This is a genomic window from Methylomonas koyamae (genome assembly GCF_001644025.1).
GTDB classification, from domain to species: Bacteria; Pseudomonadota; Gammaproteobacteria; order Methylococcales; family Methylomonadaceae; genus Methylomonas; species Methylomonas koyamae_A.
The window spans coordinates 1-45,746 of sequence record NZ_LUUK01000023.1; the positions used below are offsets into that span (position 1 = coordinate 1).

The window sequence follows — 45,746 nt, forward strand, 5'->3', positions numbered from 1 at the left end:
GGATGCATCGCGTTTTTGGATGGCTATGGATAGCCCTTCCAAAAACCCCGTTCAAACCCGCAGGAGCGCAGGATACAAGCGGCAGGATAGCCGATTTGCATGCGATAGCACCCGCAGGGCGAGGCACAAGGATGTGCCGAGTGATTCAAGCGGCATGGGGTGGCCTTTTCTTTGGATACTTTCTTTTGGCCAAGCAAAAGAAAGTATCTCGGCTGTCGGGCCGAGACCCGACATTAAAACCAACTTCGCATTAGCGAAATACAAAATAAATTCGCTTTCAATCCGCGTGGGCACAAACACCGTGCCCACCCCAGTTGGCTCTGCTACATTCCATAGTTCTTCGAGCTGAATGACTCCGAAATAGGAGCACCATCATACGCGCACGAAACACCAACCTTCAGTCGTTTTCTATGATCATAGTACGTATGGAAATGTGTCTGTTTTCTGACCAACTCCAACTCAGAAACACCAATACTTAGTACTCCCAGAATTGGTACAGAATCAAACTCTTGGCTCTGGAGATGCGGGGCTGTTCTTTTGATATCGACTTGCACGTAGCTTATAAAATTACCCTCAGCTTCCAAAAGCATCTTACATTCTTCGTTTTCTACGATTATATTTCCGATTTTGTTGCTCTTGGCTCCTACTTCTTCCTCTGCTCTTGGAATAGGCATTCCCATATATTGAAACGGACGGTAAAAAGGCTTACTCATAAGAGGGAGATTGATTGAAATTGCTCTATCAATTGATGTACCAAGATTTTCTCTACTTGGCTCATTGCGGAGTGCCGTAGGGTTAAACACCACTCCCATGCTATTAACCAGCTTTTTGAATGAATCGTCGTATTCAGTTTCATTTTTAAAATCGGCATAGAGCTTTCCAACGAGAAATCCTGGAGGATCGCATTCCTCTAGCATTATAGGCAGGACTTTAATTGGCTTACCGCCTATTTGATAATTCATAGCCACATCAAGCTCATTAACCACCCAAGGTGCATCAATAGAGTTTGTAGATAAAATAACTGCAAAGAAATCTACTGAATCGATTCCTTCCCTTATCTTTTGAATAAGCGAATCACCAACTTTCATTTCAGCTTCGTCTAGCCAAAATCTAATGCTGTGACTTTCCAAATCTCTGGCAAGTTTTCTTACAAATGATTTATCGCGATGATTGTGGCTAAGAAAAACACTCAATTTCACATATCCCTCTCTTTATTACGCATAACGCAGAGCTAAGCCAACCGCTGGAGCGTAGCGGAAACGGGTCGGCTTGAGTGCCATGTTAGGCCGCGATTGATGGCTTTATCACGGCTCATGCCGTGACTATCTTTTCAGAACCTCACGTACTACCCAATATTCTTGGATGTCACCTCTTCGTCTGACCTGATTTAGCCCAGACCACTTGACATCAGTCACATCAACTGACTCTCCTGCCTGAAACATGGCACACGACCCATCAGAAACACCAAGTAACAATGCCTTGGTAAAGGCTTCATTGTCTTTAGATCTTGCGTAAGATAATAACTTTTCCAGCTTCGCTTGATCTCTACAACCTACGGCAGAATCGGCAATTTTTGATTCAAAGGCTATGACGTTTTGAAATACCAACCCCATAACAATGGCAAACAATAGTTTTCTCATGGTTTTCTCTATAAGGTTAAATTTGTGATTTTTGGAATTCGTTACAGCTTTCGTAACCGGAAGCAAAATTGGGCAATTCACTACTTGCTCGCAAACTATTAGTTGGGTCCACAGTTAAGACAAGGCTAACGCAAAACTAAGGGGCGGGCGCGATAGCGACCGTCCCACTTGAGCGCTGGGTTAGGTGGCATTCTTGCGTTTCCTTTCCGCCCGCACTTTTTTGACTTTTCCGCCCAGCTCACGCTGTTTAGGAACATATGTTTCAGCCCAGTCATTAATACGCTCTAATACTGAACCAAACACATCCCCAACCAACTGGCCTGACCGTTCCAGTTGCTCAGCTAATAGGCTCTTATCTACACCCTTCTTAAAGCGACGCGCGACGTATGTGGCAACCGCGCCGGATGCCAGAACTGTGAGAATCATTGACCCACGGTCAACTGCTGAAATTCCGATATAGGAAAGCTCAGGGGCATCTCTATACCAATATGGGAAATGATGTCGGCGCCAAAAGCGAAACTCGGGATCAAACTCTGATAACAGTTCGTCCTCAATAATCCGATCTATTGACGACAGAATTTCATCGAGATCGAAGCGAGTTAGAAAGTCATCGTACTCGATGATAATCAAATATTCTGGGTAATCTTCGTTTTGCATATCATCCTTATCGTCATCCTTATCGTCATCCTTATCGTCATCCTTATCGTCATCGAAGTCGTATTGGTCGTACTGCATAAGAATCACCTAACTAGTTATTAGATAGTTCTGTATATCACACGCTTCAGCATGATATACCAAGTCAAATCCATTCTAACAAACCGACCAAGCGCGCGACAGCCCCAACGCTCAAACCCCATTCAATCCCCCAAACCGCCTTATAATCCAGCCACAAAAATCCCGCCGGAGACCACCATGCTCAAACACGCCAACGCCTGGAAAGACCGCTTCCCGGAATTCGCCGGTTGCCGGGACGCGGTGGTGGAACAATTGATGGCGGCGGCGACGCTGGTGACGGTGCCGGCGGGACAGCAGGTGTTTTATCCGGGCAAGACTTGCGAGCATTATTTGTTGCTGCTGTCCGGCAGCGTCAAGGCGCAGATTTTGTCGGCCGACGGCCGCGAGGTGTTATTGTACCGGGTGTTGCCGGGCGACTCCTGCGTGCTGACCACCTCCTGCCTGCTCGGCGACAGCCAGTATCCGGCCGAGGGTTACAGCGAAACCGACGTCAGTGCCTTCGCAATTCCGGCCCACGTGTTCCACCGCTGCCTGCAGCAGTCGGCGTTCTTCCGCGAATTCGTGTTTCGCAATTTCTCGACGCGGCTGGCCGACGTGATCAAGCGGATGGCGGCGCTGAGTTTTGCCAGCATCGACCAGCGCTTGGCGCAAACCCTGTTGGCGGCCGACGGCCCCACGATCCACAAAACCCATCAGGAGTTGGCGCTGGAATTGGGCTCGGTGCGGGAAGTGGTGTCCCGGCATTTGAAGCGTTTCGAAAGCCTGGGTTGGTTGAATTTGCAGCGCGGCAGCATCGAAATCCTCGACGCCGCCGCGTTGCGGGGATTGCTGACCGGCGGCGACTAATCGTCGCGCTGTTGGCGTTGTTCGTTGCCCAGCAATTGGATGAAGATAAAACCCAGTATAAAACCCAAACCCGCCGCCAACATCAGCGGCAATGCGAACGGGATGTCGTGCGGATCGCGCAGATTCATATGCAAAATGCTCTCGGCAAAACCGAAGATCAAGTCTCTCATAGCCATTACCTACCGTTTTTAGTTATCGGAACGCCCGCGATACCGGCTGGCGGTGGCGGACGGTGCCAATGTAACGCTGGGGTTAATGGCGATCAGTGACTAAGTCACCGAGGCGGAATACAAATCTGGATTGGTACCCGCTATTTTTCCCCGGACGCCCGCCAGCCGCCCATCCAAAACGCCGCCGCCATCGCCGCGTAGCCTGCGACGAAGGGCCAGGTCGTAGCCGGGCCGTAGGCGTTGACGATGGCGCCGCCGGCGATCGCGTAGCCGTGCATCAGACCGGTGGCGCTGATCGCGGCGGCGGCCAGCGCCCAATAAGCGGCGGCGCGGTAGCGGGCTTCGATCAGGCACACCGTCAGCGCCGACCAAATCATCGACGTGAAAATAAAACCGCGTTCCAGCGCAATCAAGCCGCCGATCGGCAACTGTTGCGTCAACGCGGTCAAGCCGACCGTTTCGACGTTGGCGCCGGCGGCACGCAAGCCGCTTTCCAGCATCAACAGGCCCCAGCCCGCCAGGGCCGGGAAGAAACCGACCACGACGGCCGGGGCATGGTCGGCCGGCGTGGTCTGAAAGGCTTGGGCGGCGATGGTGATACCTATCCACAGCAAAATCGCCGCTCCGGCCTCGACCGGCACCAACGCCGCCACCCAGCCGACCAAACCCAACAGGCACAGCAGGGTGATGGCGACGCCGTTGGCCACCGAATAGCCGGCGCCGGCGCCCATCTTTTTCCAGCCGGGATGGCCGATGTAGATCGTGGTCGGAAATACGCTGCCGCAGCAGGCCGCCGCGATTGTGCCGACGCCGTTCATCGCCAGCGAACTGCGCACGCCGAAGCGGTCGCCGGCCGCCTCGGCGCTTTCCAGATTTTGCAGCGAGCCAATCAGGTTGAACAAGCCCATCGGCACGATGACCGGCAGAAATTGCAGCAAATAGTTCGAGAAAGTCGCTTCCAGCAAATCGCCGAGATACAACGCCGGCCATTGCGGATTCAGCGCGAACGCGGCGTTCAACGCGGCGGTATCCATCCGCCCCAAGCCCCAAGCCAACCCGGTGCCCAACACCACCGCGACCAGACCGGCCGGCACATCGTAGGGCAGGCGCAATCGGCCGATGTACTGCAGCAGAATCACCGCCAGCGGCAGCAAGCCGACCAAGGGCTGGGCGAATATCCGAAAGCAAAAATCCATGGCAATGAAGGTGATTGCAATGCCGGCCAGCGTCGCCAGCAGGGCCGCGCGCGGCGTGATGCGCTTAACCCAGCCGGCCAGAAAGGCGCCGGCCAGCTCAATGACGCCGGAACCCAGGCAGGCCGCCAAACCAACCCGCCAGGCCAATTCGGCGTCGTGGCTTTGCTCCAACACCGGCTTCATCACGAACAACACGTGAGCGAACAAGGACACGGTGTTGACGCCGTAGGGCAGCGCGGTCACTTGCGCTTGGCCGGTCGCCAACGCTAGCCGGCGCGCCTGCCAGGCGTAAAAGCCATTGCCGACCAGCAGACTGACCGCGACGCCGGGCAAAATCCGCCCAAACACCAGTTCGCCCGGCATTTGCAGCAGGTTGCCGCACAGCACCACGATCAGGATCAGTTGAATCAGGTTATCGACAAACAGGCCGAAAAAGCCGTCCAAATCGCCGGCCCGCCACCAGCGGAACGACGTGTGCGCATCGCTTGGCATCGTAAGTTCCGGCTTAACTTTGAAACGACAGCCGTTCGCCGTGTACGCCGCGCCAATCCAGCGAGAACGCCTCGACGGCCCGGTCGGTGGCCGGCGCGGCCAGCATGGCCCGGGCGATGTCCGGCGGCAACGTGACCGACGCGACGCCGAGCTTCAAGACCTGCAAGACCTGCTGGACGTTTTTGAAGCTGGCCACCAGCAATTTGCTCGGCAAATGGTAACGGTCGATCAGCGCTTGCAAGTCGCCTACCACGCCGAGGCCGTCCTGGCCCAGGTTGTCGATCCGGTTCAAATACGGCGCCAGATAGTCCGCACCGTTCAGCGCCGCCAACCAGCCTTGCTGCACGTGGTAAATCGCGGTCGCCAATACCGGAATGTCGTGCTGCCGCTTGATTTGCTTGATCGCGGCCAGACCGGGCGCATGCGCCGGTATCTTGACGACGATGTCGTAGGGCAATGCCGCCAGTTCGAGCGCTTCCGCGACCATGGCTTCGGTCGTCACCGCGACGACTTGTACGTGTACCCGAAGCTGTCCGCGGAAAATATCGGCCAGGGCCGGCAGCCATTGCTGCAAGCCTTGACCGCTACTGGCCAGAATAGTCGGATTGGTCGTGACACCAGCCAGCGGCAAGCTGGCGGAGAGAGCGTGAATCGCGCCCAGATCGGCGCTGTCTAAATAAAGTTCGAACATAATCGCAATCCGTGACAGTCAAAACAGCTTGCGATTATTGAGAATGCCGGCCGGGAAAGCAAATCGGCGGCAATCCCGCGATCACCCCGCGCGGCGGCGGACCAGCAACAACGGCAGGCCGGCGGCGAACAACCAGGCCGCGGCCGGCAACGGCACCGGTTCCAGATTGGCGGACAGGCTCAAACTGTCGATGGCGATCGTGGCGTAGCCCGGAATGTCGTACCAGTCGTAAACCGGGGTTTCGACTTGCATCCGTTCGTAAACGTCTTGAAGCGGGCAACCGTCTTCCTGGCAATTCGGATCGCTGTATTCGGTGCCAATGTATACCGACACCCATTCGGTGGTGTAGCCGACGATTTGCTCGTAAGCCTCGACCTGGGTCACGGCCAGTATCGACGCGGTGAACTGATTGGCCGGCGCGCCCCCGACACCGAAACCGTGGTTCCCGAATAGGTCGTCGACCGATCGCACGTCGCCGGACAGATTGAGATAAGCCGACGAATAAGCGTTGCCCTGAAACGAATACCGGCCGGAGAACGCCACGTCGTAGCCGCTAATCCGGTAGCCAGCCTTAGGCGCGAAATTGAATTTCAGATCGATCGAACCGAGTCCGGCCACGCCGTTGTCGGTCAAACCGTGGGTATCGTCGTAGACCTGCATACGGTCGCCGAAATCCACTTTAAAACCGTTGGCGATCGGCATGATTGCCAGTTCGGCGGCGGGGATCGGCGTGACTTGCACGTTCCCGCTGGCGTTGGCGCCGTCGTCGGCGATCGAAAACAAAAATTCGTCGGTGTCGAAGCGCAGTTCGGCGGTCCCGACGTCCCAGACGGTTTGACTGGCCAGAGCCGTATTGGTCAGGCCGAATCCGGCCATCGCCGCCAATCCCAGCGATTTGATAAAGTTGCGTTGCATCGTCATTCCTCCCCAAAAAGATCATCGCGACCGCGACGGAATGCCCGGCCGACGGCGGCAAACGCCGCGATACCCTTAATCAACGAAAGGTAGTTTGCAAACTAAGCGGCAAAAGACGCCTTGCCACGATAGACCGATAGCGGATCGCTGTAAACCCGGTTTTTTCCTTTTCTTGCCCGATTGGCGATCCGGCAATCGGCGTTAGCGCGCCGCCGCCTGCTCGAAATCGACCCGGCTATGGCCGAGCACGGTGCCGGTCGCGAAAGCCAAATCGACCAGCGCCACCTGATAATCGCCGACCGCCCTGACCTCGCGCAATTGCGCCTCACCCAGCCGGGTCAAGGTTTCCAGCACTTCGGTCATCGTCCGCAAGCCTTCCCGAAATTGCTTGAGTTCGGCGTCGTAATTCAGGCCGGCCAACAGCACGTTTTGCCGCGCGGCCAATATGCGCCGCCAGTTCTGGCCCAACACGTCCAGCGCATCGTAAATCTCCCGGCGCACGCTGAGTTCGCGCAATTGCTTGGTGGTCAAGCGTTGCAGACGCTCCTGCACCGCCTTGTCCAGCCGGGCGCGGCGCAATTCATTGGTCAACGGAATTTCCATCCGCAAGCCGACCGACCAGTCGGAATAACGCCCGCTTAGGGTTTGATCGAAGGCGCCGTTGATCGAACCGGTATCGCGCCCCAAGCCGGCATATTGATAATCCAGCATGAACATCGGCAAGGTCTGATTTTCCAGGTAATCGATTTTGGTGGCGTCGGCGGCCAGCTTCAATTCCAGTTCCAGCAACTCCAGCCGCCCGTCCAAGGCCCGCGCCGCCAATTGTTCCCGATCGAAGCCGAATTCCAACAAGGTCGGCTCGGTTTCCGGGATCAAGACCGTCGGCGAATCCAAATCGAGATTGGCATCGTTCAACAGCAGCTTGAGCTGGCGTTGCCGGGTTTTCAGCGTGGTTTCGGCGACGATCAAGGTTTCCAGCCGCTCGGCGACGCCGATCTCGGCGCGATTGATTTCGACCGCGGCGGTCAAACCTTCGCCGACCCGTTTTTTGACCATCGCCAGATTGCCGGCGGCATTTTCGTATTGCTGGCGGCGCACGTCCAACTCGCCCCAGGCGACGTAGAGACTCCAATACGCCCGCTCGACCGCCGCCAGCACCCGAATCGCCTGCAAGCGGGTTTTGACATCGACCGCCTGTTGTTCGTAGCGGGCGATGCGGATGCCGGCCACATTGTTGGCGATGCCGGCGTCGCGCAGCAGCGGCTGACTGATCGAAAAGCGCAGCGCGTTGCGGTATTGGTCGGAGGCCACGCCGCGATATTGTTTCTTAGCGTCGAACGGCGCGCTGATGGTGACCTTGGCGCCGGTCCGCAGCGGTATCACCACGCCGGCCTCCAGTTCCAAGCCTTCGGTGCGTTGGGCAATCGCGGTCAATTTATCGGTTTCGTTTTTCAGCGGCGAATCGGCGTCGCTGGGCGTAAAGGTCACGACATCCAAATTCTCGGCAGGCGTGTTCTTCTGGCCGTACTTGGCTTTGGCAAAGATCAAATCGTCGAATTTGGCTTGCTCCTCGCTGACCGCCAATTGCGCCAGCTTGGGGTCGATTTGAGCAATTTTCAAATCCAGATTGTTTTCCAGCGCCAAGCCGCGCACCGCCGCGATCGACAGGCGCCGGCTGGCGTCCGGCTCGGCGGCGGGCCGCTCCGGTCGGGGCTGCACGGATTTGGGCGGCGCTTTGGGCAAGTTGGTAATCAAGCGTTCCTTGAAGCGCGGCAAAGCCTGTTCGACGGTTTGCGGCGGCGCGGCGGACAGCGCCGGCAAGTTCAAGCCTTGATCCGTTTGCAGCCGCTCCTCGACGCGTTTGGCCAATTGGCGGTCCGGGGCGGTATCGAAATAGCCGGCGCAGCCGCCCAGCGCGAGCAGCAAGACTAAACCGCCTAGCGCCGGGCAGGCGTTTGGCAAGCCAAGGTAGTGAGTTCGCCGCCTGCTCATTTCAGCTTCTGCCTGACCAGATCGTTGATCGGCGCCTCGACGGTCAATTGCGGCGGAAACGCATTCAACTGGCGCCACAATTCGTAGGCCATCGTCACCCGATTCAACAAGATCCAACCCTTGACCCGCACGCCTTGGCGCAAAAAGCGCTCGCTGGGCCATTCGCGGTCGGCCGGGTCCGGTATCACCAGAACCCGGAATTTGCCCTTGCCGTCGTCGCTGGCGTCGACGAAGGCGACGCTGCCGCCGAAGGTACCGACCGCCACTTCCGGCCAACCGGCAAACTGCAAGGCCGGCCAGCCTTCGAATTGCAGGCGGGCGTGGCGGCCGGGCGTGATCAACGCCGCGTCGTTGCCATCCACCCACAATTCGACGGCCTTGACGTCGCGGTCCGGCACCAGCACCAACAGCGGATCGCCCTGGCGCACCAAGTCGCTCTGCGGATTGGCCAGCAGGCGCAACACACTGCCGTCGCGCGGCGCGGTAATCGATTGCGATTGTTGGCGGGACACATCGACTTCGGCCTTTAGCAAGCTGGCGCGGCCGTCCTCGAGTTCGCTCTGAGTCTTGTTGGCCGCCGCGCTGGCCGAATCGATGCGAGCCTGGGCGTCGGCGCGAATCCGGCCGATCTCGGCTTCGGCGGCGCGCTGCTCGGCCAGCGCGCCTTCCAGACTGGCTTGGGCGCTGTTCAGACCGCGCCCGGCCACGACGCCGTCGCGCTCGGCCAGTTCGAACTCGCGTTGCGACACCAAGCCGTCGCCGAGCAAACGTTGCAGACGCTCGCGCTGCAAACTGGCGGCGTCCAGCGTGGCGCGGGCCGAAGCGATCGCCTCGGCGGCGGCGCGGGCGCGTTGTTTGGCGACGTCGAGCCGATATTGCGCGGTCGCGACCTGCAAATCCCGAGTAGCTTGCAGATTGTCGAGCTGCAACCGGTAGGCGTTCAACTCGTCTTGCTTGGCGGCCAATTTGGCGGCGGCCGCGTCGCGTTGGCCGGCCAGGCGCTCCAACAACCTCGGATCGACATCGGCGATATCCAGCAACACTTCGCCGGCCTTGACTTTGTCCCCTTCCTTGACATGCCAGGCCACGATACGGCCGCCGACCGGCGCCTCGACGGTTTGCTGACGCTCCAGCGGCGCGAACGCCGACACTCGCCCGCTGGCGTGGATGTTTTGCTGCCAGGGCGTCACCAACAAGGCAGGCGGCGTCAGCACGAACACCCAGACGCATGCCCGCGCCCAACGCCCGACCGTCCTCGGCGTATGCGCGGCCGCCAGGGCCGACAAGCGGTTATGCCATTCGTCCATCGCCCTCTCCTCCCCACTCGATGACGCGCGCCAGACCGCTTGCCACCGCCGGCACGCCGGTCGTCACGATCAAAGTCCACGGCGCGTCGGCGGCGCACAAAGTCGCCAACACCGCGTCGCGCCAGTCCTGGCTCATGTCGTCAAGCAAGCCGTCCACGATCAAAATGCCGGGCCGACCGACCATCGCCCTGGCCAGCAGCACCAAATGGCCTTGCGCGGCCGACAGTGGCGCGCCGCCCACCGTCAACTCGGTGGCCAGCGCGTCGAGCGCCGCGTCGTAGCCGAAGCGCGTCCAACCCAAGCGCTCCAAGACCTGCCTGACCGCCTCGGCGTCGATATCCGACCGGCCTAGCCGCACGTTCTCGAACAAGGTGTCGGCCACCCACTCCGACCGACCCACCAGCGCGACCCGGTCCCGCAAATTTTCCAAGCGCAAGCGTCCCAATTCGACGCCGCCGATTTCAATCCGGCCGCTAGCCGCCGGCCTTAAGCCGCACAGCAGTTCGACCAAGGTGGTCTTGCCGGCGGCATGTCCGGCCAGCAGCGCGACTTTTTCGCCGGCACCGATCGCGAAGCTCAAGTCCTTGAAAACCGGCCGGCGCTGGCCGTAGGCAAAGCCGAGCCGGGTCACGTTCACCGCCAACGCGCCGGCCGCCGGCAAGGCCTCGCCATCGCCGCGCTCCAACGGCAAGTCCAGTAAATGACCGATTTTATCGGTCCCCGCCATCAGATCGTAAAACCCTTCCAGATGCTTGCCGAACTTGATCAACGAAATCAATGCCGAAGACACGATCAATTCGGCGGCCACCAATTGCCCCAAGGTCAAATGCCCGTCGATCACCAGATAACCGCCCAGCGCCAACAAGCCGGTGCTGGCGACGGCGTACAAGGCCAACGAACCGACGATTTGGCGCAGCAACACCCGAAAGTGACCGCGCTTGGCGTCCAGATAGCTCAGCGACAACTCGTCGGTCCGCTGGACCGCCCAGCGCGGCCCGCCGGAAAATTTGAAAATCTGCTGATTGGCGGCCACGGTTTCCAGCCAAGCCACCAACGCGTACTTGGTAATGGATTCCTGAACTGCGGTTTTCACGCCGCCCCGCCCCAATACAAACACGATCAAGCCGATCAGGAACAGCAATACCACATCGAAGGCCAGCAGGAACGGATGATAAAACGCCAGCATCAGCAAACCCACGCCGGTTTGCACCAGCGTGCTCAAGCCGTCCAGCAACAAGGCCGAACCGGCCTTTTGCAAGGTCAGCACGTCGAAAAAACGGTTCACCAATTCGGCGCCGTGGTGAGCGTCGCCGGTTTCGCGCCGCACTCGCGGCAAGCGGTGGGCCAGATCGCTGGCCAGGCGCACGAACACCCGGCGCTGAACGATTTCGACCAGATAGGCCTCGAGTACGTGAACCGCCCCGGCGAAAGTCAGAAAGAAAAACAGGATGACCGCCAACACCAGTAGAGGTTGGCCCATGCCGCCCATCGCCACGGTGTTGACCAGTGCCTGCACCGCGACCGGCGACGCCAGGGCCAGCAAGCCGGAGCCCAAGGCCAGCCCCAGCACCAGCCAAAGATCGGGTAAATCGGCGCGCAGCAACTCGACCAAACGCCGCCAAGGCGGCAGATGGCCGTGGCCGTCGGGACTCACCGCGTTGGCCAAGGGCGCCCTGGCTTGTATCAGCCACCACCCGGTCGAACGGTCGCCGCTCAAGCCCAGCAAGCCGGCGACCTCGGCCGGCTTGATCAAACGCTCTTCGACGGCGTCGCCGTGAATCAGCGCGACCCGCACCGAACCGGCCCGAAAGCCCGACAACACCAACCACCCCTCCCGCTCGGCCAGTTCGGCCAGCAACGGGGTTTGCGGCGCCGAGGTTTCGGCGGCGGCGTTCGGCGTGAGTACCGCCGGCTCGAGACGCAGACCCAAACGGTCGGCGAGTTCGGTCAAATTCGCCGGCGGGTCCGGAACCGGTCCGGTTTCCGGCAGCGCCAACAGTCGGCTCAAAAATGCTTGTAAGGTCCGCATCGTTTCACGAGTCCTGATGGATTGACGAATCGGCAGGTGCCGGCCCCATTAAAGTCGTTCGAACGCGCGCGCCGATCCCAAGACCGTATCCAGCAGGGCAACTCCCGCAGCCACGTTTCATGATGGCCGACGCGACATCACCGCCGTTACTGTCAAGTGAACATCAACAGCGTTGAGCCGAGTGCGCCGAACACCAAGGCCGAGCGCGCCAAGGCCGGCCAATACGCCCGCCCCGCCGAGTTTGCCCGCCAACGCACCGCCAAATCGCGCCGCCAGGCCAGTGCGGCCAGATACGCGGCCCGTGCGACCCGCCACGATCCGTAACCGATCGCGACGATGCCCAGCCAAAACACCGTGATTTCCGCTTGGCGCGGCGATAAGCCGAAGGCGGCCTCCAACCAATGCTCCAACAGCCACTCGACGATTTCTATCGCCACGTGCACGCCGTGGCCGATCAGCGGCAACAGCGTATCGCCGAAGCTCAACATCACCAGCGCGGCGACGAAGTAGGCCAAACGCCGGCCGCCATAACGGCGCTTCGCGGCCGCGTAGGCATTCGCCAAGACGCCGGTCGACCCTCTAACGATTTCGTTAATCATGCTGCCTCCCTAACGACTGTCGCGGCGCCGGCCAGCCGCCGCGAAATTAGCCGGTGTTGCGCATGCCGGCGGCGATCGCGTTGATCGTGCGCAACAGCGGATTCAGCCAAGGACTGTCGCCGGCGCCGGCATCGTCTTCTCGCACCTTGCGCAGCAGGCAGACCTGCAAGAAATTCAATGGCCCCAGATAAGCGTCGCGGCGGCGCAACGAGTCGGCCAAGCTAGGGTTATCGGCCAACAGCCTATCGATTTGCGCCACATCCAACACCCACTCCACGCAACGTTGATACTCGCCGGCGATCAAGCCGTACACGCGTTTGCCGGTTTCCGGGTCCACGCACAAGCCGGCGTATTCCCGCGCCAGTTCCATGTCCGACTTGCTCAAGGCCATCTGAGCGTTGCTGAGCAAATTGCGAAAAAACGGCCAGTCGCGGTACATCGTTCGCAATTGCTCCAGCCGCTCGCTTCGACCGGCGCACCAGGTCGATACGCTGAGGCCGACGCCGTACCAAGCCGGGAAGGTTTGCCGCGACTGGGCCCAGGCAAATACCCAGCCAATGGCCCGCACCGACTCTTTGGAGCGGTCCTGTTTCTTGCGGTGCGACGGCCGCGAGCCGATGTTCAAGCGGCCGATTTCGCCGACTGGCGTCGATTCGTAAAAATAGTCCAAAAAGCCCGGCGTGCGCTCGGTCAATTCCCGATAACTTTGTTCGCCTATCCTCGCCAACTCGTCCATCACCGCCAAATTTTCCGGGTTATCGGGGGCGACAGGTTGCACCAGACTGGCGCTGGCCTTCAACAAACCGGTCACGCCCATCGTCAGTTCGTAAATCGCGGTTTCCATGTTGTTATAGCGATAGAACAACACCTCGCCCTGCTCGGTAAACTTGATCTGACCGCGCACGCTGTCGGCGGGTTGCGCCAGAATCGCTTCGTGGGTCGGACCGCCGCCGCGGCCAACCGTGCCGCCGCGGCCGTGAAACAAGCGGCAGCGGATGCCGCGCCGATCGCAAATATCGACGATGCGGCGTTGCGCCCGGTACAAGCCCCACGCCGAAGCCAGGATGCCGCCGTCCTTGCACGAATCGGAATAGCCCAGCATGATTTCCTGACGGCGGCCGGAGGCCTTCAACAAGGTCAGATAAGTCGGCGAATCGAACAAATCGTTCAATACTTCCTCGATCCGGTTCAAGTCGTCTATCGTCTCGAACAGCGGGCTGACGCCGATATTGCAGTACCAATGACCTCGGATCCGACCAACCAAGCCGCACTGGGCGGCCAGTAACATCACCTCCAAAACGTGACTGGCGTGGTGGGTCATCGATATCACGTATTCGCCGAAGCAGTCCGGACCGATCTCGCGCCGGCTGCTAGCCATCACTTCGAACAAGGCCAGGGTTTCGCGGGTTGCCGACGGCAACGCGCCCGGATCGAACATCAAGCCGCCCGGCGCGGCAATCGCCTCGCCGAGCAATTGCAAGCGATCCCCCTCGTTCATCGCCCGATAATCGATGCCCAAGGCCGCGCCGAGAATATCGGCCACCGCCTCGCTATGCCGGGTCGATTCCTGGCGCACGTCCAGATGCATCAAATGAAAGCCGAAGGTATCGGCGAGGCGAGTCAGGTCGTGCAATTCCAGTTCGGCGATATTGGCGTCGCCGTGGTTGCGCAGCGAGCGGTCGATCAGGCGCAAATCGCGCAGGAATTCGGCCACGCTGGGATAGGCGTGACAATCGGCCGGTTCCGCGTCGCCGCGCAAGCGCCTGGCAATGCGTTCCAGGCCCTGCTCTATCCGGTATTTGACGATGGTCAATTTATGGCGGTACGGCTCTTGCAGATAAGGCCGCGCCAATTCGGCCACCGCCGGCCCCAATGCGGTGCGGTCGGCTTCCAGACTGGCACTGAATTCGCTCGTCAATTCGCACAAGCCGTAGGAATGCGACAACTGGCCGCGCAACGCATCGAGACGCCGCGCATACTCCATCAGAATCGCTTGCGCTTGCAGCCGTAGCGCTAACACCGTGGTTTCCGGGGTGACGTTGGGATTGCCGTCGCGATCACCGCCTATCCACGATCCGAACTTCAAGAAACTGGGAATCCGCGCGCCGGCGGCCGCTTTCTCGCCGTAGACATCGACCATCGATTCCTCGAAATTCCGGTAAACCTTGCTGGTCGCCTCGAACAGCGACAGCGGAAAATAAAACAGGCCGGTATCGATTTCGTCGACGACGCCGGGCTTGCGGCCGCGCACTTCATCGGTGCGCAACAGCAACTGAATCTGCGCCTGCAAGCGTTCCAATGCCGCCTTACGGCCCGGACCCTGCCGGCTGCCGTCGATCTGTTCGTGGGTCAAAAACAGATTGCGCAACGCGCCCTTGACGGTGCGGCGCTTGGCCTCGGTCGGATGGGCCGTCATCACCGGCAAGTACAGCAAATCAGCCAACAAGGTTTGGACTTGCTCGGCACCGATGCCGGATTCCTTGAAGGTACATAAGGTGTCGTGGAACGAGCCCGGCCAGAAATGCCCGGTCTGGCGCTGGCGGCGCTGGCCTAGCGAATGCGACTCCTCGGCGATGCTCAACAGGCTGAAATATTGGTTGAACACTCTGACCACCTGGCCGATTTCGTCGGCGTCCAAGCGCTCGACGACATCCTGCAGGGGCTTGCGCCGGGCCGGCGTGTTGTCGCGCATCAGCGCGGCGAAGCGTCGCTGCAATTGCGCGACGGATTCCTCCACATCGCGTTGGCCTTGGTGTTTCAACACTCTGGTCAACATCGAACTCAGCAAACGAATCGAGCGGCGCAGTTGTTTATCGTCGGTATGTTTAGTCACTTAAGTCTCCATCATGGTCAGCGGTTACCGCATCGAGCAGCAAAAAGCGGGCCGGCCACTTTGTCGATAGGGTAACGCTAGTCTTTGGTATTGTTAAATAGAAAGATTAGAATAAATACATCGAAAATTTCTATGCAAAGGCCATGCAGGAACGCATCAATTACCAGCATTTGTTTTATTTTTGGCATGTGGCCCGCGAAGCCAGCATCACTCGGGCCTGCGAAAAATTGCATCTGGCTCAGCCGACCGTCAGCGGCCAACTGGCGGTATTCGAACAAGCCATCGGCGACAAGTTGTTCTTCAAAAGCGGCCGCAAGTTGCTGCTAACCGATACCGGGCGGGTGGTGTTTCATTACGCGGACGAGATATTCACGCTGGGCCGGGAACTGACCAATACCTTGAAAGGCCTGCCGACCGGGCGAGCCTGGCGCTTGACGGTCGGCGTATCCGACGCATTGCCCAAGTTGGCGGTGTACCGGCTGATCGAACCGGTTTTCCGCTTGCCGGAACCGGTCCAGATTCATTGCTACGAAGACAAGGCCGACCGGCTGTTGGCCGAGATTGCCGTGCAAGGCGTCGATTTGGTACTGTCGGATACGCCGCTGACCCCGGCCAGCGGCGCCAAGGCCTTCAACCACTTTCTGGGCGAATGCGATGTCAGCGTGTTCGGCAGTCCCGGCTTGGCGGCGACTTATCGGGATCGCTTTCCGCGCTCGCTGACCGGCGCGCCGTTCTTGCTGCCGACCGGCAATACCGCGCTGCGGCGCTCGTTGGACTTATGGTTCGACGCCAACGGGATCAGTCCCAACATCCAGGCCGAAATCGAAGACAGCGCGCTGCTGAAGACTTTCGGCGCCGGCGGCGCCGGCCTGTTCGTCGCGCCGAGCGCGGTGGCCGGCGAAATTTGCCGGCAATACGGCGTCGAGGTGTTGGGCCGAATCGAAACGGTGCTGGAACGTTTTTACGCGATTACGCTACGCCGCAAACAGCAACATCCGGCCGTCACCGCGATCCTCGACCACGCCAGGGACGGCTGGTTGTGACGGCGCCTTATTCGCCGTCGCGGTATTGCTCAGCTATCGCCTCGAAGCGGCCGGCCAGCGCCGTCATCGCATCGGTGACGTCGGGATCGAACTGACTGCCGCGCCCCTCCCAGATCAATTTGACCGATTCGGCATGGCTGAAGGCCGGCTTGTAAACCCGCTTGGTAGTCAATGCGTCATAGACATCGGCGACCGACATTAACCGGGCGCTAATCGGAATGCTATCGCCGCGCAAACCGCGCGGATAGCCGTTGCCGTCCCAACGCTCGTGATGGCAATAGGCAATATCGGCCGCGCACTCCAGGAATGCCCCCTCGCCGTCGCCGAATTCGCGAGCCGCCGACACGATCGCGTCGCGACCGGCCTCGCAATGCCGTTTCATGATCACCCACTCGGCATCGGTCAATTTACCGGGCTTCAGCAACACCGCGTCGGGAATCGCCACCTTGCCGATGTCGTGCAGCGGCGCGGTTTTGTACATCAACTCGATGGTTTCGTCGTTCAAGCAATTTCGGAACCGCGGGTGGCCGCGCAGGGCTTCACCCAGTTCGCGCACATAATTTTGGGTGCGACGGATGTGATTGCCGGTTTCGTTATCGCGGACCTCGGCAAGCGCGCAAAACGCCGAGATCACCGAGCCTTGGGCCGCGATTAGCTGCCGGTTGCGCTGCAATAACTCCTCGGTGCGCTCGGCCACCAACTGCTCCAGATTTTCGTTGTGCCGGCGCAGCTCTCGCGTGGTATCGGCCAGGGCCAGATGATTGCGCACCCTGGCCAACACCACCGGCGGCGACACGGGCTTGTGAATGAAATCGGCGGCGCCCAACGACAAACCGTATTCCTCGTCAACCGGACTGTCCAGACTAGTTAAGAAAATCACCGGAATGGCGCGGGTGGCGGTATCGGCTTGCAAGCGCCGGCAGACTTCGTAGCCGTCGATACCCGGCATCACCACGTCCAGCAACACCAAATGCGGCGGACACCGGTCGACCAGTTCCAGCGCCTCGGCACCGTTAGTCGCGAAGCTGGTGGCGTAATGCCTCCCCAGGATGTGGTCCAGTAACTCAATATTGCTCAGCGAATCGTCGACAATCAAAACCCGTTGAGCCTTGTTTTGCGCGCTCATGTTCTACTCCTAAGGTCTACGGTCTTCGCCGAGTGTGGCCAATTCGACCAACGCGGCGTCGTAACGCAATTGTTTGACCGCTTGGACGACTTTGGCGAATTGCTCCGCCAAAATCGGATCGTCCAGCGTTCCTTCCAGTTCGTCGACCAGATGGCGGGCCTCCAAACTTTTACTCCGCAACTGCTGCTCGAGCAAGGCCAGGCGCGGCCAAAACTCCCCCGCTCCACCGCCGCTCGGCGCCGCCGGGACAGCGGCGGCATCGAGTGTCAGCGCGGCCAAGCGCGCCGTCATCGCCTCGCATTCGCTCGCCAGGGTTGCCGCCAACTCGGCCCAGTTTTGGGCGCCGGCGGATTTCAGCAAGCGCCCTAATCGATCGGCCGGACCGGCAATGCTATCCAGGCCCAAATTGCCGGCCTCGCCTTTCAGATTGTGGGCCAGCTGATAGAGCGCTTCATTATCGCCGTCGCCCGCCAAGCGCCGAATTTGCGCGCCGGCATCGCCATGACGCTCGGCAAAGCGTGCCAACAAGCGCCGATAGAACAGCGGATCACCGCCCATGCGTCGCAACGCCACCCCGACCGAAACGCCCGGCAAGGCCCGCGCCAATCCGGCGATTTCGGCTTCGCTATCGACCGCGGCCGGCGCCGCATCGACGGTCCCGGCCGACTCAAGTATCGTCACCGGCCGCTCTCCGCCCTGCTTGACCCAGCGCGCCAGCACTTCGGCGAGTTCTCGCGGCTCAACCGGCTTGGCGACGTGGCCGTTCATGCCCGCCAACGCGCAAGCCTCGCGATCTTGCGCCATCGCCGCCGCCGTCATCGCGATGATCGGTAAATGCCGGCCCTCCGCCAGGGCCCGAATTCGCCGGGTCGCTTCCAGGCCATCCATGACGGGCATGTGCAAATCCATCAACACCGCATCGAAACGCTGGCGCTGCACCAGATCAACGGCCTCCTGCCCATTGTTAGCCAGCTCCACCGACAATCCGCTTTTCGTCAAAAACTCTCTAGCCACTTGCTGATTGAGTTCGTTATCCTCGACCAATAGAATCCGGGCGCCGCGTATGCCATCCAACAACACCCGGCTGGTTTCGAACACGTCGGCGGTCGGTTTCGACCTAACGTGCTCCTGACGTTGCAGCGCCATCAAAACGTCAAACATTTCAGACGGCGTCACCGGCTTGCCGACAATCGCGTCGATCAAGGCGCCGTCGGTGGCGGCGGCCAGTTCTTCTCGGCCAAAACCGGTCACCATTACCGTAATCGGCGGCCGATTCTCCGGCTTCAGTTCGGCCAAGGCCCGAGCGAACTCCAGCCCGTTCATCGCCGGCATTTTCCAATCCAGGATCAACAAATCGTAGGGTTGACCGTCGCGTTCGGCCTCTTCGAAAAACCGCAAACCGGCGGCGCCGGAGTCGGCGGTCGTCACTTGAAAGCCCCAGCTTTGCAGCATGGTCCGCAGAATCAGCAAAGAGGTTTCCTGATCGTCGACCACCAGCGTCCGCATCGCCCGCAAGTCGTGCAAGCCGCGGCCGGGCTTGGCTCGCGGTTTTTGCGGATCCGGCAAACCCAGCCACACGGTAAACACGAACGTACTGCCGCGCCCCGGTTCGCTGGACAATGCGATGCGGCCGCGCATCATCTCGACCAGGCGTTTGCAAATCGTCAGGCCCAGGCCGGTACCGCCAAAACGGCGGGTGATGCCGGCCTCGGCCTGCACGAACGGCCGGAACAATCGGTTGGCCTGATCCGCCGTCAAGCCGATCCCGGTATCGCGCACCGCGAAGCGCAAGCACACCGCGTCCGCCGTGATCTCTTTTTGCTCGACCTTCAAATGCACTTCGCCGCGCTCGGTAAATTTGATGGCGTTACCGACCAGATTGTCGACAATCTGGCTCAGCCGCAACGGATCGCCGACCAGCCACTCCGGAACGTCCGGGGCCATGTCGATAAACAATTCGATCCCTTTCTCCTCGGCCCGAAACGAAAACAAATCGGCGGTGGCGCGCAAAATATCTTCTAAACAAAAATCGACCGCCTCGATGTCTATCCGGCCCGCTTCGATTTTCGAATAATCCAAAATATCGTTGAGTATGCCCAGCAGAGCCTGCGACGCATTCAATACCTTGCCCAGATAATCGCGTTGTTGTTGACTAAGCTCGGTATCCAACGCTAAGCGGGTCAAACCGATGATCGCGTTCATCGGGGTGCGGATTTCGTGACTCATATTCGCTAGAAAATCCGACTTGGCGCGGTTGGCGTCGTCGGCCAGCTTCCGGGCTTCCAGCAGTTCGGCGGTGCGTTCGTCGACCAAGCGCTCCAGATGATCTCGATAATGCGCCAATTCCTCTTCGTTGCGTTTCCGGTCGGTGACATCCATCCGAATGCCGAGCACGCGTCCGACCGCGCCGTCCGCGCCGCGTTCCACGTTGAAAGCCTTGGCGCTCAACCAACGGTATTCGCCGTCGGCGTGGCGGATCCGCGCCTCGTAGGTGTAGGCGTCGGCTTGCTTGGCCAACACGCTGTTGATTTTGCCGGCCACCATCGCCCGGTCGTCCGGATGCACCCGCTCCAGCCATTCTTCGCGGTCGCCTTGACCATCCTTGGGCGAGTAACCCAACATGCTGTAGTAAATCGGCGAAACCACGAAACGATCGCTGACCACATCCCAGTCGAAAATACCGATTTGCGCGGCTTCCAGCGTCAGCCGCAAGCGCTCTTCGGACATCCGCAATTTTTCCTCGGTTTGCTTGCGGTCGGTGACGTCCAGCGTAAAACCGTTGACGACGCCGTTGGCGTCGGCCCTGGCCGACAGCGAGAACCATTTGGTATGGCCGCCGGCCAACACAGCGCGGGTTTCGAATTCGCGGACTTCCCGGTCGGATTCCAAAGCCTTGCATAATTGCGTGGAGTCGGCGAAGCGAAAGTCGGCGCCACCATAAGTAGCCATGAATTCTTCGACCGACTCGCAATCGAACTGCCGAGCCATCGTCAGGTTGGCGAACAGGTGTTTGCCCTGGTTGTCGCATTGGAAGACGCCGATCGGCGCGTTTTCGACGATATAGCGGTATTTTTTTTCGTTGCTTTGCCACTTCAGCAGACCGTAACGGGCCGTCAGCATTAATTTCAGCGACAACAGCGCGATCAGCAGACCGGCGGCCCCGTACCAGCGCAGGTGCTCGTACCATTCGGCCAGATAGTCCTGCTCGGCGATGGCCGCCAGTACGAATAAGGGGTAATGGCCCACCCGGCGGAAGCTGTAAAGGCGTTTAACGCCGTCGGCCGGACTGATTTCGACGTAATGACCGCGATCGCTACCGCGCGCGACAAAACCGAGCACCGGGTGGTCGGGAAAAGGTTGGGCGGCGTCCTCGGTCAGCATCGGATGACGCGCCAGCAAGCGCATCGCGTCGTCGCGCAGCACGACCGCGCCGTGTTCGCCCAAATCCAGTGTCGCGTAAAACTTTTCGAAGGAACTCAACAGCGTCACAACGTTGACGACACCGGCAAAGCGGCCGTCCGGACCGTCTATGCGCCGGGTCAGCGAGATTTTTCGCAGACCCAGGGTCTTGGAAATCTGCGGCGGCGAGATCGATAAACCGACGCTGGGGTCGGCGCGGTGGCGTTGGAAATATTCACGATCCGCGATACTGATCGGCGGCTGGGTGTCCAGCGAACTGTAAAGACAATCACCTCGGGCATCGAACACCTGAATCGCGCCGGTTTCGATGATAGCCGCGTCGTTGAGTCTGGCGGCCTTGTCCATCAGCAAACGATGCAGTTCCAACGCGCGTTCGGTCTGGTCGCCCAAGCGCGCCTTCATATCGTCGGCCCGCAAATGGCCCAGTACGTCGTTCAAGATCAAATCGATTTTTTGCACGGTCGCCAGCGCGTGCCCTTCCAGGACCATAGCGATGTTTTCGGTTTCGACCCGGGCGTGGGCAATGCGCTGTAGCCGCTCCTGCCACAGGCTAAATCCCATCAATACCGCAAAGCCGACAACCCCGACCAATCCGGCCAAACTCGCCGTGCCCAGAGAGAAGCGATTGAAAAATCGTGACGTCATCGGCGTCCCCAACCGTTCAAAAAGCCGCGACCCTCATTCAAAAACGTTTGAATCGTCCGCGCGGCGCGTCCGGACGCACGGATTTTTCGGCGGCGGGCCCCGCTGCTTCGCCTATGTCGAAAAACCGCATCAATTCCAACAATTGGTCGGTTTGTCCAGTCATGCCGCCGGCAGTGGCGGCCAACTGCTCGCTGGCCGACGCGTTTTGCTGGGTGGCTTGGTTCATTTGCGACATCGCCGCGTTGATCTGGCTGACGCCAATCGACTGCTCGTGCGACGCGGCGGCGATTTCCCGAATCAACTCCGAGGTTTTGGCGATGCCCGGCACGATATGGTCCAGCAAGTTACCGGCGCTTTCGGCGGTTTCGACACTGGTTTCGGCCAGTTTGCCGATTTCCCGAGCCGCGACCTGACTGCGCTCCGCCAACTTGCGTACTTCGGCGGCGACCACCGCGAAGCCTTTGCCGTGGTCGCCGGCCCGGGCCGCCTCGATCGCCGCGTTCAAGGCCAGCATGTTGGTTTGGTAGGCAATATCGTCGATGATGCCGATCTTGGCGGCGATCTGCTGCATCGCCGTCACGGTTTGCCGGACTGCCGCGCCGCCGGTCGCCGCCTCTTGCGCGGCCTCGCCGGCCATGCCGTCGGTAATTCGGGCATTATCGGCGTTCTGTTCGATGCTGGCCGCCATTTGCTCGATGCTGGCGCTGGTCTGTTCGGCCCCGCTGGCCTGCTGACTAGCGGCGCTGGCCAAGGCTTGCGAAGTGGCGTCGATCTGCTCGGCGGCGTTACGCAACGCATCGGCCGCCAGCATCACCTGACCGATGGTTTCGGCCAGACGGTTGATCGTGTTGTTAACGGTATTTTTAAAGTTCAGGAATTGGCCGCGATAGTCACCGTCCAGGGTTCGGGTCAATTTGCCGCGTTCGACCTCTTCCAGGACCGCGATCGCGGCGCTGACCGGTTCGACGATCGCTTCCAGGGTCCGATTGATTCCGGCGACGATATTGCGATAGGCGCCGCGATGCTGGTCCGCGTCGGCCCGGACTTCCAGTCGCCCGTCGGACACCGCGCCCACCAGTAGTTCGGTATCGGCCACCATGGCCCGCAGGCTGAGCCGGACGCTTTCCATCGCCTTTAGCAACTGACCGGTCTCCTCGGTACGTTCGGTCTTCAGCTCGAAATTCAAATCGCCGTCGGCCATGCGCCGCGCCGCGTCCAGCGCGGGTCGCAGCGACTCGGCAATATGCCGAGGAAAGACCCACACAAAGGCCAAGGCCAAGGCCAATCCCACCGACAGCGCCGCCAAGGACACCCGCACGCTGAACGCCACGTCCGCGCCGGCGGCCGCACGCAAACTGTCGGCTTGAGCGTTGACCAACTCGGTCAATTCGTTGATGACCGCCCGGGCTTTCTCGAAATCGGCCTCGCCTTTTTGATAGGGGGCAGGCTTACCGGCTAAAGCCGAGGCGATATTGGCTTGACTTTGCTTAACCCAAGCCTGAAAGGAAGAATCGAAGCGGGCTTCGTACTGGCCGGCATTCGGCAGGTCGGACAAGGCCAGAAACTTGCTGAAGCGAGTACGGGCCTGTTGCAGGTTCTCGGCGTGAAACGCCTTGAGTTTGTCGGCCGCCGCGCTGTCCAAACCGGGCGATTGTAGGGTACGTTCCGCCAGCATTGCCTGATACATGTCGCGGTCGCTTTCCAGCAATACCGCCAGCGCCGGCAATTCGACCTCGCCCAGGCGCCGGGTGTGATCGCCCAGTTTCGATAGATAGTTGTAGCCGAGCCCGGCCACCACGACCAACACCAAGGACATCAACGCAATCGGAATCGCGGTTTTCACCCGAATCGACAAGTTCGCAAAACTTTCCATTTCCCCTCCCAGAAGGCTAGCGGCCGATACGCAAAAAACGGCCTCGTGAAGAAAGCATAGACCCGAATCGACCCTAGTTCCGGATTTGGTCGGCGGCGGGTTCGCATGGCTATATAGCGTCCGGTCAACGCTATTACCCAAGCAAGCGACCAAGCACCTGCAAAATCCGGTGCTTAAAACGGAATCCTGGCCCCGAGCTCGACGGTATGATCGGAAATATAGGCTTGGCCGGCGCGGTATTCGTAACGTAAGAAGCCGGCTCGCCCTTCCGGCAAGGTCATCGCCAGCGAACCGCCCAAATTGAAATAGTCCCGGTCCGGGTTCTCGGTGGCGACGCTGAACGAACCGGTACCGGCCGCCGCCTGACTGAAGCGGGCTCGAATCGCGCGGCTGTCGTTCATATACTGATGCACCCATTCGAAACGAGCGCCCGGCGTCAACACCCCCCAGGGGGTACTGACCGATTTGCTGGCTTGCGCGCCTATCGTCGAGGTGACCGACTCCATGGCCTGACGGTCGTAGGTCAAACCCAGACCTCCGCCGCCGGCTTCCCGATAGGCATCGACTTGCGTGTTGATGTACTCCCAACGTAGGTAGGGATTGAGCACGAAACTATCGATGGCGACATCCTTGCCCAGACCCAGGCTGATGCCGTACTGGTCGCCGTTGACCGAACTGCGCGCGACGGTATCGATGTCGCTTAAATTCAAGCGCCTGTCCATTTCGAACGCGTGCAATGCATAGCTCATGATCCAATCGACATAAAAGTCGGCGGGGAGAAAGTAGCTGCCGTAGGACGAAAACTCGTAAGCATCGTTGGCCATTTTGCCGTTGTTGCGTTGGTAATCGGTGTTGGCCCCGCCGTAGCCGAACGAGGCGCCCCATACGAATTCGTCGGTAAACCGGTAATCGACGCCTAGCGTGACCGCCTTGCGGTCGACCTTGTAACCCTGTTCCTTATAGCTGGCGTTACGCTGACCGACGTTGAATTGGCCCTTGATGAAAAAGCCCAGCGGACTGTCCCGAAACGGATCTTCGGCGGGATCGTCGCCGGCCGCGCCGCCGCGCGCCGGACTCAAGGCCGCCAGCAAAGCCTTGCCGACCGGCAGGGTCTCGCCGTTGATGTTGATCGTCGAATACCCGAGCAAGGTCGAACCTTGCGACCCCGAATTTCGTAAATTGACGATACGGCCGTGAATAATCGAAAACTGCTTGAACCCGAAATCGATCGCGGCGGCGCCTTGAGCCGCCACTTCATCCGGAATCACCTGGTTCAAATCGTTATTGGTGATGGTCTCGCAACGTGCCGCCAAAGCGCCGCTGGCATTTTCGCAAGCGGAGGTCAGGCCGTCGTAGATGGCTTGTTGGTTTGGCGAGAAGCCCGGATCGTTGGTCAGATTGGGCGTCGGATTTGGGGTTGGATCAGGCGTCGGCGTTGGATCCGGGGTCGGGGTTGGATCGGGCGTTGGGGTCGGATCCGGGGTTGGCGTTGGCGCGACATCGTTATCGGCGATCGAAATCGTGGCCCCGGAGCCGACATTGATCGAACCGTCGCAGTCAGGCTGATACTGTAAGGTCAGATTGATCGTCTCGGTACTCTCAACCTCGCTGTCGTCGTTAATGTTGACCACGACGGTCGCCGAGCCGTTCTGGACCGCATCCAAGCTGAAATCGCCTCCGGAGATGCTGAAGTCGCTGCCGGCGGTGGCAGTACCACCGCTGGCGGAAACCACGCCGGAGACGAAACAACTACCGTAATCGCTCCGCCCCAATGCCAAATTGACGGTGACCTCAACGGCACCGCCGGCCTCGTCGACGCTGTAACTGCTTGGAGAAAAGTCGAGCGTGTAAGCCTCGACCGCCGACGGCGCCGAAGCCAACGCCGCGAAGGCCGCTAAAATAAGCGACTTGGACGCGACGTTGCGCGGCTCGAGAACACTGAACGGGTACGCTGGTTTACGACACGCCGGACCGGCGGCTGGGATAGCGCCGCTATCCGGGTTTGCCAAGGGTAATAACATCACGAGATGACACGGTAAAAAAATGACAGCGTTAAAGATAGCCGTTGGGCAGCGTTCTGTGAATGGCGCGGCGGGAAATCCGGAGCGGCGGGCGGAAACCGCGTCCCGTGCGGAACCGCCGGGACGAACGGCCCGAAACGAATCGCGGAATGCGCAATCTCCGGCCTCCCCTAGTGTTTCCAGCCCAATGGCATGCCGGCGATGAGCCGTATTCTGTATTGTTGGGAATTGGGCGCCGGTTACGGCCATATCGCCGCGTTCTTGCCGGTGGCGAGACGGTTGCGACAGGCTGGGCACGACGTGATTTTTGTGCTGAAAAATCTGCAATTCGCCGACGTGCTACTCGGCGACGAGGCTTTCGGCTATTTGCAAGCGCCGGTCTATTGGCCGGACGGCCGGCCGCTACCGGCGGCGCTGAATTACGCCGGGATACTAGCAAACACCGGCTACACCGACCCGGCCGCGCTCTACAGCCGAGCAAACGCTTGGCGTGCCCTGTATCGGCACCTGAAACCCGACCTGCTGGTGTTCGACCACGCGCCGACCGCGCAATTGGCCGCGCGCGGTCTGCCGCTGACCGGGGCGCTGTTCGGCGGCGGCTTTCAAATTCCGCCGGCCAGCCACCCCCTGCCCGCGTTACGTCCCTGGTTACCGACCGCGCCACGCGAGTTGGCCGACACCGAAGCGCGCGTGCTGGCCGGAGCCAACGCCGTCGCGGCTCGGCTGGAAGCACCGACGTTGCGGACCTTGGCGGATTTGTTCGAGACCGCCGAAACGTTTTTGTGTACTTGGCCGGAACTGGACGCCTATCCGCAACGCGTCTCCGCCCGTTATTGGGGCCCGGCGCTGCATGCGACCGCCGGCTCGGAACCGCACTGGCCGACCGGCTCGGCACTCAAGCTGTTCGGCTACCTGCGCCCGGAGTACCCTGCCCTGGGCCCTCTACTGCAAGCGCTAGCCGCCAGCGGCTGGTCGTGCCTGCTGCACATTCCCGGCGCGTCCGCGGCCTTTGCCGACCAACACGCCGGCGCCAATCTACATATTTGCGCTCAGCCGCTACGCCTGGAAGCGGCGCTCGGGACTTGCGATCTAGCCGTCCACCACGGCGGCGCCGCTACCGGCGCGGCCTGTCTATTGGCCGGCAAACCGCAATTGGTGCTGCCGATGCAGATCGAGCAAGCCATCAACGCCCGTCGGATCACCGAAGTCGGTGCCGGCGTCCAGGTACCGGCCGAAACCCTCAAGCCCAATTTCCGCGCACTGCTCAAGGACCTGAGCGCGCGGCCGAACTACGCCGCCGCGGCCAAGGCTTTCGGGGCGAAATACGTCGGATTCGAGCCGGACGCCCAGGCACAAGCCATCGCCGAACGCTGTCTGAGCCTGATCGAGACCCGACCTCAAGCCGACTGAGCGGCGTGTCTGACCGCCGCCCAGGCCGCTCGGCCGAAACCGAAGCTGGTCGTGACGATGCTGGCAAAGGTATACAGCTTGAAGACCGCGACCGCGACGCCGGTCGCGGCCGGGTCGTCGAGCACCGGAAACATCGCCATCAGTAAAAACAGGCTGGAGTTGGTGAACGCCCCGATCACCATGGCCCAACAGGCAATAGCCGGCAAGGGAAAGCGAGCGCCGTAAAAGCCCAGCAGCAACGCGCTCATCAATAAAAAGTCCAGATGAGCCTGTAGCAAGCGGGCCGGCTTGCCGGGAAACAAGGCCTGGAGCGGCGCCAACTCGAAGTGCAGACCGACCAGACACCAGGCCATGACCAGCGCGACCAACAGCCAGCAACCGGCGCCTTTCAACAATAGGGGATTCGGATTCGATAAGGAATTCATCGCGGACCTCTAGGAAAAAGCCGTATGCTAACGTGCTCGGCGCTCGCCCGCTTGTCCGAATCGGCCCCGACGCTTGACCAAAACGGCACTTACGCCAATAGTATGTTGCGCTCGCCAACCCTGATCAGCCATGACCAAACGTATTGACGACCAGCCCATACACGCGGATTTTTACTCGACCGAGACCATCGCGCCGTCCCACCGGCAGGCCTGGTTGCGCGAAGTCATCGGCCGCGAATACGCCAGAGTCGACATCGAGCCGCCCACCGACCAGCCGTTGTTCAACGAAATGACGATACATCACTGGTCCAATCTGCGTCTGTCGGCGATCCGCTCCAACCCGTTGGGCTTGCGCAGCTTGCCAGGCGAACCGGATTCGGCCAGCCAAGACGCCTATTTCGCGGTACTGCTGCTGGACGGCCGTTACCGCTTGCGCCAGCACGGCCGCGAGGCCTTTCCGCAAGTCGGCGATTGGACCTTATACGACGCCACCCAAGCCCACCGCATCGACTGCCCGGACCGTTTCGCCAAGCTGCTGGTGGCCATTCCGCGCCCTTTGTTGCGTGCCCGCCTGCCGGGCGTCGAACATTGCACCGCGCTACGCCTACCGGGCGAACAAGGGCTGGCCGCCGTCGCCGGCGCCCTGGCGCGGACCGCAATGGCGCAAGCAGCCACGTTGAAGGCCGACGAAACCGCGCTGATCGCCGAGCAGCTCCAGGATTTGTTGGTCAAGGCTTTCGCGGAACTGCGGCCGGCCCGCTTCGAATTGTCGGCCAGCCGCGCCGCCGCGCTGGACCGCGCCAAACGCCACATCGAATCGCGCTTGGCCGACCCTGAGTTGAACGCGGCCCGCCTGGCCCGCGAACTGGGGCTGTCCGCCCGCTATTTGAACGATCTTTTCGGCGCCGAAAATACCTCGCTGATGCGTTACGTCCGCGAACGCCGGTTGGCGCGTTGCGCGGCCGAGTTACGCGCAGGTCCGCCCGCCTGCCGCAATCTGACCGCAGTCGCGCTACGTTGGGGCTTTAACGACATGGCTCACTTCAGCCGGGTCTTCAAGCAACGCTACGCCTGCCCGCCGCGCGACTACCCAGCCGGCGCCGACGATACGTTCTGACGTTCACCGGCGCGACACGCCATTAACCCGCGATCTTTCGACAAGGACTTTACCCGATGACCATCCCAGCACTCGCGCCGACCCTGCTTTATAAAGCCTGCAGCCTGGAGGAGTTGCCGTTCGCGACCACCGAGGAACTGGAGGAGTTGGACATCGTCGTCGGCCAGACGCGAGCCCTGGAAGCGATCAAGTTCGGCGTCCGGCTACGCAAGCCCGGCTACAACATCTTCGCGTTGGCACCCGACGGCACCGGCAAGCTGACCATCGTCCGCGAACTGGCTGAACATGAGGCGCATCGCCAGCCGGTCCCGCTGGACTGGTGTTACGTGCACAATTTCGCGCAGCCGTCCAAACCCAAGGCGATCGGCCTGGAGCCCGGTCAGGGTCGAGCCTTTCAGTCGGACATGGCCGAACTGATCGACGAACTGAGCGTGGCGATTCCGGCGGCGTTCGACGGCGACGAATACCGCTCGCGGGCCGGCGAACTGGACAACGAATCGCGCCAGCGCGAACTCAACGTGTTGAACCGAATCCGCGACGACGCCGATCAGGCGCACATCATCTTCACCGAAACGCCGACCGGCTACGCCTTTCTGCCGGCCGACGACAACAACGAGCCGCTGACGCCGGAACAATTCGGCAAACTCGACAAGGACAAGCAGCGCCACTACCACGACACGGTGATGGGCTTGCAGGAACGGGTACAGGATGCGATCAAACTGTTTCCGCAATGGCGCAAGGAAACCAAGCGCAAACTGCAAGCCTTGAATCGGGAGATGGCCGAGCTGGCGGTCAATCACTCGATCGACGAGCTGAAGGAAAAATACGCCAAATGGCAGCCGATTCTGGACTATCTGACCGCGGTGCAAAAAGACATCGTAGAGCATGTCCGCGACTTCATGCCGCACGGCGAAAAAACCCTGTCCTTCCTGGAAATACCGCAGGAGCCGCAGCCGTTCAAGCGCTATCAGGTCAATCTGATCGTCGATTTCAGTCGCAAACGCTCGGCACCGGTAATTTGCGAGGATTTGCCGAACTACGCCAATCTGATCGGCCGCATCGACCATCAAGCGCAGATGGGTTCGCTAATCACCGATTTCACAATGATCAAGCCCGGCGCGCTGCACAAGGCCAACGGCGGCTATCTGATTCTGGACGCTCGCAAACTGCTGCAACAACCCTACGCTTGGGAAGCGCTGAAACGTACCTTGCAGGCCGGCGAGATACGCATCGAGTCGCTGGAACGGGCGTTGAGCCTGATCAGCACCACGTCGCTGGAACCGCAACCGATTCCGCTGGACGTCAAGATCATTTTGCTCGGCGATCCGATGTTGTATTACCTACTGGGTTATTACGATCCTGAATTTCAGGACTATTTCAAGGTCGCCGCCGATTTCGAAGGCAGCATGGACCGGCACGGCGGCACGCTGGAATACGCTCGCTTGCTGGCGACGATAGCCCGCCGCGAACAGCTGCGGCCATTGAGCCGGCAAGCGGTGGCGCGGGTGATAGAACACAGCGCCCGGCTGGCCGGCGACGCCGACAAGTTGCTGACCCATCTGCGCACGATCAAGGATTTGCTGACCGAGGCCGATTACTGGGCCGGCGAAAACGGCCATACCGCCATCGCCAACAGCGACGTACAACAGGCTATCGACCTCAAGACCCGCCGGCTCGACAAGATCCGCGAAAAGCTCTACGAAAATATCCAACGCGGCACGTTGATGATCGATACCGACGGCGAGGTGATCGGTCAAATCAACGGTTTGTCGGTGTTGCAAGTCGGCGATTTCGCGTTCGGCCAGCCGTCCCGCATCACCGCGACTACCCGAATGGGCAACGGCAAGATCGTCGACATCGAACGCGAAACCGAACTCGGCGGCCCGCTACACAGCAAGGGCGTGCTGATTTTGTCGCACTTCATCGCCGCCCGTTACGCCCGCGATACGCCATTCTCGCTGTCGGCGGGTCTGGTGTTCGAACAGTCTTACGGCCATGTCGAGGGCGATAGCGCGTCGCTGGCCGAGCTGTGCGCGATTTTGTCGTCGCTGGCGCAGGTACCGTTACGCCAGGACTTGGCGATGACCGGCTCGATCAACCAGTTGGGCCAGGTGCAGCCCATCGGTGGCGTCAACGAAAAAATCGAGGGCTTCTTCGACATTTGCAACGCCCGGGGCCTGACCGGCACGCAGGGTGTCATCATCCCGGCGGGCAACGTGCCGCATTTGATGCTGCGTTGGGACGTGGTGCATGCCGCCCAAGCCGGCCAGTTTCATATCTACCCGGTCGGCGGCGTCGAGCAAGCACTGGCCTTGCTGACCGGAACGGACATCGGCCGCGCCGACGACCAAGGCCGCTATCCGGCGGATAGCTTCAACGGCCGTATCGACGCCCAACTCCAAGCGTTTAGCCGCTCGGTCCAGGCCTTTTCGGGCCGCGAAGCAAGCGACGGCGGCAAGCCTAGAACCGGTATCGATTGAGTCCGAACACCATGGATTCGATAATTTCCGCCACCTTCGGATCGGCGCCTGAGTGAGGTATATGCCCTAGCGCTGAGGCATATCACACAGTTTTAACCCGAGCTCGAACCACCGAGCCGCTGATTCGTCGTCATGAACCGCCCGAAAACGCTGGTCCACCGTACCAACCAACGAATCTGGCACGCATTCCGCTTTGGGATTTGCCACGTTTGGCAACTTGGGATCGGCGGCTGGTCGCGGATGGCATTCTCGGAACACGACATTTATCGAATTTTTATCGACCACCGACCGCGGATTCTTGGCTTTTTGCAACAACGCCTGCGTTGCCCGGACACCGCCGCCGACCTGATTCAAGACATCTACCTGCGACTACGCTTGCTGAAGCCGCCGCCGAATAGCGAAGGCGAAGTGCGCGCGTGGCTTTACGCGGTGGCGGCCAATCTGTCGATCGATTATCTGCGCGCCGAGAAACGCCATCACGATTTGCTCGACCACTACCTGGGCGGCGCCACCGAAGTCGATGTTTCCGCGTCGCCCGAGCGCAGCGCGCAAGCGCGGGACGACTGGCGGCAAATCGAATCCGCGCTGGCGGAATTGCCCGATTTATGTGCCGACATCTTGTATCTGAGCCGGATCGAAGGGCTGAGCCACGCCGAAATCGCCGCGCGTCTGGGCATTTCCCTGAGCTGGGTGGAGAAGCAATTGGCCCGCGCTCTACTGCAATGCCGCCAAGCCCTGGACACCTAATATGGTTTAGCCCGCGCCGATTCGTTATAGTGATTTCCCTAAACCGTTTGCCCAGCCGCCGATGACCGATACGCCCGAAACTCTCGAAGACCGCGCGCGCCGCACCGCCGTCGAGTGGCACGTACGTCTGACGTCCGGCGCGGTCTCGGCGGAAACCGCCGCCGCGTTCGCCGCCTGGCGCCGGGCGGATGCGGCGCACGAGCGAGCTTATCAAGACATCGCCCAACTCTGGCAAGATCTGCCGGAGCCGCTGCTGGCCGATCGCCGCCGGCGACTGGCCTCGGCCAAGCGGCGACGGGCCAGCGGCGTGCTTCGACGCGGTTGGAGCGCTACCGCCGCCGCGTCGCTATTGCTGGCGGCGCTGGCCGGTTTTTATCCGGATTATCTGCAACATCCGCTGGCCGATTACCGCACCCGCATTGGCGAGCAAAGCTCGATCACACTGGCCGACGGCAGCATCGTTCATTTGAATACCGATACCGCGATCGATGTCTCGATCAACGGCAACGAGCGGCGCATCGAGTTGCTGCGCGGCGAAGCCGAATTCGATGTTGCGCACGATGCCGCCCGGCCGTTTCGGGTAGCGGCGGGATCGGCCACCACCGAAGCCTTGGGCACCCGTTTCGTCGTTCGTTACGACGACAACGGCGGCGCCGTTACCTTGCTGCAAGGCAAGGTCCGTATCAGCCAACCATCGGCCGCCGGCGCGCAAACCGACAGCGCCACACTGCAAGCGGGTCAACAATTGGCTTTTACCGCCGATAGGCTGGGTACGCCGCAAACGGCGGAATTAAGCAGCGCCGACGCCTGGCGCCGTGGCAGGCTGCTGATGAATTTCGTGCCATTGAAGCAGGTGATCGCCGAAATCAACCGCTACCGGCGTGGCCCGATCCGGCTGTTGAACGATCGGTTGGCGGAACGGGAAGTCAATATCGCCGTAGATATCCAAAACATCGACGCCTGGCTGACAGCACTGGAACAAACCCTGCCCATCAAAGTGGTACGTGCTGGCCCGCTGATCTTTTTACGATCCTAGCCGGCCGCGAAGCCCTGCGACAATTTGTCGCGGGCTGACTTGTACGGCTTTGTTAGCCGCCAATCGTTCTCAGCTTGAACACATTCACTGAGGACCCAATCCATGAGAAATACAGATAGCCCGGCCATCGGAACCGGCAAAACCCCGCCAGGCCGATCGCGCGGCATCCAGACTTTGTCGCTGTGTTTCAGCCTTGCAGCCCTGGCTCTGCCGTTGCCCAGCCAAGCCGACAGCACCGCCGTCAACGGCGAAACCCGCGCCTTCAGCATCGCCCCGCAACCGCTGTATGGCGCGCTCAGCGCCCTGGCCGAACAATCCGGCGTGCAATTCGTTTACAACTCGGAACTGGTCAAGGGTATCGATTCGCCGGGCGTTAGCGGACTGTATTCATTGGAAGCCGCGTTGACGCGCTTGCTAAAGGGTTCAGGGATAAGCTACCAATTCAATAATGGCAATACCGTGAAATTGGAAAAAAACGCGGTAGCTGAGCCCCTAACGGCTACGACAATGCCGGCGGTGACGGTCACAGGCAAATCCGGCTATGCCGACAGCGATCCTTATAATCCGGACTACAACCGCACCAGCGCCAGCGCCGCCACCAAAACCGATGCGCCGATCATGGAAACCCCGGTATCGATTCAGGTCGTACCCAGAGCGGTAATGAACGATCAAAAAACCACCACCATTAAAGACGCGCTCGAAAACGTCAGCAGCATACGTCCGCAATCGTCCTTGGGCCTGAGTAATGCCTACATCGTTCGTGGCTTTAGGAACGGGCGGGTTTATCGAAACGGTCTGGTCGCCAACGGCCTGGGTATTGGCGAGGGGGCTCAATTCGATTCGGCGAATCTGGAACGCGTCGAAGTATTGAAAGGTCCGGCAGCGGTTTTGTTTGGCCGTATCGAGCCTGGCGGCTTAATTAACCTGGTGACTAAAAAACCTCGCGACGAGGCCTATTACTCGGTGGAGCAACGTTTCGGCGCGTACGATTTTTATAGAACCGAATGGGATGCCACCGGACCGATAACCGGCGATAAGTCGTTGAGCTACCGTTTTTCGGGTGCTTATCAAAATAACAAATCGTTTCGGGATTTTAATTTCAATGACCGGGTTCTTGTAAATCCATCCATGACCTGGCGACTCAGCGATGCAACTGAAATGTCCCTTGAGGTCGAAGCCTTGCATGAGAATTACCAGGTTGATAGAGGTTTGTTCGCTATCGGCAATCGCCCGGCACCGATTCCGGTTAGCCGATCCTTTATCGACCCTAACGATCCGGTCGATACTAACTCCAAGGTAAACCTTGGCTTTAATCTAAGCCATGCTTTCAACGATAACTGGAACTTGCGCAATCGGTTCCTGGCTTCGTTTATTTACGATAAAAATATCTCAGTCAAACCCGCCAATGGCTTTACCGTCGAACAGTTTCTCGATCCGAGCACCGGTAATCGCCGCTATGCGCGAAATATATTTTCCCAAACCTCAGACAACGAAACCTATACGACCAATCTGGATTTGACCGGAAAATTCAAATTACTGGGCGTAAATCATCAAACCCTGATTGGCGTCGATTATTTGCGCGCAGTCGGAAACTATCAGTTCTACGGTAACTATCAGGACCCTGTGCCTGGTTTGGAGATCGACATTTATAATCCCCAATACGGTATCGATCCGAGCTATTACGCCGATGCGCTGACAACACCCTCCGACGGTGGGGCTAACCATTACCTGTTCCGGGACGACTGGTACGGCGCGTATTTTCAGGACCACATTACCCTGTGGGATAAGGTGCATATCTTGGGTGGTGGTCGCTACGACTGGGCGAGAACCGGTTTGGGCATAGGTAATTCGGCCAGTACTGCTGACGCCGCTCTGCCTTCGCGCCGGGATGAAGGTTTCAGCCCACGGGTGGGTCTTCTCTATCAACCCTGGACCTGGGCCAGCATTTACGGTAACTGGACCACTTCTTTCGGTGCCAACAACGACATAACGACCTCCGGCGCTACTATCAATCCGGAAATCGGCGAGCAATTCGAAGCCGGGGTTAAAACCGAGTTTTTCGACCAGCGCCTGTCCACGACACTGGCGTATTACCATTTAACCAAAGAAAACTTGATGACCCGGGATTTCAACAGCCCCGATCCTTTCGCCAGTGCGGCTATCGGCAAAGCCCGCAGTCAAGGTATTGAGTTGGATATGGCCGGACGGCTGACCGATGAGATCAGCATCATCGGCAACTATGCCTTTACCGATGCGCGTATCACCAAAGATTTTTCCGGTCTGCAGGGCCACCGTCTTAACAATGTGCCGGAGCATTCCGGCAGTTTATGGCTCAAATACGATATTCATCACTACGAACCGTTGAACGGTTTGAGTTTTGGCCTGGGTTTGTTTGCCGCGGGACAACGGCAAGGTGACAACGATAATACCTTTGTATTACCCGGCTATGCCCGCTTGGATGCCTTTGCCAGCTATACCTATCAGCTTGGCAAATCCCGCTTGATCACCCAATTTAATGTCCGCAATCTGCTGGATAAAACCTACTACGAATCCACCGATCCTTTTCAAAACGCCCCGCCGCGAGTTGGGATTTACCCTGGTGCGCCACTGACAGCCATGGGTTCGGTACGCTTGGAGTTTTAGTCCGTTTTGGCAAGGCATATTCAACAGCTCAATAAGTCGGGATATACCAGATCGACCTCAATGCTGCCAATCCACTTAACCCAACCGTGACAGATGTGCCAACAAATATTGATCAAATGCCAATCGACGTGGGGATTTTCTTTACTGAGACGTCCTATTGATGACTAGATGCTTTTGCCGTCACGACCAAATTTGTTTTCGACTAAAACCATGGACATCAAAGCCGATAAGTTAGCGACGATACCTCTTCGCCATACTCCAAGCCAACGCCTGATTCGTTTGAAAGCTCGGCGCCAACGCTGGCTGACTGCCCATCTCTGGTTGGGTTTGACCTTGGGGTTTTTGCTGTCGATTTACGGCATCACCGGCAGTATTCTGGTGTTTCATGCGGAAATCGACGAATGGTTGCACACCGAGATGTTAACGGTGCAACCACCGGAGCATGCCGAATATCGACCCTTGGCGGAAATTTTCGAGGTTGGCCGGCAAGCGATGCCGTCAACCGCGAAGCATACCTTCGCCACTTATCCGCGCAACGCGGAGGCAGCGTTCAAATTGAACTTTGCCTTTCCAAACGCCGGAGCCGTTGAACGCTGGCTGGTGGCGGTCGACCCTTACACGGCGCGAGTCACCGGCAAACTACTGCAAGGCCGATCCGACAACTGGCAACCCAACACCTTTATTGGCCTGATGTTCGAACTACATTACGCTCTGCTGATTCCGTCCGAGGACATCAGTACGGTGATCGTCGGCATCTCGGCAGCACTGCTGATTATTTCGACCTTGACCGGCCTGATCGTCTGGTGGCCGCTGACCGGCAAATGGCGGCAAGCACTGACGTTTAAACCCGGAGCCGGCAAAGTACGCTTCAATTACGATCTGCATAAAATCAGCGGCTTTTACACCTTGCTGGTGATGGTGCCGGTGTTATTTTCCGGGATATATATGGTGCTGCCGCATAACGTGGTGCCAGTGCTGGAGCTGTTTTCGCCGGTAACCTACCGCTATTGGTTTCAATCCGCGGCGCCCAAGCCGGATGCGCCGGCCATCGGCATGGACGAAGCGGTGGCGATCGCATTGAAACAATACCCAACAGGCCGGCCGCACTGGATTTACGGCGCGCCGAATCCAAACCAGACTTACACGGTTTGCCAGGACGGCGTCGATGCGCCCGGTAGCCTATTGGAACGCCGCTGCACGGTGATCGACCGTTACAGCGGTAAGATTCTGGATCTGGACGACCCCAGCCTGCCGACCGCTACGGCCGGGGAAATCTTCACCCATTGGCAATGGCCGCTGCATTCCGGTCAGGCCTTCGGGATGACCGGGCGGATATTGGTGTTTCTCACCGGTTTGGCGTGTCCAACGCTGTTTGTCACCGGCTTCATCCGCTGGCGGCAAAAGCGACGGCCTAAACGCCACCCGAGTTGATTCCCGACACAACGGGAAGTGCCCTCCTCGACGTCCTCATTGCTTCGCCGCCGTCAAACTTGGCTAAACTTATGATCTCCGGTCCAGCCAAGCGGGCCAAGCTCTCATTTTTTCCGTTCAGCCAAGGACAGACGGCATGCGCATCTCGCAAAAACTCATCTTCGCGTTCGTCGCGGTATTCCTATTAACCGCCGTGGTCGGCGGTATCGGCATGGTCGGGCTGAATCGTATTGCCGACACGCTGGAACATACTCACCATGTTTTGTTGCCGCAGATCCGCCACACCGAGGCGATGAAGTCGGCGCTGATCGACTACCGCAACCGGGAAACCCAGCTGCTGCTGACCCGCTCCGCCGACGAGATTGCCGAAACGCTAAACCGGATGAACAAAAATTCGGCCGACTTGCAAAGTCACGAACAAGCCTTGCTACCGCTGCTGACCGGCGCCGACGAAATCGCCCGCCACCGGCTCTACCGGGATAAATTGCAAGCCTATCTGCAAAGCCACCAGCAATTCGAAGCCTTGATCAAAGCAGGCGAATACGAGTCGGCGCTGAGTTATTTTCGCGGCGCCGGCCGCTCCGCGTTTCGCGAGTTGCTGCCGACGATAGACGTCTTGGTCGAAGCCAGTCTAGCCAATGCCGACAAGGCCGAGCAAGACGCCAATACGCTGACCGAGTCCAGCCAAACGCTGACCGTCGCCGTCACGTTGGCCGTGTTGCTGACCGCCATCGGCTTGAACGCCTGGTTGTTCAAAGCCATCGTGCCTCGGCTCAGACATATCGATACGACGACGACGGCAATCGCCGAGCGCCTGGATTTTTCGTTGCGAGCCAACGTCGACAAGCACGACGAAATCGGCGAAACCGCCGACGCGGTGAATCGGGTCGCCGCCGCGATACAAGCGGCGCTACGCGATCTGCTGAACGGTATCGCCGACAACGCCAGCAATGCCGAACGGCTGCTGACGACCGCCGATCTGGCCTCGCAAAGCTCGGAACGCCAGTCGGAAGCCGCCGCCAGCATGGCCGCGACGGTCGAGGAGTTGACGGTTAGCATCAATCAAGTGGCGGAGAACGCCGCTCGCGCTTTCGACCTGGCCCACCAGTCCGGCGATGCCGCCCGCAGCGGCGGCGCTGTCATTGCCGATTCGATCCGGCAGATGCGGGAAATCGCCACACGCATCGAACAGACTTCGATGTCGGTCCAACATCTGGGCGCCGCCTCCGAGGAAATTTCCGGAATTATTCGAGTCATCCGCGACGTCGCCGAACAAACCAATTTGCTGGCGTTGAATGCCGCGATCGAGGCGGCGCGAGCCGGCGAACAAGGCCGCGGTTTCGCGGTGGTGGCCGACGAAGTTCGTAAGCTGGCCGAGCGTACCGCGGTGGCAACCCGCGACATCGGCGTCAAAATCACCGCCATTCAAGCCGGCGTCAAGGATGCCGCGGCCCGAATGACCGAAGCGGTCGAGTTAGTGGAAACCGGCGTCGCCGTCGCCGACGGCGCGGGAAATTCGGTGAAATTGATCACCGAACGCACCCAAGATAGCGAAGCCGAAGCCAATGCGATTTCCAGGGCGATCCGCGAGCAGGGTGAAGCCAGCCAGCAAATCGCGGTGCATGTCGAGCAGATCGCCCGAATGAGCGACGAAAACAGCGACGTGGCCGAACAAACCGCCAAGCTGCCGCGTAATCTGGCCGGCATCGCCACCGCGATGCGCCAGACCGCGCAGCGTTTCAAGATTTAGCCGGGCGACGCACTTGGATAGCGCGAAACGCCAAACCCAAGCGCCTCGTTCCGCGTCCAATCGGGGCGGCATTCGTCGCGACTGACCCGCCAAGATTTGTCGGCCGAATCCGGTCAGCGGATTACCCGCACCCGCAACCAGTCGGCGCGGGCGCTAGCAAACCCATTACCTGGCTTGCCAGCGCAAATCCAACGTAAACGGAAAGTCTTTGTTGATATCCTCCGCCGGCACGTCGAAAGGCGCGACGCTGGGGGTGTGGCCGTGTTGCCAGAAACGGCTGACCCGGCGCCCCTCGGCTTCGTAGGCGTTGACCGGCAAGGTCTCGTAACTGCGCCCGCCCGGATGGCTGACGTGATAGGTGCAACCGCCGATAGACCGGCCGTTCCAGGTATCGATCAAGTCGAACACCAGCGGTGCTTGCACCCCTATCGTCGGATGCAGCGCCGACGGTGGATTCCAGGCGCGATAGCGGATACCCGCCACCATCTCGCTTTGCTTGCCGGTGGCGCGTAGCGGCACCAAGCGACCGTTGCAAGTCAATGCGTAGCGGTCGCCCATCGTGCCGCTCAGCGTGACTTGCAAGCGCTCGACCGACGAATCGACGTAGCGGGCCGTGCCGGTACTGGTGATTTCCTCGCCCAGCACGTGCCAGGGTTCGATGGCTTGATGCAATTCCAGATGCAAGTCGCCGACGCGTAGCGTGCCGATGCGCGGGAAACGAAACTCCAAAAACGGCGCAAACCATTCGGCCTTGAACTCGTAGCCGGCGCTTTGCAAATCGCGCACCACATCCTGAATGTCGGCCGCCACGAAATGCGGCAACATAAAGCGGTCGTGCAATTGAGTTCCCCAGCGCACCAGCGGCTTTCTATAGGGCTGACGCCAAAACCAGGCCACCAGCGTTCTCAGCAGCAGCATCTGCATCAAGCTCATCCGGGCATGCGGCGGCATTTCGAAGGCGCGCAGCTCCAGCAGACCCAAGCGGCCGGCGTCGGCGCCCGGCGCGTAGAGTTTATCGATACAGAACTCGCTGCGGTGGGTGTTGCCGGTCATATCGACCAGCAGATTGCGCAGCAGGCGATCGACCAGCCACGGTGCCATCACCTCGCCATCCGGCATTTGCTGGAAGGCGATCTCCAACTCATACAAACTATCGTTGCGGGCCTCGTCAACCCGCGGGGCCTGGCTGGTCGGGCCGAGGAACAAGCCGGAGAACAAATAGGACAGCGCTGGATGATGTTGCCAATAGGTAATCAAGCTGCGCAGCAAATCCGGCCGACGCAACATCGGGCTGTCCACCGGCGTGATCCCGCCCAACGTAACGTGGTTGCCGCCGCCGGTGCCGGTGTGGCGGCCGTCCAGCATGAATTTTTCGGTACCGAGACGGGTCAGCCGGGCCTGTTCGTAAAGCGAAGTGGTGTTGAACACCAGTTCCTTCCAATTGGCGGCCGGATGAATATTGACCTCGATGACACCCGGATCGGGGGTTACCGGCAAGCGCAACAAGCGCAAATCGTGCGGCGGTTGGTAGCCCTCGATAACGACCGGCATTTTCAGCGCGGCGGCGGCGGCTTCGACCGAGGCAACGATATCCAGATAATGCTCGAGCTCCTGGGTCGGCGGCAGGAACACATAGAGCCGGCCCTCGCGAGCTTCAACCGTTAATGCGGTGTGCGGCGTCCAGCCGCCGGCGTGCGGAGCGCGGTCGTCGGCCGACGCCATTTCGTTCGGGTGCAGCGGATCTTGTTTGACCGTCTTGCTGTAGCGGCGGCTGACTTCGGAATCGATGTCGCCGAGCGGCGGCACCGCGTCGTACAAGCTGCGTTCGATCAACGGATCGCGATCGGCCGCCGCCACCCAGGGCAGACTATTCAACGGCAAACGCAGACCCATCGCCGAATCGCCAGGCACCAGAAACATGTCGCCACGTCTGAACCGCCAGGGACTGCTGCACCATACACCGGCGCGGTAATCCCAGTATAACGGCAACGCGTAACCGGCAGGCGCGCCGAGATCGGCGCTCAACACCTTGACCAAGCGTTGCCGCTCCAGATCGTCCTTCAAATCAGCATGGCTGAAATCGATATTCTCCGGCAACAATCCTTCGTGCAGCAGGTAGTACAACGGATCTTCGTAACCCGGCAGGATGCAATCGCCGCGCAGACCCAAGCGTTTTGCCAATTCGCGGATAAAAGCGTCGGCCTGCTCGCGGCCGTAACCGTAGTCCTTGGTTTCATCGGCGAACAGCGCCGGATTTTTCCAGACCGGCACACCGTCCTTACGCCAGAAACACGCCATTTGCCAGCGCGGCAACGGTTCGCCCGGATACCATTTGCCCTGGCCGAAATACAACATGCCCCCCGGTGCGAATACCTCGCGCAAACGCCGGAGCAGTTTGCCGGCCAGCTTGCGCTTCTCGGGACCGTCGGCGGCGGTGTTCCATTCCGGCGCGTCCATGTTGTCGATGGACACGAAGGTCGGTTCGCCGCCCATCGTCAAGCGGACGTCGCCGAGACTCAATTCGGCATCGACCTTTTCACCGAGCAGATCGATCTCCTCCCATTGCCGGTCGGTATAGGGTTTGGTCACGCGCGGGTCTTCGTAGATACGGCTGACCCGGTTGGAAAACTCGAACGACGTTTCCGCCTTGCCGATGAAGCCGCCGCTGACCGGCGCCGCGCTGACATAGTCGGCAGTACAGGCCAGCGGAATATGGCCCTCGCCGGCGAATAGGCCGGAAGTCGGATCCAGACCGATCCAGCCGGCGCCGGGGATGTACACCTCGGTCCAGGCGTGCAGATCGGTGAAGTCTTCTTCGGTGCCGGACGGTCCATCCAGCGCCTTGACGTCGGCGGTCAACTGCACCAGATAACCGGACACAAAGCGCGCCGCCAATCCCATATGCCGCAACACCTGCACCAACAGCCAGCCCGAATCCCGACAAGAACCTACTTTACGCTCCAGGGTTTCCTCGCAGGTCTGCACGCCGGGTTCCATCCGGATCGAATACGTCACAGCCTTGTGCACGGCTTGATTGATATCGACCAGAAAATCGACGACGCCGCGTTCGCGCCGATCCAAGGTTTTCAGAAATTTGCCCAACAACGGACCGTCGTCCTTGACTTCCAGATACGGCGCCAATTCCTTGGCCAATTGTTCGGGATAGCCGAACGGGTATTTTTCGGCGTATTCCTCCAGGAAAAAGTCGAACGGATTGATCACCGTCATTTCGGCGATTAGATCGACTTCGATCGAGAATTCGCGAGTTTTTTCCGGGAACACCAGTCTGGCCAGGTAGTTGCCGAACGGGTCTTGTTGCCAGTTAATGAAGTGCTTGTCCGGCTTGATGGTCAGCGAATAGGCGCTGATCGGCGTCCGCGAATGCGCGGCCGGCCGCAGCCGCAGTACGTGCGGACTGAGCTGTATCGATTGGTCGTAGCGGTAACAGGTCTTGTGATTGATCGCGACTTTGATGCTCATGGAGTTACCACTGGGTTGGCGGCTTCGCTTTCCGCTTGCAGCAGCCGCAGATTTTCCTCGACGCCGGCGGCATGGGTCAGCTCGGCGACGTTTTGTTTGGTGAAAAAGCCGTCGAAATCGCCGAAGCGCTGCACGTATTCGACAATCAGAGACGAGTGTTCCGAGGCGCTGGAAAAAATCTGCTTCAAGCCTTCCTCGCGCGAGCCGATCACGTCGAGCAAAAAGTCCTTGCCCTTGGCGCGAATCGCATCGACCACGTAGTCGATGTTGGCCCGGCCGCCGGTATCGCCGTCGGCGACGCCGAGCGCCACGTGATGTAGGCGCGGCCCGTAATTGCGGACGAAATTTTCGGTCGGCGAAGGCAGACCGACCAAATGATTGACGAAATAGGGTTGATTGGCGGCGGTAAACACCTTGGCCGGACTAAAACTCTCCTCGGCATAGTGTATGCTTTTGGTGACGTTGGTCGACGAGTTCTGGTTGGCGATATCGTAAGAACCCCAATAGAAGTAACTAGACAAGGTCAGATACTCCAGGATTGCCACTTCGCGATTCTGGCTGTATACCCGAGTCGCCAGATGGTCGATGGGCTGAATCAGCCGCTCCAGACCCAGCTCGGCCTGCATTTCCTTGGCTTCCAGATAGCCGCGATTGACGTCGTCGCGAATGATACTGTTACCTAATGCGTAGACTCGCAGATCTTCGGGCGGCCGTTCCCAGTAGCCGACAATATTGTGGGTGTATGGCGAGGGCTTGACGATGGCCATGTTGCCGGGCAAACCCAGCTTACGGATCTGGTCCTGGTTAAAGAAGCGAATCTCCCGCGACTTTTGCTGTTCGACCACCTCGTGCAGGTTGCTGACCCGAAACACTTCGCCCATGTAGCGCGAATTGGGTTTGTGGGCGCCGATCGGGTAGACCTCGTTCAAGGCCCGAAAAATATCGCCGCGCCCCGCATCGCGCACTTCGCGGACCAGCAGATCCGGCGAATTCATGTCGATACGCAAAATATGGGTCCAATGCGATTCAGTTTCCAAGGTCACCAAATAATGGTACGGCGTCATCAGCGCCAGTTCGCTGACATAGGCGGCCGAACAACCCGGCTCGACGGTAATCATCATCGCGTCGATTTCGCGGATCATCTCGGTCAGGCCGGTGCGGTCGCGGTTTTCCAACAGTTTGACCAGAAATTCGTCGAACCAGGCGGAATTGGCTTTGTCGCCGTGCCTGGGGTGGATCAGTGAATTGATCATCCAATTTCCTCGTGAGTGTAACTATCCATTAACCGAACCGGTCCTGCCGCTAGGGACGTTTTTAGGGGCGTTCTTCAGGACGGACCGTTCAGAAAGGTACGCTGTATCTCGACGCCCAACGCATTGTTGCGGACGATGAAATCTTGTAGAAACGCGTGCAAACCGGTGCGAACGATGTCGCTCATCCGGCCGAAATGCAGGCGTGCGTGGTTTTCGCCGGCCAAGCGCAGACATTCTCGACCGCGCCGGCCGCACAACTGTTCCAGGATCGGCGCCAATTCGTCGTAGCAGGCGTGTAGCGAACGCGGCATGTCGTCGCGCAACACCAGCAATTCTGCGACTTTCCAGGGCTCCAGCGTATCGCGGAACACTTTCTGGTAAGCCTCGAACGCCGATACCGACCGCAGCAAGGAGCTCCATTCGTAATAATCGACTTCGGTGGTTTGATCGGCGTCGGGCAACAACAGTTGAAATTTGGCGTCCAGCAGCCGCCCGGTGTTGTCGGCCCGTTCGACGAAACTACCGATCCTCACGAATTTGTAACCGTCGTCACGCAACATCGTGCCGAAGGTAACGCCGCGAAACAAGTGCGAACGGGACTTGACCCAATCGCAGAACTCGCCGATTTCGGCTTCGGGCAAGCCACCGCGGATGCGTTGTCTTAGCTCTATCCACAACGCATTGACGGTTTCCCACATTTCCGAAGACATCGCGACCCGCACGGCGCGGGCGTTCTCGCGCGCCGCGCCCAGCGCGCTGACGATGCTGGACGGATTGCGTTCGTCCAGCGCCATGTAGCGAATCACGTTGGCGGCGGTATAGGTCCCGTAATCGCGTTCGAATACCTCGATATCGTCGGCGATCAGCACCGGCGGTTTCCAGCGCGCGGCTTCGTCGTAAGGACTATTGGCGACCAGCGACATCCGGTAGGTGACATCCAGGACCCTGGCCATGTTCTCGGCGCGCTCGATGTAGCGCGCCATCCAGTACAAATGGTCGGCGGTGCGGCTCAGCATGGTTTGTCCTCGTTCAACACCCAAGTGTCCTTGGTCCCGCCACCCTGCGAGGAATTCACGACTAGCGACCCTTCCCGCATCGCGACCCGGCACAAACCGCCGGGTACCAAGGTCACGGTCTTGCCGGACAGCACGAAGGGCCGTAGATCCACGTGGCGCGGCGCCACGCCGGCTTCGACCAGGGTCGGGCAGGTCGACAGCGCCAGGGTCGGCTGGGCAATGTAATTATCCGGATCGGCCAGAATGCGATCACGAAACTCCAGAATTTGCTGCTTGGAAGCGGTCGGACCGACCAACATGCCGTAACCGCCGGAACCCTGTACTTCCTTGACCACCAATTCGTCCAGGTGCTCCAACACGTATTTGCGGTCGTCTGCTTCCGCCAGTTTGTAGGTCGGCACGTTGGACAGGATCGGTTCCTCGCCCAGATAGAACCGAACCATGTCCGGGACATAGGTATACGTGGCCTTGTCGTCGGCAACGCCGGTACCGATCGCGTTGGCCAGCGTCACGCCGCCGTTGCGATAGGCTTCGACGATACCCGGCACGCCCAATAGCGAATCCGGCCGGAAGGCTTTAGGATCGATGAAGTCGTCGTCGATACGACGGTAAATCACATCGACCTGCTTGGGACCGTCGGTGGTGCGCATATACACCAGATCGTCCTCGACGAACAAGTCCTGGCCCTCGACCAGTTCGATACCCATTTGCTGCGCCAGAAACGCATGTTCGAAATAGGCGCTGTTGTAGGCGCCCGGCGTCAGCAACACCACCGTCGGATCTTGCACGCCGGGCTGAGCCACCGCTCGCAGATTGTTCAACAGCACTTGCGGATAGTGCTCGACCGGCGCCACCGCATAGCGACGGAATAATTCCGGGAACAAGCGCATCATCATTTTGCGGTTCTCCAACATGTAGGACACGCCGGACGGCGTCCGCAAGTTGTCCTCGAGCACGTAGAATTGATTCTCGCCGGTTCTCACAATATCGATGCCGGCGATGTGCGCGTAGATACCGCCCGGCGCCGCGACGCCCTGCATCTCCGGGCGGTACATTTCGTTTTCCAGCATGGCGGCGGGCACGATGCCGGCCTTGACGATTTCCCGATCGTGGTAGAGATCGTTCAGAAACGCGTTCAAGGCCCTCACCCGCTGAATCGCGCCGTCGGCCAATTGCCGCCATTCGCTGGCCGCCAGAATCCTCGGCACGACATCGAACGGAATCAGCCGCTCGGCGCCGGCCTCGTCGCCATAGACGTTGAAGGTGATGCCAACCCGGCGGAACAACATCTCCGCCTCTCGGGACTTTTGCATCAGCTGGGCCTGATCGATGCCGTCCAACCAGTCCGCAAAGGGTTGATAGAGCGCCCGCACGCTGCCGTCGGG

The 45,746-nt window shown here is 59.7% G+C and carries 31 protein-coding genes; 10 read left to right on the plus strand and 21 right to left on the minus strand.

From position 1 onward, the window contains the following. Nucleotides 1–323: 323 nt before the first annotated feature. The 3 genes from A1355_RS02155 to A1355_RS02165 all read right to left on the minus strand — a co-directional run bounded on the left by A1355_RS02155 (nucleotide 324) and on the right by A1355_RS02165 (nucleotide 2,375). On the minus strand, nucleotides 324–1,199 hold the full coding sequence (locus A1355_RS02155; protein ID WP_064024531.1) for a toll/interleukin-1 receptor domain-containing protein: 876 nt from the start codon (nucleotides 1,197–1,199) through the stop codon (nucleotides 324–326). A gap of 123 nt (nucleotides 1,200–1,322) precedes the next feature. Continuing rightward, nucleotides 1,323–1,640: a hypothetical protein gene (locus A1355_RS02160; protein WP_064024533.1), complete on the minus strand. Its 318-nt coding sequence runs from the start codon at nucleotides 1,638–1,640 to the stop codon at nucleotides 1,323–1,325. Nucleotides 1,641–1,820: 180 nt separating this feature from the next. Continuing rightward, nucleotides 1,821–2,375, minus strand: a complete 555-nt coding sequence (locus tag A1355_RS02165; protein WP_064024535.1) for a hypothetical protein — start codon at nucleotides 2,373–2,375, stop codon at nucleotides 1,821–1,823. Nucleotides 2,376–2,552: 177 nt separating this feature from the next. Between A1355_RS02165 and A1355_RS02170 the strand changes: the two genes are divergently transcribed. Then, entirely contained in the window at nucleotides 2,553–3,221 is a 669-nt protein-coding gene (locus tag A1355_RS02170) for a Crp/Fnr family transcriptional regulator (protein WP_064024537.1), read from the plus strand. On the opposite strand, the gene A1355_RS25545 is transcribed toward A1355_RS02170, so the two are convergent. The 9 genes from A1355_RS25545 to ppc all read right to left on the minus strand — a co-directional run bounded on the left by A1355_RS25545 (nucleotide 3,218) and on the right by ppc (nucleotide 15,445). Beyond that, the gene (locus A1355_RS25545; protein WP_168031754.1) at nucleotides 3,218–3,391 is read right to left on the minus strand and encodes a hypothetical protein; all 174 of its coding nucleotides are present in this window, start codon (nucleotides 3,389–3,391) and stop codon (nucleotides 3,218–3,220) included. The genes A1355_RS02170 and A1355_RS25545 overlap by 4 nt on opposite strands. Before the next feature lie 140 nt (nucleotides 3,392–3,531). Beyond that, entirely contained in the window at nucleotides 3,532–5,079 is a 1,548-nt protein-coding gene (locus tag A1355_RS02175; protein ID WP_064024539.1) for a hypothetical protein, read from the minus strand. A gap of 13 nt (nucleotides 5,080–5,092) precedes the next feature. Further along, the gene (locus A1355_RS02180; RefSeq protein WP_064024541.1) at nucleotides 5,093–5,770 is read right to left on the minus strand and encodes a transaldolase family protein; all 678 of its coding nucleotides are present in this window, start codon (nucleotides 5,768–5,770) and stop codon (nucleotides 5,093–5,095) included. A gap of 81 nt (nucleotides 5,771–5,851) precedes the next feature. Beyond that, entirely contained in the window at nucleotides 5,852–6,685 is an 834-nt protein-coding gene (locus A1355_RS02185) for a VPLPA-CTERM sorting domain-containing protein (protein ID WP_064024543.1), read from the minus strand. A gap of 201 nt (nucleotides 6,686–6,886) precedes the next feature. Then, nucleotides 6,887–8,677, minus strand: coding sequence for a TolC family protein (locus A1355_RS02190; protein WP_082885305.1), 1,791 nt, complete (start codon nucleotides 8,675–8,677; stop codon nucleotides 6,887–6,889). Further along, nucleotides 8,674–9,984, minus strand: coding sequence for an HlyD family secretion protein (locus tag A1355_RS02195; protein WP_064024545.1), 1,311 nt, complete (start codon nucleotides 9,982–9,984; stop codon nucleotides 8,674–8,676). The genes A1355_RS02190 and A1355_RS02195 overlap by 4 nt, the downstream gene beginning before the upstream one ends. After that, nucleotides 9,968–12,013, minus strand: coding sequence for an ABC transporter ATP-binding protein (locus A1355_RS02200; protein WP_082885306.1), 2,046 nt, complete (start codon nucleotides 12,011–12,013; stop codon nucleotides 9,968–9,970). Before A1355_RS02200 ends, A1355_RS02195 begins: the two co-directional genes overlap by 17 nt. A 152-nt stretch (nucleotides 12,014–12,165) precedes the next feature. Beyond that, nucleotides 12,166–12,612 carry a hypothetical protein gene (locus A1355_RS02205; protein ID WP_064024547.1) on the minus strand — a complete coding sequence of 149 codons (447 nt, stop codon included), beginning with the start codon at nucleotides 12,610–12,612 and terminating at the stop codon, nucleotides 12,166–12,168. A gap of 46 nt (nucleotides 12,613–12,658) precedes the next feature. Continuing rightward, complete coding sequence (gene ppc, locus A1355_RS02210) at nucleotides 12,659–15,445, minus strand: phosphoenolpyruvate carboxylase (protein WP_064024549.1); 2,787 nt, start codon at nucleotides 15,443–15,445, stop codon at nucleotides 12,659–12,661. 143 nt (nucleotides 15,446–15,588) lie between these two features. On the opposite strand from ppc, the gene A1355_RS02215 reads away from it, so the two are divergent. Continuing rightward, nucleotides 15,589–16,488 (plus strand): LysR family transcriptional regulator, encoded by a 900-nt coding sequence (locus A1355_RS02215; RefSeq protein WP_064024551.1) that lies wholly within the window; start codon nucleotides 15,589–15,591, stop codon nucleotides 16,486–16,488. Nucleotides 16,489–16,495: 7 nt separating this feature from the next. Here the strand turns inward: A1355_RS02215 and A1355_RS02220 are convergent, their stop codons facing one another. The 4 genes from A1355_RS02220 to A1355_RS02235 form a co-directional block, all read right to left on the minus strand. Beyond that, on the minus strand, nucleotides 16,496–17,614 hold the full coding sequence (locus A1355_RS02220) for an HD domain-containing phosphohydrolase (protein ID WP_064024552.1): 1,119 nt from the start codon (nucleotides 17,612–17,614) through the stop codon (nucleotides 16,496–16,498). A 9-nt stretch (nucleotides 17,615–17,623) separates the two neighbouring features. Continuing rightward, nucleotides 17,624–21,679: a response regulator gene (locus A1355_RS02225; protein WP_064024554.1), complete on the minus strand. Its 4,056-nt coding sequence runs from the start codon at nucleotides 21,677–21,679 to the stop codon at nucleotides 17,624–17,626. Nucleotides 21,680–21,716: 37 nt separating this feature from the next. Further along, nucleotides 21,717–23,552, minus strand: coding sequence for a HAMP domain-containing methyl-accepting chemotaxis protein (locus A1355_RS02230; protein ID WP_064024556.1), 1,836 nt, complete (start codon nucleotides 23,550–23,552; stop codon nucleotides 21,717–21,719). 173 nt (nucleotides 23,553–23,725) lie between these two features. Further along, complete coding sequence (locus A1355_RS02235; RefSeq protein WP_064024558.1) at nucleotides 23,726–25,573, minus strand: autotransporter domain-containing protein; 1,848 nt, start codon at nucleotides 25,571–25,573, stop codon at nucleotides 23,726–23,728. A gap of 201 nt (nucleotides 25,574–25,774) precedes the next feature. Between A1355_RS02235 and A1355_RS02240 the strand changes: the two genes are divergently transcribed. Further along, on the plus strand, nucleotides 25,775–26,983 hold the full coding sequence (locus A1355_RS02240) for a glycosyltransferase (RefSeq protein ID WP_064024582.1): 1,209 nt from the start codon (nucleotides 25,775–25,777) through the stop codon (nucleotides 26,981–26,983). On the opposite strand, the gene A1355_RS02245 is transcribed toward A1355_RS02240, so the two are convergent. Then, the gene (locus tag A1355_RS02245) at nucleotides 26,971–27,408 is read right to left on the minus strand and encodes a hypothetical protein (protein ID WP_064024560.1); all 438 of its coding nucleotides are present in this window, start codon (nucleotides 27,406–27,408) and stop codon (nucleotides 26,971–26,973) included. The genes A1355_RS02240 and A1355_RS02245 overlap by 13 nt on opposite strands. A gap of 130 nt (nucleotides 27,409–27,538) precedes the next feature. Here A1355_RS02245 and A1355_RS02250 point away from each other — a divergent pair, with 130 nt between their 5' ends. From A1355_RS02250 to A1355_RS02280, 7 genes are all read left to right on the plus strand, one after another. Beyond that, nucleotides 27,539–28,525, plus strand: coding sequence for a helix-turn-helix domain-containing protein (locus tag A1355_RS02250; RefSeq protein ID WP_064024562.1), 987 nt, complete (start codon nucleotides 27,539–27,541; stop codon nucleotides 28,523–28,525). A 56-nt stretch (nucleotides 28,526–28,581) separates the two neighbouring features. Next, entirely contained in the window at nucleotides 28,582–31,005 is a 2,424-nt protein-coding gene (locus tag A1355_RS02255) for a Lon protease family protein (RefSeq protein WP_064024564.1), read from the plus strand. A gap of 132 nt (nucleotides 31,006–31,137) precedes the next feature. Next, nucleotides 31,138–31,752, plus strand: a complete 615-nt coding sequence (locus tag A1355_RS02260) for an RNA polymerase sigma factor (protein WP_231883524.1) — start codon at nucleotides 31,138–31,140, stop codon at nucleotides 31,750–31,752. Nucleotides 31,753–31,813: 61 nt separating this feature from the next. Next, on the plus strand, nucleotides 31,814–32,788 hold the full coding sequence (locus A1355_RS02265; RefSeq protein ID WP_064024566.1) for a FecR family protein: 975 nt from the start codon (nucleotides 31,814–31,816) through the stop codon (nucleotides 32,786–32,788). Nucleotides 32,789–32,890: 102 nt separating this feature from the next. Continuing rightward, nucleotides 32,891–35,431 (plus strand): TonB-dependent siderophore receptor, encoded by a 2,541-nt coding sequence (locus tag A1355_RS02270; protein ID WP_082885308.1) that lies wholly within the window; start codon nucleotides 32,891–32,893, stop codon nucleotides 35,429–35,431. Nucleotides 35,432–35,641: 210 nt separating this feature from the next. Next, a complete protein-coding gene (locus A1355_RS02275; RefSeq protein WP_064024568.1) occupies nucleotides 35,642–36,862 on the plus strand; it encodes a PepSY-associated TM helix domain-containing protein in 1,221 nt (406 codons plus the stop codon). Nucleotides 36,863–36,998: 136 nt separating this feature from the next. Next, entirely contained in the window at nucleotides 36,999–38,612 is a 1,614-nt protein-coding gene (locus tag A1355_RS02280) for a methyl-accepting chemotaxis protein (protein WP_064024570.1), read from the plus strand. A gap of 165 nt (nucleotides 38,613–38,777) precedes the next feature. Here A1355_RS02280 and A1355_RS02285 read toward each other — a convergent pair whose 3' ends face one another. The 4 genes from A1355_RS02285 to A1355_RS02300 all read right to left on the minus strand — a co-directional run. Continuing rightward, nucleotides 38,778–42,092 carry a DUF2126 domain-containing protein gene (locus A1355_RS02285; RefSeq protein ID WP_064024572.1) on the minus strand — a complete coding sequence of 1,105 codons (3,315 nt, stop codon included), beginning with the start codon at nucleotides 42,090–42,092 and terminating at the stop codon, nucleotides 38,778–38,780. Beyond that, nucleotides 42,089–43,345, minus strand: a complete 1,257-nt coding sequence (locus A1355_RS02290) for a hypothetical protein (RefSeq protein WP_064024574.1) — start codon at nucleotides 43,343–43,345, stop codon at nucleotides 42,089–42,091. Before A1355_RS02290 ends, A1355_RS02285 begins: the two co-directional genes overlap by 4 nt. Nucleotides 43,346–43,419: 74 nt before the next feature. After that, nucleotides 43,420–44,361 (minus strand): alpha-E domain-containing protein, encoded by a 942-nt coding sequence (locus A1355_RS02295; protein ID WP_064024576.1) that lies wholly within the window; start codon nucleotides 44,359–44,361, stop codon nucleotides 43,420–43,422. Next, nucleotides 44,355–45,746: circularly permuted type 2 ATP-grasp protein (locus tag A1355_RS02300; protein WP_064024589.1), on the minus strand; the 1,392-nt coding region annotated here is incomplete at its 5' end. The genes A1355_RS02295 and A1355_RS02300, both read right to left, overlap by 7 nt.

Bases quoted from the DNA above. Each gene is read 5' to 3' on its own strand.
- A1355_RS02160 (WP_064024533.1), bottom strand. From the start codon at position 1,640: ATGAGAAAACTATTGTTTGCCATTGTTATGGGGTTGGTATTTCAAAAC.
- A1355_RS02165 (WP_064024535.1), bottom strand. From the start codon at position 2,375: ATGCAGTACGACCAATACGACTTCGATGACGATAAGGATGACGATAAG.
- A1355_RS02170 (WP_064024537.1), top strand. From the start codon at position 2,553: ATGCTCAAACACGCCAACGCCTGGAAAGACCGCTTCCCGGAATTCGCC.
- A1355_RS25545 (WP_168031754.1), bottom strand. From the start codon at position 3,391: ATGAGAGACTTGATCTTCGGTTTTGCCGAGAGCATTTTGCATATGAAT.
- A1355_RS02175 (WP_064024539.1), bottom strand. From the start codon at position 5,079: ATGCCAAGCGATGCGCACACGTCGTTCCGCTGGTGGCGGGCCGGCGAT.
- A1355_RS02180 (WP_064024541.1), bottom strand. From the start codon at position 5,770: ATGTTCGAACTTTATTTAGACAGCGCCGATCTGGGCGCGATTCACGCT.
- A1355_RS02185 (WP_064024543.1), bottom strand. From the start codon at position 6,685: ATGCAACGCAACTTTATCAAATCGCTGGGATTGGCGGCGATGGCCGGA.
- A1355_RS02190 (WP_082885305.1), bottom strand. From the start codon at position 8,677: ATGAGCAGGCGGCGAACTCACTACCTTGGCTTGCCAAACGCCTGCCCG.
- A1355_RS02195 (WP_064024545.1), bottom strand. From the start codon at position 9,984: ATGGACGAATGGCATAACCGCTTGTCGGCCCTGGCGGCCGCGCATACG.
- A1355_RS02200 (WP_082885306.1), bottom strand. From the start codon at position 12,013: ATGCGGACCTTACAAGCATTTTTGAGCCGACTGTTGGCGCTGCCGGAA.
- A1355_RS02205 (WP_064024547.1), bottom strand. From the start codon at position 12,612: ATGATTAACGAAATCGTTAGAGGGTCGACCGGCGTCTTGGCGAATGCC.
- A1355_RS02215 (WP_064024551.1), top strand. From the start codon at position 15,589: ATGCAGGAACGCATCAATTACCAGCATTTGTTTTATTTTTGGCATGTG.
- A1355_RS02220 (WP_064024552.1), bottom strand. From the start codon at position 17,614: ATGAGCGCGCAAAACAAGGCTCAACGGGTTTTGATTGTCGACGATTCG.
- A1355_RS02225 (WP_064024554.1), bottom strand. From the start codon at position 21,679: ATGACGTCACGATTTTTCAATCGCTTCTCTCTGGGCACGGCGAGTTTG.
- A1355_RS02230 (WP_064024556.1), bottom strand. From the start codon at position 23,552: ATGGAAAGTTTTGCGAACTTGTCGATTCGGGTGAAAACCGCGATTCCG.
- A1355_RS02235 (WP_064024558.1), bottom strand. From the start codon at position 25,573: ATGTTATTACCCTTGGCAAACCCGGATAGCGGCGCTATCCCAGCCGCC.
- A1355_RS02240 (WP_064024582.1), top strand. From the start codon at position 25,775: ATGAGCCGTATTCTGTATTGTTGGGAATTGGGCGCCGGTTACGGCCAT.
- A1355_RS02245 (WP_064024560.1), bottom strand. From the start codon at position 27,408: ATGAATTCCTTATCGAATCCGAATCCCCTATTGTTGAAAGGCGCCGGT.
- A1355_RS02250 (WP_064024562.1), top strand. From the start codon at position 27,539: ATGACCAAACGTATTGACGACCAGCCCATACACGCGGATTTTTACTCG.
- A1355_RS02255 (WP_064024564.1), top strand. From the start codon at position 28,582: ATGACCATCCCAGCACTCGCGCCGACCCTGCTTTATAAAGCCTGCAGC.
- A1355_RS02260 (WP_231883524.1), top strand. From the start codon at position 31,138: ATGAACCGCCCGAAAACGCTGGTCCACCGTACCAACCAACGAATCTGG.
- A1355_RS02265 (WP_064024566.1), top strand. From the start codon at position 31,814: ATGACCGATACGCCCGAAACTCTCGAAGACCGCGCGCGCCGCACCGCC.
- A1355_RS02270 (WP_082885308.1), top strand. From the start codon at position 32,891: ATGAGAAATACAGATAGCCCGGCCATCGGAACCGGCAAAACCCCGCCA.
- A1355_RS02275 (WP_064024568.1), top strand. From the start codon at position 35,642: ATGGACATCAAAGCCGATAAGTTAGCGACGATACCTCTTCGCCATACT.
- A1355_RS02280 (WP_064024570.1), top strand. From the start codon at position 36,999: ATGCGCATCTCGCAAAAACTCATCTTCGCGTTCGTCGCGGTATTCCTA.
- A1355_RS02285 (WP_064024572.1), bottom strand. From the start codon at position 42,092: ATGAGCATCAAAGTCGCGATCAATCACAAGACCTGTTACCGCTACGAC.
- A1355_RS02290 (WP_064024574.1), bottom strand. From the start codon at position 43,345: ATGATCAATTCACTGATCCACCCCAGGCACGGCGACAAAGCCAATTCC.
- A1355_RS02295 (WP_064024576.1), bottom strand. From the start codon at position 44,361: ATGCTGAGCCGCACCGCCGACCATTTGTACTGGATGGCGCGCTACATC.